Consider the following 57,671-nt stretch of genomic DNA (forward strand, 5'->3'; position numbering starts at 1 on the left):
CGGGACCTAGGGGGTGTCTGACAAATGGTCTTGGCGCGGTTCGCGGAGCCAGAGGATGAGTGCTGCGAGGTGGAGTCCGGCCCGGTAGCGGGCGGCGAGTTTGTCGAAGCGGGTCGCGATGGCCCGGAACTGCTTGAGCCGGTTGAAGCAGCGTTCGACGACGTTGCGAGCTTTGTAGAGACCACGGTCGAAGGCCGGTGGCCTGCCGCCGGCCCGGCCGCGCCGCATCCGGTTGGCCTTCTGGTCAGCCCTTTCCGGGATCACCGCCCGGATGCCCCGGCGACGCAGCGTCCGGCGGATCGCCCGTGACGAATACGCCTTGTCGGCGATGACCGCGTCGGGTCTGCGACGCGGCCGCCCGACGCCGGTCCGGGGCACTCTCACCGCGTCCAGGACCGCCTCGAAGGCTGTCGAGTCGTTGACGTTGCCGGGTGTGACGAGGACGGCCAGAGGCAGGCCCCGGCCGTCGCAGGCGAGGTGAACCTTGGTGGTCAGCCCACCGCGGGACCGACCGAGCGCCTGACGATCCGCCTCGCGTTCCGGATCTTCCAGTTCGTCCCCCGCCGACGCCCCTTTTTGCGGGCGCCGGCTGCATGCTGGTGGGCCCGACTGATCGTGGAGTCGACCGAGACCGTCCATTCCACGGCCCCGACCGAGTCGTCGCGGACCTGGACCTCTTCGAGCAGGCGCGCCCAGGTCCCATCCGCCTCCCAGCGGGCGAACCGTTCATAGACCGTCTGCCACGGCCCGAAGCGCTCTGGCAGGTCACGCCACGGACCACCCGTCCGCAACCGCCACAACACCCCGTTGATCACCTGCCGATGATCCCGCCACGGACGCCCCCGCCCGTCAACACCCGGCAACAGCGGCGCTATCCGCTCCCACGCCACATCCGTCAGCTCACCACGACCCACCACAAGACCAATTATCAGACACGACCTAGGGCACGTGCCGGCGGGCGCGCAGGGCCAGGCTCAATGCCAGGACGGTCTGCGGGTCGTCGAGGTCCGTGCCCAGCAACTCCCCGATCCGCGCCAGCCGGTTGTAGAGCGTCTGCCGGTTCAGATGGAGTTCGCGCGCCGTCTCCGCCTTGCGGCCGGCGTGCGCCAAGTACGTCTGGAGGGTGGGCAGCAGGGGCGGTTTGGAGCGGTCGTCGTGGTCGCGGAGCGGACCGATCGCCCGGTCCACGAAGGCCGCGAGATCCGGGTGGTCGCGCAGCCGCCACAGCAGCAGGTCGATGTCGAGGCGCCGGGCGTCGTACCAGGGCCGGTCGGTGAGGCCCTGGGCCGCGGTCGCCGTCTCCGCCGCGTGCCTCAGCCCCGCCGACGCCGCCGCCCAGCCGCCGGCCACCCCGACGACCACGACGGGCGGCTGCGCCCCGGGCCGCCGCATCCCGGCCCGCTCCGCGCCCGCCCGCAGCGCCGCCGCGACCCGGTCGGCGACCGCCGCCCGCTCCGACTCCGAGCGCAGCCCCACCAGCAGCGGGACCCGGCCCTCCACCGGCCGCACCCCCAGCAGGACCGGCACCCCGACCGACGCCAGCTCCTCGGCGACCGCGCGAGCCAGCACCGCCCAGCCGCCGCCGGCCGGGGACAGGGCGTCGCCGAGCCGCATCACCACGGGCAGCAGCGGACTGTCGCCCGGCTTGAAGCCCAGGACGCGGGCCTGCGCCGGGGCGTCCTGCGCCGTGATCCGGCCCTCGGCGAGGTCGGTGAGGAAGTCGCCGCGTCCGCGCGCCGCCAACTCCTCCTCCTGCCGCGCCTGCATCAGCACCACGGCGAGGATGCCGGCCGCCCGCTCCGCCGCCATCCGGTGCACCGGCGCCAGCGGGGACCGTACCGGCAGCAGGACCAGCCGCGCGCGCACCGACCCGGCACCGGGGCCGGGGCCGCCGCCGGGCACGTCCACCAGCACCGAGCCGGCCGGGGGCGGCGCGTCCTTGTGCGGGCCGCGCAGCCCTTCCCACACCTGGAGCGGGTCGGCGCCCTCGGGACCTGAGCCGGCGGCGTACAGCAGGCGGCCGTCGGTCGTCTCCAGGAAGACCGGGTTGCCGGCGAAGTCCGCCAGGATGCCGAGCACCTGCGGCACCCCGCCGCCGCCCAGCAGGGCCTCGGTACAGCGGCGGTGCACCTCCTCGGCCCGCTGGAGCAGCGCGTAGTGGCCGTTGACGATCTCGGTGTGGATCTCCTCGGTGACCGTCACGAACGGCACCTCGCGGTGCAGCTGGACCAGTGGCAGCCCGGCCCCGCGGGCGGTGTCGACGAGGGCCGCGGGCAGCCGGGCGAACCGCGGGCCCAGCTCCACGACGAGGGCCGCGATGCCGCGCTCGGCCAGGGTGCGTACGAACGCCCGCTGTTCGGCGGGCCGGGTGCCGAGACCGTACCCCGTGGTCAGCAGCAGCTCGCCGCCCTTGAGGAGCGAGGCGATGTTGGGCACCTCGCCCGCGTGCACCCAGCGCACGGTGCGGTGCAGGTGGTCGGCGCCCGCGAGGGTCTCCGGCAGTCCGCTGCGCAGGCCGGGCAGCTCCAGTGCCCGCCGCACGGTGATTCCGGCGCCCTGGGTGTCGTATCCGCTGTCCCTGCCGCTGTTCATGAGCCGGACGCTACCCGCCGTGGCCGCACCGGGGACATCCTCGGTCCTGGTCACCGGGTCGGCGTCGCGGTGTCCGGGCAGGCCGACGGGCATCGAGATCACCGTGGTGGCCGCCGCACGCGAGGACGACAGCTCCCTGGGCGAGCCCTTGCGGGTCGCGGTGCCGGCCGACCGGCCGGGCCATCGCGAGGTGTGGCCGGGGGAGGGACCGACCTGGGACGCGTGCGTGCCGGCCGCCGCCGTCGGGCGCGGCACCGGGCGGGTGGCGCTCACCGCCGGGCCGGTCGCCCGTGTCGGTGCGCGATCCGCACGGCATCGCGCGGGGCGCCGCCTCGGTGGCCGCGGTCACCGGGCGCCCGGTCGGGGTGGCGCTTGGCACGTCCGGCAGGCGCGTGGTCGAGGGCGTCCACGGACGGGTCCGCGAGCGGCCGGCGGCCGTCCTGGAGGAGACCGCCGCCGCGCTGCGGGAGCTGCTGCACGCGGCGCCGGGGGAGCCGGTCGCGCCCGGCAGCCGCCGGGCGGCCCGCTCACCGTGGCGGCCTTCGGCGACCGTATGTCCTGGACGTGGTCCCGCCCGAGAGCAGGTCCGCGCCCTGCACGCCAAGCCGCTCGCGGCGTCCGAGCGGGCGGGGCGCACCCCGCCGACGCCGTACTCCGACCCCGCCTCGCTCACGCAGGCCATGCGCAGCGTCGTGGGCTGTCTCACGGTGCCAGGTCACCGCGAGATGTTCGAGGCGGCCGGCTTCGACGAGGCGGCCGGGCCGGCCCGAACCGGCGCCGACCCCGGAGGCGGCGGCCACGGCGGGCCTGGTCGGCGACCTGGAGACCGCACGAGCCCGCATGGCGGCCTACGCCGGGGCCGGAGATCGCCCTGGCACCGGCCACGGCGGGAGACCCGGGCAGCGAGCACACGCTGACGGCTTTGGCGGCGCGGGCGGGCTGAGCCGCCGGGGGTCCGGCCCGTGTCCCGCGCATGGCGGCCTGCCGGGGTTGGTGCCGGCCACGGCGGGGGACTCGGGCGGCGAGCGCACGCTGACGGCCCCGGCGGGGTGAGCCGCCGGGGCGCGTCCCGCGTGTGGTGGCTCGCCGAAGCCGGTCCGGACGAGGTTGCCCTGTGATGCCGGCCACGGCGGAGGGACGGACGCCGACGGCCCCGGAGGGGTGGGCCCCCGGGGGCCGGCAGTGGCTCGGGTCAGCCTCCGTAGGCTCCGCTGGCCGTCAGGCGCAGTGCCGTGTCGATCAGGGGAACGTGGCTGAAGGCCTGGGGGAAGTTGCCGACCTGGCGCTGGAGACGGGGGTCCCACTCCTCGGCCAGCAGGCCCAGGTCGTTGCGCAGGGACAGCAGCTTCTCGAAGAGCCTGCGGGCCTCGTCCACGCGACCGATCATCGCCAGGTCGTCGGCCATCCAGAACGAGCAGGCGAGGAAGGCGCCCTCGTCGCCCGGCAGGCCGTCGACGCCCTCGTCCTTGCCGTCCGTCGGGTAGCGCAGGATGAAGCCGTCCGAGGTGGACAGCTCCCGCTGGATGGCCTCGATGGTGCCGATGACCCGCTTGTCGTCCGGCGGCAGAAAGCCCATCTGCGGAATCAGCAGCAGCGAGGCGTCCAGTTGCTGGGAGCCGTAGGACTGCGTGAAGGTGTTGCGTTCCCGGTCGTAGCCCTTCTCGCACACGTCCCGGTGGATGTCGTCGCGCAACTGGATCCAGCGCTCCAGCGGGCCGTCGGCGTCGCCCGACTCGACCAGCTTGATGGTGCGGTCGACGGCGACCCAGGCCATCACCTTGGAGTGCACGAAGTGGCGGCGCGGGCCGCGCACCTCCCAGATGCCCTCGTCCGGCTCCTGCCAGTGCTCCTCCAGGTAGCGGATCAGCTTGAGCTGGAGCACCGAGGCGTAGTCGTTGCGGGCCAGGCCCGTCATGTGGGCCAGGTGCAGGGCCTCGGTGACCTCGCCGTAGACGTCCAGCTGGAGCTGGTGCGCGGCGCCGTTGCCCACCCGGACCGGCCAGGAGCCCTCGTAGCCGGGCAGCCAGTCCAGCTCCGCCTCGCCCAGCTCGCGCTCGCCCGCGATGCCGTACATGATCTGCAGGTTCTCCGGATCGCCCGCGACCGCGCGCAGCAGCCACTCGCGCCAGGCGCGGGCCTCCTCGCGGTAGCCGGTGCGCAGCAGCGAGGACAGGGTGATCGCCGCGTCGCGCAGCCAGGTGTAGCGGTAGTCCCAGTTGCGCACCCCGCCGATCTCCTCCGGCAGGGAGGTGGTGGGCGCGGCCACGATGCCGCCGGTGGGCGCGTACGTCAGGGCCTTCAGCGTGATCAGGGAACGGATCACGGCCTCCCGGTAGGGACCGTGGTACGTACACTGCTCGACCCAGCCGCGCCAGAAGTCCTCGGTCGCCTCCAGGGACTGCTCGGGCTCGGGCAGCGCGGGCGGGCCCTTGTGCGAGGACTCCCACGAGATGGTGAACGCGATCCGGTCACCCGGAGCGACCGTGAAGTCCGCGTACGTGGTGAGCGCCTTGCCGTAGGTCTCGGCCTCTGTGTCGAACCACACGGAGTCCGGGCCCGCGACGGCCACGGTGCGGCCCTCGTGCTTGTGCACCCACGGCACGACCCGGCCGTAGCTGAACCGCATCCGCAGCTCCGAGCGCATCGGCACCCGGCCGGAGACGCCCTCCACGATCCGGATCACCTGCGGCGCGCCGTCGCGCGGCGGCATGAAGTCGGTCACCCGCACCGTGCCGCGTGGGGTGTCCCACTCGGACTCCAGGATCAGCGAGTCGCCGCGATAGGTCCGCCGGGCGGCGGTGGGCGGCTCGGCTCCCGGGGCGCACGCGGGCCCGAGTCGCCAGAAGCCGTGTTCCCCGGTGCCCAGCAGACCGGCGAAGATGGCATGCGAGTCGAAGCGGGGCAGGCACAGCCAGTCGACTGTGCCGTCCCGGCAGACCAGGGCAGCGGTCTGCATGTCTCCGATGAGTGCGTAGTCTTCGATGCGCCCGGCCACGTGCAACTCCAGTCGAACGGCCACGTCACCCCGCATGGGGGCGGTCGCTAGTGCGGTCAAGGGTGGGGTCAGGGATGAGATTCTGGGATATGTCATGCGTCGTTGAGTCACGAAGCAAAGCAGCCGTCCGGCCCTGAAGCCAAACGCTGTGCCGCAAACGACATCTGTTGCTCAACGAACTGACGAGCTCTCGTTGTTCCGGTGCTGACGGGGCGAGGGGTGGTGCCATGTCGCCGGGCGGGCTCGGCAGCGAACGTCCGAGCAGGATACGACGCACGTAGATGATCTGTGTGCCGCTCCGGGCAACCCGATTCCTCCGAACGGGTGAGCGCCGGGTGAGGAAGCGGTGAGCCGCGCGCCTGCGTGTCCGGGCGGGCACGGAGGGTGGCCGGAAGCCACGGCCCCGAGGCGCTGATACGCTGGTAGCCCGTGGACCGGTGGGAGAAGAACCCCGGAACCGCAGCGACGGCGCCGCCGACGACACCCGGGACGACCGGGTCGGACGACGAACGCACCGCACCCCAGACCGCGACCACGGGAGCCCCCTCTTGGCCATGCCGCCCTCTGTTTTTCGAAACAGCACAGCCTCGACGACCAAGCACATCTTCGTCACCGGGGGCGTCGCCTCCTCGCTCGGCAAGGGGCTGACCGCCTCCAGCCTCGGCATGCTGCTCAAGGCCCGGGGTCTGCGCGTCGTGATGCAGAAGCTCGATCCGTACCTGAACGTCGACCCGGGCACGATGAACCCCTTCCAGCACGGTGAGGTGTTCGTCACGAACGACGGCGCGGAGACCGACCTCGACATCGGACACTACGAGCGCTTCCTCGACCGCGACCTGGACGGCTCCGCCAATGTCACCACGGGCCAGGTCTACTCGACGGTGATCGCCAAGGAGCGGCGCGGCGAGTATCTGGGCGACACGGTCCAGGTCATCCCGCACATCACCAACGAGATCAAGCACCGCATCCGCCGCATGGCGACGGACGAGGTCGATGTCGTGATCACCGAGGTCGGCGGCACGGTCGGCGACATCGAGTCGCTGCCGTTCCTGGAGACCGTCCGCCAGGTCCGGCACGAGGTCGGCCGCGACAACGTGTTCGTGGTGCACATCTCCCTCCTGCCCTACATCGGTCCGTCGGGCGAGCTGAAGACCAAGCCGACCCAGCACAGCGTCGCGGCCCTGCGCAACATCGGTATCCAGCCGGACGCCATCGTGCTGCGCTGCGACCGCGAGGTGCCGACCGCGATCAAGCGCAAGATCTCCCTGATGTGCGACGTCGACGAGGACGCCGTCGTGGCCTGCCCCGACGCCCGGTCGATCTACGACATCCCGAAGGTCATCCACACCGAGGGCCTGGACGCCTATGTCGTGCGCAAGCTGGACCTGCCGTTCCGCGACGTGGACTGGACGACCTGGGACGACCTGCTCGACCGCGTGCACAACCCCGACCACGAGATCGTCATGGCGCTGGTCGGCAAGTACATCGACCTGCCCGACGCCTATCTCTCGGTCACCGAGGCGCTGCGCGCGGGCGGTTTCGCCAACAAGGCCCGCGTGAAGATCAAGTGGGTCACCTCCGACGACTGCAAGACCGCGGCCGGCGCCGAGGCGCAGCTCGCCAACGTCGACGCGATCTGCATCCCGGGCGGCTTCGGCGACCGCGGCGTGCTCGGCAAGGTCGGCGCGATCAAGTACGCCCGCGAGAGGCGGATCCCGCTGCTCGGTCTCTGTCTCGGCCTGCAGTGCATCGTGATCGACGCGGCCCGCAACCTCGCGGACGTCGCCGACGCCAACTCCACCGAGTTCGACCCCGCCACCGCCCACCCGGTCATCTCCACCATGGCCGAGCAGCTGGACATCGTGGCGGGCGACGGCGACATGGGCGGCACGATGCGGCTCGGCATGTACCCGGCGAAGCTGGCCGAGGGCTCCATCGTGCGCGAGGTCTACGACGGCAAGGAGTACGTCGAGGAGCGGCACCGGCACCGCTACGAGGTGAACAACGCCTACCGCGCGGAGCTGGAGAAGAAGGCCGGCCTCGTCTTCTCGGGCACCTCCCCGGACGGCAAGCTCGTCGAGTACGTCGAGTACCCGCGCGACATCCACCCCTACCTGGTCGCCACGCAGGCGCACCCGGAGCTGCGCTCGCGCCCGACCCGCCCGCACCCGCTCTTCGCGGGGCTGGTCAAGGCCGCCGTCGAGCGGAAGACATCGAAGTAGCACACCAGTTGTACGGTGGCCGGGGTGCGCGCATTCAACGTCGCGGGCCCCGGCTTCTCGCGCACGTCTGAAAGGGCAGATCGGCATGACGGGCAGCACGATCAAGGACATTCCCGAGGAGTGGGAGGTCCGGGGCACCACGACCCCCTTCCGGGGCAAGAAGACCTCGGTCCGCACGGACGACGTGGTCATGCCCGACGGCTCCGTGGTGAGCCGCGACTACCAGGTCCACCCCGGCTCGGTGGCCGTGCTCGCCCTGGACGGCGAGGGCCGGGTCCTGGTCATCCGGCAGTACCGGCACCCGGTGCGCGAGAGGCTGTGGGAGATCCCGGCGGGACTGCTCGACGTGCCCGGCGAGAACCCGCTGCACGCCGCCCAGCGCGAGCTGTACGAGGAGGCGTACGTCAAGGCCGAGGACTGGCGGGTGCTGACCAACGTCTACACCACCCCCGGCGGCTGCGACGAGGCCGTACGGATCTTCCTCGCCCGGGATCTGTCCGAGGCGGAGGGCGAACGCTTCGAGGTCGAGGACGAAGAGGCCGACATGGAGCAGGCCCGGGTGCCGGTCGCGGACCTGGTCCGGGGTGTGCTCGCGGGGGAACTGCACAACAACTGCCTGGTCGTGGGCGTGCTCGCGCTGGTCGCGGCGGAGCACGGCGAGGGCCTCGACGCCCTGCGCCCCGCCCAGGCGCCGTGGCCTGCGCGTCCCTTCGCGTCCTGAACGGTCCCCGGAAGCATGCCGGTATGACCATCGGTTGATCCGATCGAGGGATGCGCCCGCCGCGCTCCGCCGGGAACGTAGCAGAGCGTGAACTAGGCTCGGGAAACGCCCGAACCGGGGTTCCGGCGGGCGCCGGCGTGCGGTGGGATCGGGAGTGTGGCCCGTGACGGATCAGGCGGTGGACACGGACGGCGTACGGCTGTCGGACGACCCTGCTGAGGAGAGTCGGTTCCTGGGCCGCACCCGGGAGTTGAAGGAGCTGCGCGCCGACATCGAGCGCGCGGGCCTGGACACCCTCTCCGGCCGCAAGGCCCCCCGCGCACGCGTGCTGCTCATCGCCGGCCGCCCCGGCTCCGGCCGCACCGCGCTCGCCGAGGAACTGGCCGCCCAGGTCGCCGACGGCTACCCCGACGGTGTGCTGCGGGCCCGGCTGAGCGAACCGGACGGCACGCGCGTGCCCGTCGAACGGCTCGCCCGGGAACTGCTCGCCGAGCTGGACCTCCCCACCCCGCCGGGCGCCGACGAGGACGACCTCACCGAGGCCCTGCGCACCGCCCTCGCCGACCGCAGGGTGCTGCTCCTGCTCGACTCCGCCGCCGACGCCGAGCAGGTCGACGCCCTGCTGCCGGACAGCCCGGACTGCCTGGTCGTGGCCGTCGCCGAGGGCCCGCTGACCGGCATCGCGGATGTCCGCCCGTGCACGCTGGGCGGACTGGACACCAAGTCGGCCCTGGAGCTGCTGTCCCGGTACACCGGCTCGGTCCGCGTCACCGTCGACCCCCTGGCCGCCGAGCAGCTCGTCGAGGTCTGCCAGGCCCAGCCCGCCGCGCTCACCCTGGCCGGCGGCTGGCTCGCGGCCCGCCCCCAGGCCGCCGTCGCCGACCTCGCCAGGCACGTGCACGCCGAGGGCGACGAGGGCACCGCGCTCAACCGCGTCTTCCGGCTGGCCTACGCGTCCCTGCCCGGCTCCGCCGCCCGGATACTGCGACTGCTCAGCCTCGCCCCCGCAGGACTGGTCGACCCGCACACCGCCTCGGCCCTCGCCGGCTGCTCGGTGACCGGGGCCCGCACCACCCTGGACGACTTCGTCGCCCTCGGCCTGCTGCGCGCGGTGGACTCCCCGCTGCCCGAGTACGAGGTCCCCGGCTGCCTGCACGCCCAGCTGAAGGCGCTCGCCGAGACCCACGACCGGCCCGCCGAACTGCAGCTCGCCCGCGCCCGCATGCTGGAGCGGACAGTGCGGCTGCTCCAGTCCTGCCGCGCGGTCACCGAGACCGACAGCCCGCAGGCCCGCGAGAAGCTCCTCGGCATGCCGCCCGCCCTGCGCTTTCCCGGCCCGCGGGCCGCCGCCGACTGGCTGCGCGCCCGCCGGCCCGCCCTGCTGGCCGCGGCCCGGCTCGCGGTCGCCGACGGAGAACTCGACACCCTCGCCCGCCGTCTGATGTCCCAGCTGGTGCGGGCCATGGTGGCCCACTTCGGCACCCGGGCGGCGGCCCCCGACCTGTACGGCGTCCACCGCCTCGTCCTCGACGTGGCCGAGCGCCGCGAGCTGCCCCGGGAGAAGGCGGCGGCCCTGCTGAACCTGGCCGACCTGGACGCCCGCACCGGCCGCACGGCCGAGGCCCTGGTGCGCTACCGGGCCGCGCTGGACGCCGGACGCGAGGCGAACGACCCGTACGCGACCGGCCGCGCGATGGAATCCGTGGGCGGCGCCCATCTGGAGCTGGGGGACTACGACCGGGCCGCCGACTGGTTCGGCCGGGCCCTGGCCCAGCGGCTCGCCCGGGACGAACGCGGTGACGCCGCCCGGATCTACGGCCGGCTCGCCACCGCCCACACCTACGCCGGCCGCTACGGCGAGGCGGTACGGGGCTGGCGCGCGGCGGTCGCCGGGTACCGCAAGGCCGGTGACGTGGCCGCGCACGCGCGGGCGCTGTCCGAGCTGGCCCGCGTCCAGGAGTACGCGGGACGCCCCGAAGAGGCGCTGCGCACCTGCCGGGAGGCCGTGGACTGGGCCCGCCGGGCCGAGGACGTCCGGCTCCAGGCCGCGCTGCACCTGCGGCTCGCCGACACGCTGGACCGGCTCGGCGATCCCACCGCGGCCGGTCTGCAACGCGGCGTGGCCGAGCGGATGCTGAGGGAAGAGTCCGCGGAAGCCTACGAAATCCGCAGCACATCCTCTGAAGATTGAAGCTTTGAAAGGCTGGACACCGGGAACGCCTTCATTAAACTGGCTCTGCCGCACTTTCTCCTGCGGTCTCTCCCGGCGTGCTCGCGTGAGCGGGTATGCCTTGCTCCAGCCCATCCTCTGAGCCAAGGACCGTGATCCACGTGAAGGTCGGCATCCCCCGCGAGGTCAAGAACAACGAGTTCCGGGTGGCCATCACCCCCGCCGGTGTGCACGAGCTGGTGCGCCACGGCCACCAGGTCGTCATCGAGCGCGACGCGGGCGTCGGCTCCTCGATCCCCGACACCGAGTACGTCGCCGCGGGCGCGCGGATACTCGACACCGCGGACGAGGTCTGGGCCTCGGCCGACCTGGTGCTGAAGGTCAAGGAGCCCGTCGCGCAGGAGTACCACCGCCTGCGCAAGGACCAGACGCTCTTCACCTATCTGCACCTGGCCGCCTCCAAGGAGTGCACCGACGCGCTCGTCGAGGCCGGCACCACCGCGATCGCCTACGAGACGGTCGAGCTGCCCGGCCGCGCGCTGCCGCTGCTGGCCCCGATGTCCGAGGTCGCCGGCCGGCTCGCCCCCCAGGTCGGCGCCTACCACCTGATGGCGGCCAACGGCGGCCGCGGTGTCCTGCCCGGCGGTGTCCCCGGCGTACTGGCCGGCCGGGCCGTCGTCATCGGCGGCGGCGTCTCCGGCTGGAACGCGGCGCAGATCGCCATCGGCCTCGGCTTCCACGTCACCCTGCTCGACAAGGACATCAGCAAGCTCAAGGAGGCCGACAAGGTCTTCGGCACGAAGATCCAGACCGTCGTCTCCAACGCCTTCGAGCTGGAGAAGGCATGCCTGGAGGCCGACCTCGTGATCGGCGCGGTCCTGATCCCCGGCGCCAAGGCCCCGAAGCTGGTCGGCAACGAGCTGGTGTCCCGGATGAAGCCCGGAAGTGTTCTTGTCGACATCGCGATCGACCAGGGCGGCTGCTTCGAGGACTCCCACCCGACCACGCACGCCGAGCCGACCTTCCCGGTGCACGACTCGGTCTTCTACTGCGTCGCCAACATGCCCGGCGCCGTGCCGAACACCTCCACCTACGCGCTGACCAACGCCACGCTGCCGTACATCGTGGAACTGGCGAACCGCGGCTGGGCCGAGGCGCTGCGCCGCGACCCCGCGCTGGCCAGGGGTCTCAACACCCACGACGGCAAGGTTGTTTACAAGGAGGTGGCCGAGGCACACGGTCTGGAGCACGTCGAGCCGGCCTCGCTGCTCGCCTGACCGAGCCCGCCCGAGCCCGACCTGGCCCGACCGGGTCGGCAAGTCGGCCAAGTCGCCGAACCGTAAAGGCGATACGTCAACAGTCGTCGTCAACCTCACGCGCCCGGCGGGACCTTGCCCGACAAGGTCCCGCCGGGTGTGTGTATGGTCACTTTGCGATTCTCGCTCAACTCGCCTCGAACGTAACCCTTCAACCGATTCGCGCACCGGTGAAACCTGCTGTGCGACGGTCGTACGCCCTTGACAGAGGGATGTTTCATTGCCGACACATCGGGCCGGGTCCGGCGGATTGTGTTGCTGCGGACGGCCGACACGCCATAGAGTCGCCGAACGTCGGCATGGTGCCACGCTGACCTGTCTAGAAGTTTCCTGGTCACCAAGGAGGTAAGACGACTTGTGAATGAGTCGACATTTACTCCCGGGGGTGGTCAACCAGGAATGCCTGCACGGGCCCACGGCCCAGGGCGTCTCGAGGCTGTCGGCTCCGTCGCTGTACGCACCTTCGCAGCCGCCCACCAGAGTCCGCAGGCAACTCGGACAGCACACATGAGTATGGATGGCCAACACGTGAACGCCATGGCCGGCGACGGAAGTGGCGCGCCCCGCAACCACTTCGCCGACTACGACGAACTGCCCGAGGGGCACTTCTACGACCCGGACGCGGAGTACGAGCCCGATCCCGAGTACGCCGCCACGCTCGCGCCCGACGCGGCCCGCCAGCGCCGTGAGCGCATCGGCCCGACCGGACGCCCGCTGCCGTACTTCCCGATCCCGGGCCCGCTGACCGACCACGGCCCCGCGAAGATCATCGCGATGTGCAACCAGAAGGGCGGCGTCGGCAAGACCACGTCGACCATCAACCTGGGTGCCGCGCTCGCCGAGTACGGGCGCCGGGTGCTGCTCGTCGACTTCGACCCGCAGGGCGCGCTGTCGGTCGGTCTCGGCGTCAACCCGATGGAACTCGACCTCACCGTCTACAACCTGCTCATGGAGCGGGGCATGGCGGCCGACGAGGTGCTGCTGAAGACGGCGGTCCCCAACATGGACCTGCTGCCCAGCAACATCGACCTGTCGGCGGCCGAGGTGCAGCTGGTGAGCGAGGTCGCGCGCGAGTCCACGCTCCAGCGGGCGCTCAAGCCGCTGATGGACGACTACGACTACATCGTCATCGACTGCCAGCCCTCGCTCGGCCTGCTCACGGTCAACGCGCTGACGGCCGCGCACAAGGTGATCGTGCCGCTGGAGTGCGAGTTCTTCGCGCTGCGCGGTGTCGCGCTGCTGACCGAGACGATCGAGAAGGTCCAGGAGCGGCTCAACCCGGACCTGGAACTCGACGGCATCCTCGCCACGATGTACGACTCGCGCACGGTGCACAGCCGCGAGGTGCTCGCGCGGGTCGTCGAGGCGTTCGACGACCACGTCTACCACACGGTCATCGGGCGCACGGTCCGCTTCCCGGAGACCACGGTCGCCGGCGAGCCGATCACCACCTACGCCTCCAACTCCGTCGGTGCCGCCGCCTACCGTCAGCTCGCCAGGGAGGTGCTCGCCCGGTGTCACGCCGAGTGAGTCTGCCGGGGGCCGACGAACTCTTCCGTACGACAGGAGGTATGGCGCTCCAGGCGTCCTCCCCGCGGCGACCGGCCAACGGCGAGGCCCGGGTGCCGGCGCCGGCGGGGGAGAGCGACCAGACCGCCGCCGAGGACGCGCCGCAGTCGGTGCCCGCGCAGGGCGGCGACGGCCAGGGCGCGGAGCACGCCGCGGCGGACGCGGAACCGGGCTCGGCGGGCGAGTCGCGCACCCGGGGCGCGGAGCGCTCCGCGCGGGGCTCCGGACCGGGCACGGGCGCGCAGGAAGGTTCTGCCGCCGCACAGCCCCGCAAGCGCGGCCGGGCCGCCGCACGCCGTCCCAGCGGCCGTGAGCGCCACGACGAGAAGATCACCGTGTACGTCTCCGCCGAGGAGCTGATGGACCTGGAGCACGCCCGCCTGGTACTCCGGGGTGAGCACGGTCTGGCCGTGGACCGCGGCCGCATCGTCCGCGAGGCCGTCGCCGTGGTCCTCGCCGACCTGGAGACCCGCGGGGACGCGAGCATCCTCGTACGACGGTTGCGCGGCCGGTAGCGGTAGCCTGCGGGGGCCATGACCTCGAACGACGCCCCCCGCCGCCGCACACTGGGCCGAGGCCCGGGAGCACCCGCCCCGCACGACATCCCGGAGCCCAAAGCCGCGGTCACCCACGACGGCGCCGGGCGGGAAGCCCCGCCGGATCGGGCGCCCGCGGCCGTGCCGGAGGATGGCCCGGCGGACGGTGAGGCCCCCCGGCAGGGCGTCGCGGAGCCCGGGGACGGGGTTTTCAAGGTGCGGCTCGACAACTTCGAGGGGCCGTTCGATCTGCTGCTCCAGTTGATCTCCAAGCACAAGATGGACGTCACCGAGGTCGCGCTGTCCCAGGTGACCGACGAGTTCATGGCGCACATCCGGGCCCGGGGAGCGGACTGGGACCTCGACGAGACGACCGAGTTCCTGGTGGTCGCGGCCACGCTGCTCGATCTGAAGGCGGCCCGGCTGCTGCCCGCCGCCGAGGTCGAGGACGAGGCCGACCTGGCGCTCCTGGAGGCCCGCGACCTGCTCTTCGCACGGCTGCTCCAGTACCGCGCCTACAAGCAGATCGCGGAGATCTTCAACGAGCGGCTGGCGGCCGAGGCCCGCCGCTACCCCCGTACCGTCGGCCTGGAGCCCCACCACGCCGAGCTGCTGCCCGAGGTCGTCATCAGCATCGGGCCGGAGGGGTTCGCCAGGCTCGCCGTGAAGGCGATGCAGCCCAGGCCCAGGCCGCAGGTGTACGTCGAGCACATCCACGCGCCCCTGGTCAGCGTGCGGGAGCAGACCGGCATCGTGGTCGCCCGGCTGAAGGAGCTGGGCGAGACCAGTTTCCGCGTGCTGGTCCAGGACACCGAGGACACGCTGACCGTCGTGGCCCGCTTCCTGGCCCTGCTGGAGCTGTACCGCGAGAAGGCCGTGGAGCTGGACCAGCCGACCGCGCTCGGCGAACTGCTGGTGCGCTGGAGCGGCGGGGACGGGGTCACCGGGCCGGTGGTGACCGACGAGTTCGACCGGCCGCCGGAGCGGGCCGAGGAGGGACGGAAGGCGTGAGTGACGAGACCCCGGAGGCGGCGGGCGGGCCGGGCGGCGTCGCCGACCTCGACCTCAAGCCCGCCATCGAGGCCGTCCTCATGGTCGTCGACGAGCCCGCGACCGAGGAGCATCTCGCGAAGATACTGCGCCGTCCCCGGCGGCGGATCGCGGACGCGCTGCGCGAACTGGCCGACGAGTACACCGTCCAGGGCCGCGGCTTCGAGCTGCGCCCGGTCGCGGGCGGCTGGCGCTTCTACTCCCGCCCCGAGTACGCCGCGGCCGTCGAGGGCTTCGTCCTGGACGGCCAGCACGCCCGCCTCACCCAGGCCGCGCTGGAGACCCTCGCCGTCGTCGCCTACCGCCAGCCGGTCAGCCGCAGCCGCGTCTCCGCGGTGCGTGGCGTGAACTGCGACGGCGTGATGCGCACCCTTCTGCAACGGGGCCTGGTGGAGGAGGCGGGCACGGAACCCGAAACAGGTGCGATCCTGTACGTGACGACGAACTACTTCCTGGAACGGATGGGCCTGCGCGCTCTGGACGAACTCCCGGAGCTGGCGCCCTTCCTCCCCGAGGCGGCGGCGATCGAGGCCGAGACGCAGGAAGGGTTCCCGTCGTTCGATCCGGACGCCCCGGATTCCGAGGACGCAGACGACAAGACGGAACTTTGATGCGAAGCAGCAGCGGCAGGAACAGCAGCGGAAACAACGGCGGGAGCCGTGGTGGCAACAGCGGCGGCCGCGGCGGGAGTGGCGGTGGCCGCGGCAACCACCGCGGCGCCGGTGACAACCGCGACGACAAGCAGGGCGGCCGTCCCAAGAAGCCGCGCCCGGAGGAGCGCCGCTACGACGTCGGTCCCGGCGCCTCCCCGGAGGGTCCCAAGTCCGGCCGCGGCGGCTCGGCCCGCGGCGGCGCCAAGGGCGGTCCGAGGAAGCCCCAGCAGCGGGGGCGCTCGGCCCCGGCCACGTCCCGCGAGTACGAGACGCGCGCCGAGGAGCGCAACCGGGAGCGGTACGCCGGCAAGAAGGACGTCAAGCCGCCCAAGACCTTCCCGGGCGCCGAGCAGGAGGGCGAGCGGCTGCAGAAGGTCCTCGCCCGCGCGGGCTACGGCTCCCGGCGCTCCTGCGAGGAGCTGATCGAGCAGGCGCGCGTCGAGGTCAACGGCGAGATCGTCCTCGAACAGGGCAAGCGGGTCGACCCGGAGAAGGACGAGGTCAAGGTCGACGGCCTGACCGTCGCCACGCAGTCGTACCAGTTCTTCTCGCTGAACAAGCCCGCCGGTGTCGTCTCCACCATGGAGGACCCGGAGGGCCGCCAGTGCCTCGGCGACTACGTCACCAACCGTGAGACCCGCCTCTTCCACGTGGGCCGGCTCGACACCGAGACCGAGGGCGTCATCCTGCTCACCAACCACGGCGAGCTGGCGCACCGCCTGACCCACCCGCGGTACGGCGTGAAGAAGACCTACCTCGCGCACATCGTGGGCCCGATCCCGCGCGACCTCGGCAAGCGCCTCAAGGACGGCATCCAGCTGGAGGACGGGTACGCGCGCGCGGACCACTTCCGGGTCGTCGAGCAGACCGGCAAGAACTACCTGGTCGAGGTCACCCTCCACGAGGGCCGCAAGCACATCGTCCGCCGGATGCTGGCGGAGGCGGGCTTCCCCGTCGACAAGCTGGTGCGCACCGCCTTCGGCCCGATCACCCTGGGCGACCAGAAGTCGGGCTGGCTGCGCCGGCTGTCCAACACGGAGGTCGGGATGCTGATGGGGGAGGTCGACCTCTAGAGCTTGTGCCGACCGCCACCCCCCTTTTATAGTCCTAGTGACTCTAAAAAAGGGGGGTGGCCGGCTGTGCACGGCTACGACAAGCACGCCTTCGAACCCTTCGCCGTCACCGTCGATCTCGCCGTCCTCACGCTGCGCGCGGGCGCGCTGCACGTGCTGCTGGTCGAGCGGGGGGAGGAGCCGTACGCCGGCCGCTGGGCGCTGCCCGGCGGCTTTCTGCTGCCGGACGAGCCGGCCGAGACGGCCGCCCGGCGCGAGCTGGCCGAGGAGACCGGCCTGGCGGACGTGACCGGACTCCACCTGGAGCAACTGCGGACCTACAGCGAGCCGGACCGCGACCCCCGGATGCGGGTCGTCTCCGTCGCCTTCGCCGCCCTGCTGCCCGGCCCACCCGAGCCGCAGGCCGGCACCGACGCCGCCGAGGCCCGCTGGACGCCGTACGACAGGGCCCGCGACCTCGCCTTCGACCACGGCCGGATCCTGGCCGACGCCCGCGAGCGCGTCGGCGCCAAGCTGGAGTACACCTGCCTGGCCACCGCCTTCTGCCCGCCCGAGTTCACGCTCGGCGAGCTGCGGCGGGTCTACGAGACGGTGTGGGGGACCACCCTCGACCGGCCCAACTTCCGCCGCAAGGTCCTCGCCACCCCGGGCTTCGTCGAACCCGTCCCCGGCGCCGCCCGCCTGACCGGCGGCCGCGGCAAACCGGCCGCGCTGTACCGCGCGGGGCCCGCCACCACCCTCCACCCGCCCCTGCTCCGCACCCCTTCTCGGGAAGGACGCCCCGCATGACCACGACCACCGCCACCAAGCGCGCCGCCACCGGGGCGCTCACCGGACTCGCGCTCGGGGACGCGCTGGGCCTGCCCACCGAGTTCAACGACGTACCCGCGATCCTCGCCAAGTGCGGCCCGTGGCGGCAGGCGGAGCTGCCCAGGCCCGCGACCGTCACCGACGACACGCAGATGACGCTGGCGCTGGGCAAGGGGCTGCGGACGGCCATGGACCGCGGACCGCTCGGGCCCGCCGGCATGGAGCCGCCGGTGTGCGCGGAGTTCGTCGACTGGTACCGGTCGCCGGAGAACAACCGGGCACCCGGCAACACCTGCCTCAAGGCCTGCGACCTCCTGGAGACGCCGGGCCGCGCCTGGCAGGACGCCAGCCAGCTCCGCTCCAAGGGCTGCGGCGCCAACATGCGCGTCGCGCCGGTCGGTCTCGTCCCCGGTCTGAGCGACGAACAGCGCGCTGGAGCGGCCCAGTTGCAGGCCGCGCTCACCCACGGGCACCCGACCGCGCTCGCCGCCTCCGACCTCACCGCGCACGCCGTACGGCTGCTCGCGGAGGGCGCCGAGCCGACCGGACTCGTCGGGCTGCTGCGCTCCTACGCCTACGACAACCGCGCCCGCTACCACGAGCGCTGGCTCGGCGACCTGTGGAGCCGCGCCCAGGACCCCACGCCCGAGCACTTCATCGCCCGCGGCTGGGACGAGTGCCTGGCGGCGCTCGACCGGCTCCAGCGGGCGGTGCGCACCGTCTCCCCGGAGACCGACCCGTGCCTCGCGGTCGGCGAGGGCTGGATCGCCGAGGAGGCCATGGCGGCCGGCCTGCTCTGCTTCCTGCTCTTCGTCGACGAGCCGCTGACCGCCCTGCGCCGGGCCGCCTGCACCAGCGGCGACTCCGACTCCATCGCCTGCCTCGCGGGCGCCTTCGCCGGCGCGCACCTGGGCGCCGGCGCCTGGCCGGACGAGTGGGCCGACCGCGTCGAGTACCGGTCCGACCTGGTGACCCTGGGAGCGCTCTGGGACGCCTGAGCGCACCGGCACCCCCGTCCGGTGCCGCCCGGTGTCTCAGGAGACGGGCGTCCGGGCCCGGTGCGCGGCGGGCTGACTAGGCTGGACGGACCAGAACCGAAACGCACGTCAGCAAGGAGCATTGCCGTGGCGGTACGAGCGGTCCGGGGCGCCGTCCAACTGGAGCGGGACGAGGCCGGGCACATGGACGAGCGGGTCGCGGCCCTGCTGACCGCCGTCATGGAGCGCAACGAACTGACGGTCGACGACCTGATCAGCCTGTGGTTCACGGCCACTCCCGACCTGCACAGCGACTTCCCGGCCGCTGCGGCCCGCGGGCTCGGCATCACCAACGTCCCGCTGATCTGCGCCCAGGAACTGGACGTCGAGGGCGCCATGCCCCGCGTCGTCCGCGTCCTCGCCCACGTCGAGTCCGACCGGCCGCGCGCCGACATCGCCCACGTCTACCTCGGCGCCGCCGCGGCTCTGCGCAAGGACATCGCCCAGTGAGAACCGCACTCGTCATCGGCACCGGCCTCATCGGGACCTCCGCCGCCCTGGCCCTGACCGGGCGGGGCGTCACCGTCCACCTCGCCGACCACGACCCCGAGCAGGCCCGCACGGCCGCCGCGCTCGGCGCCGGCACCGACCAGGCACCGGACGGGCCCGTCGACCTCGCGATCGTCGCCGCCCCGCCCGCCCTGGTGGCCGGCGTGCTCGCCGCCGCCATGGACCGCGGCGCCGCCCGCGGGTACATCGACGTGGCCAGCGTCAAGGGCGGCCCCCGGCGCGAGCTGGAGGCGCGCGGACTCGACCTGTCCTCGTACCTCGGCACGCACCCCATGTCGGGCCGCGAGAAGTCCGGCCCGCTGGCGGCCACCGGCGACCTCTTCGAGGGCCGGCCCTGGGTGCTGACCCCGACCCGGGACACCGACACCGAGGTGCTGAACCTCGCCCTGGAACTGGTCTCGCACTGCCGCGCGGTGCCCGTGGTGATGGACGCGGACGCCCACGACCGCGCCGTGGCCCTCGTCTCCCACATGCCCCACCTGGTCTCCAGCATGGTCGCCGCCCGCCTGGAGCACGCCGAGGAGGCCGCCGTACGGCTGTGCGGGCAGGGCATCCGCGACGTGACCCGGATCGCCGCCTCCGACCCCCGGATGTGGATCGACATCCTCTCCGCGAACCCGGGGCCGGTCGCCGACCTGCTCACCGACGTGGCCGGCGACCTGGAGGAGACGGTACGGGCCCTGCGCGCCCTGCAGTCCTGCGACGAGGACAAGCGCCGCGAGGGCGGCGCCGGCATCGCCGAGGTGCTGCGGCGCGGCAACGCCGGACAGGTCAGGGTCCCCGGCAAGCACGGCTCGGCCCCGCGGGTCTACGAGACCGTGGTCGTCCTCATCGACGACCAGCCCGGCCAACTGGCCCGCATCTTCGCGGACGCGGGACGGGCCGGCGTCAACGTCGAGGACGTACGGATCGAGCACGCGACCGGGCAGCAGGCCGGTCTGGTGCAGCTCATGGTGGAACCGAGGGCCGCCGCCGTGCTCACGGCGGCGCTCAAGGAGCGGGGCTGGGCGATCCGGCAGTGAGCGCGGGGCCACAGGGCCTGTCCGGGGGCCCCGGGGGACCCAGTAACCTTGTGCGGGACGCGCTCGCGTCCCGCACCCCACTCACCGCACCGCACCAGGAAGGTGTCCCCTCGTGGAAAACGGCGCCGCCCCGACCGTTCCGGCCGTGATTGTCGCCATCGACGGCCCCTCCGGCACGGGCAAGTCGAGCACGTCGAAGGCCGTGGCCGCGCAGCTCGGTCTGAGCTACCTGGACACCGGCGCACAGTACCGGGCGATCACGTGGTGGATGGTCACCAACGGCATCGACACGGACGACCCGCACGCCGTGGCCGCCGCGGCGGGCAAGCCCGAGATCGTCTCCGGCACCGACCCGGCGGGCCCCACCATCACGGTCGACGGCGTGGACGTGGCCGGCCCGATCCGCACCCCGGAGGTCACCGCCAAGGTCAGCGCGGTCAGCGCCGTACCGGAGGTCCGCGCCCGGATCACCGAGTTGCAGCGCACCATCGCCGCCGCAGCGCCGCTCGGCATCGTCGTCGAGGGCCGCGACATCGGCACCACCGTGCTCCCGGACGCCGACCTGAAGATCTTCCTCACCGCCTCGGCGGAGGCCCGCGCCGCCCGCCGCAGCGGCGAGCTGAAGGGCGTCGACGTCGCCGCCACCCGCGAGGCCCTGATCAAGCGGGACGCGGCCGACTCAAGCCGCAAGACCTCCCCGCTGGCCAAGGCCGGAGACGCGGTCGAGGTGGACACCACCGCCCTCACCCTCCCGCAGGTCATAGAGTGTGTCGTCACCCTCGTCGAGGAGAAGCGGGCGGGGAAGTGAGCGAAACCTCCAGCGTGCCCGTCCCCTCCGAGAAGGGCGCCGAGGTCGGACGGCGCATCGGCGTCGGTCTGATGTACGGGCTGTGGAAGCCGCGTGTGCTCGGCGGCTGGCGGGTCCCCGCGACCGGCCCGGTGATCTACGCCGTCAACCACGCGCACAACATAGACGGCCCCATGGTCATGGGCGTGGCACCCCGGCCGACGCACTTCCTGATCAAGAAGGAGGCGTTCGTCGGCCCGCTCGGGCGCTTCCTGACCGGCATCGGCCAGCTGAAGGTGGACCGCCACTCCACCGACCGCACCGCCATCGCCCGCGCCCTGGGCGTGTTGGACAACGGCGGCGTCCTGGGCATCTTCCCGGAGGGCACCCGGGGCGAGGGCGACTTCGCCTCGCTGCGCGCCGGGCTCGCCTACTTCGCGGTGCGCAGCGGCGCCCCGATCGTGCCGGTCGCGGTGCTGGGAAGCACCGACCGGCCCGGACGGCTGATAAAGGCGCTGCCTCCCCTGCGCTCGCGGGTGGACGTCGTCTTCGGCGACCCCTTCGAGGCGGGCGACGGCAGCGGACTGCGCACCCGCAAGGCCCTGGACGAGGCCACCGAACGCATCCAGAAGCAGCTCACCGCTCACCTGGAAAACGCCAGGCGCCTCACCGGGCGCCGGGTCACACCCGAGTAGTGGTCACCCGTCACAGGGGTGCACCACCGATCACCACGATGAACGAGGTACGGACTTCATGAACGACCACATCCACTCCGAGGGCTCGGGCGAGGAGCACGACCACGGGGTGCTCGGCGACGCCGAGTACGCGCGGTTCATGGAGCTGGCCACCGAGGAGGGCTTCAACGTCGAGGAGGTCGAGGGCGCGATCGAGGAGGCCGGGCACGGCCCGCTGCCCGTCCTCGCCGTCGTCGGGCGCCCCAATGTCGGCAAGTCGACCCTGGTGAACCGGATCATCGGCCGCCGGGAGGCCGTCGTCGAGGACAAGCCAGGCGTCACCCGCGACCGCGTCACCTACGAGGCCGAATGGGCCGGCCGCCGCTTCAAGGTCGTCGACACCGGCGGCTGGGAGCAGGACGTCCTCGGCATCGACGCCTCCGTGGCCGCGCAGGCCGAGTACGCCATCGAGGCCGCCGACGCGGTCGTCTTCGTCGTGGACGCCAAGGTCGGCGCCACCGACACCGACGAGGCGGTCGTACGGCTGCTGCGCAAGGCCGGCAAGCCCGTCGTGCTGTGTGCCAACAAGGTGGACGGCCCGAGCGGCGAGGCGGACGCCTCCTACCTGTGGGCGCTGGGGCTGGGGGAGCCGTACCCGGTCTCCGCGCTGCACGGCCGCGGCACCGGCGACATGCTCGACCAGGTCCTGGAGGCCCTGCCCGAGGCCCCCGCCCAGACCTTCGGCACCGCCGTCGGCGGCCCGCGCCGCATCGCCCTGATCGGCCGGCCCAACGTCGGCAAGTCCTCGCTCCTGAACAAGGTGGCGGGCGAGGAGCGCGTCGTGGTCGACGAACTCGCCGGCACCACCCGCGACCCGGTCGACGAGCTGATCGAACTGGGCGGCGTGACCTGGAAGTTCGTCGACACCGCGGGCATCCGCAAGCGCGTCCACCTCCAGCAGGGCGCCGACTACTACGCGTCCCTGCGCACCGCCGCCGCCGTCGAGAAGGCCGAGGTCGCCGTCGTCCTCATCGACGCCTCCGAGTCGATCTCGGTCCAGGACCAGCGGATCGTCACCATGGCCGTCGACGCGGGCCGCGCGATCGTCGTCGCCTACAACAAGTGGGACACCCTCGACGAGGAGCGCCGCTACTACCTGGAGCGGGAGATCGAGACCGAGCTGGGCCAGGTGGCGTGGGCGCCGCGGGTCAATGTCTCGGCGCAGACCGGCCGCCACATGGAGAAGCTGGTCCCCGCGATCGAGACGGCCCTGGCCGGCTGGGAGACCCGGGTGCCGACGGGCCGGCTGAACGCCTTCCTCGGTGAGCTGGTCGCCGCCCATCCGCACCCGGTGCGGGGCGGCAAGCAGCCGCGGATCCTGTTCGGCACGCAGGCGGGCACCAGGCCCCCGCGGTTCGTGCTCTTCGCCTCCGGCTTCATCGAGGCGGGCTACCGGCGCTTCATCGAGCGCCGGCTGCGCGAGGAGTTCGGCTTCGAGGGGACGCCGATCCACATCTCCGTGCGGGTGCGCGAGAAGCGCGGCGCGAAGAAGAAGTAGCGGCGCGAGGAGAAGAAGCGAGAGGGGGCGCTCCCGGCCGGGAGCGCCCCCTCTCGCTTCTTCTCCTCGTTCGGCCGGCTGTCAGGTCGCCGAGCGCGGGGCCGGTGGCAGCGCGGCCGGCACGTGGTGCGTGCCGACGCGCTGCCACACCGACTGCTGGCCGACGCGGGCGCTCTGGGCCCCCGCGCTGTAGGCGCTGTACGCCCCTCTGCTGCGCGGGATGCTCCCGAAGGCCGTGAAACCCAGCTCCTCCTCACCGCTGCGATCGCCCGGCAGCGATCGGAAGGACCTGACGTACTCGGCGCAGAGCGCGTCGTAGATCGGCGTGGCCGAGGGGCCGGCCTGGCGGTGGAAGGCGTCGTATGCGTACACGTATGTCCAAACGACCCCGCGCGAGAAGGGATGCGGCCCAGCCGGCGGCCGTCGCCCCGCACCCGCCCGAACGGGATCAGGTTCCGGCCAGCGGCAGGGCCGCCGCGACCAGTTGGCCGTTGGCCGCCGCCGCGTCCAGCGCGTCCCGCAGCAGGTCCTCGCGCGGCTGGCGGCCGATCGAACCGACCGGCGCCGCGAACATCAGCACCTGCTGGTGCTTGTTGGCCGCCGTGCGCCAGCCCTCGGTGACCTGGAGCGGCTGGTGCGCCTGCCACCAGGCCACCGGCCGCCCGCCGTTGGCCCCCGGCTGGAGCACGGCGTGCAACTGGCCCATCGCGAGCAGGACCGACCAGCCGTGCAGCACGGACGGCGTGGAGGACAGTTCGGTGACCGGGATGAAGCCCTGCTCGATGAGCAGCGGCAGGAAGTCGTCGCCGGCGCCGGCCGTGCCGGGCCGGGCGATGGGGGCGGTCGGCTCCACCACGAGGGCCGGGTGCAGTTCCCCGGCGATCAGGATCAGCCCGCTGGTCACGCCGAGCACGGCCTGTTCCGGGGCGGAGCGCTCGGGCGCGGCCGGTGCCGGCTGCGGGCGGGCCTGGTCGGAGCTGATGGACCGCACGGCCCCCTGGAGCTGCTCCTCGGTGACCTTGACGACCTGCGAGGGCAGGCAGCCGGCGTGGGCGAAGGCGAGGACGGCGGTCTCGTCCCCGATGAAGAGAACGGTGCTGGTGCGCTCCTGCTCGCAGTCCCCCGGGGTGCGGCAGGAGGTGCAGTCGTAGCTCCCCGGGGCGGACTCCCCGGAGAGCAGGCGGTCGGCTTCTTCGTCGCCGATCTCGGCGCGTACCTCGTCGCTGACGTCGAGCATGCGCGGCACGGGTGGCTCCCTCGGGATGCGGTGCGTGGCCGGACCGGGTGGCTCCCGGGCCGTGGTCCGGGCGGGTCCCCGGCTCATGCAGATGACAACGGGCGATCCGTGGCGGGAGTCACGCCCCATGGCCAAGGGAATCGAACCATCCGGCGCGCCCGGCCGTCCGGCGGCCGGAATCGCCCGATCACCATCAACTCAGGTCGGGCAAAAGGCCGTTGACGGGGTGCGGGGATCGTGGAGCACCCTGCCGATTGGTCGACAAATCAGGAAATCAGCGAATGAAGCGGGTGACTCGAAGTGGCCGATGTCCGGGGGGACAATGGTGTCCGGGCCCGGTCGTGACCACATCGCAATCGGACACGAACAACCAGAAAGCGTGGTTCCGGGTCTAACCGGACGACGAGAAGAGCCAGGGAGGAACCGCACCGCATGACGCCGCCGGCCCCGCCGGCCGCCCCGCTGCGCGCCGACTGCGTCGGTGACTCCGCGGGCGGTCTGACCTTCAACGTCGCCGCGCACGGGGACACCCCGGCGGCCCTCCTCGTCCTGCGCCGCCGGGCCACCGACGCCGATGCCGACGCCGGCGCCGACACGGTCGGCCTGCCGCTGTCCCCGGCCGCCGAGGGCCGGCTGCGCGCCGCGCTGCCCAGCAGCGTCTCCCTGCCCGAGGGCCGCTGGGACGCCTACGCGCGCGTGTCCGACGGCGAGCCGCGCCGCCTGGTGCCCGGCGTCACCGATCTGCGCTCCCTCGCCGACCGCACCCCGAGCGGGCTGCTCGGCCATGTCGCCGTCCGCATCCCGTACGCCACCCGGCAGGGCAACCTCACCGTCCGCAGCTGGCTGCGCGCGCCGCACGCGGAGACGGTGGAGCTGCGCCACACGGACGGCGGGCTGACCGTACGGGGACGGGTGTACGGCACCCAGCTCGCCCCCGGCGCCCATGCCGAGCTGCGCTCCCGGTCCGGCGACGGCGGTGTGCGCCGGCTGGAACGTCGTGGCCGAGCGGGCGGAGTTCGGCTTCACCGTGTCCTACGACACCCTGGCGCCCGGCGTGTGGGACCTGTGGTTGCGGCCCGCCGGTGAGCCGGGCCCGGTCGTGCGGCTCGCGCGGCTGCTGGACGACATCGCCGACAAGAAGCCCGTCTTCACCTATCCACGCGCGCGGGTGCGGACCCCGCACGGCTCGGTGGAGGCCGCGCCGTACTACACCCGGGACAACGACCTGTCCCTGTCCGTCACCCCGCTGGAGCCCTGACGGCCGAGGCCGCCCCTGTGCGCCGATCCTGTGCACGGGTTCTGCGTTTCCTGTGTCGATGTCCGACACCGGCCGGCGGTCCATCGCCGTCCGCAAGTGCGTTCGTATATGTTCGAGCAGAGAATGCGGGCAATGCCCGGGGCTCTGCGGAGCCCTTTTCCGTCCGCTTATTCGACGGGGTGTCGTGCCGCGCAAGAATTCACCGCGCTCGACTGCAAAAGGTGTACAAAACCGTCCGTCCGTGTGAGGGTGCCCGATCAAAACACGGACGGTGATCCTGTGACAGAAGTGTGACCGTAGGTGCCTCCGGGGCCCGTGTTGTCGAGGTGGTCTTCCCCGGTCCCGGAGCAGGGCATAGCGTGGCGGCATGGCACCGATTCCGACACCCCCGGCCGAACCCCAGGACAGTCCGGACACCTACGTCGGCCTCGACTCCGGCGCCGCCGAACGGCTGGCGCGGGAACGGGGCTGGTCCACGGTGCGGTCCCTGGCCCCGGGCACGATCATCACCATGGAGTACCGCGTGGGCCGGCTCAACTTCGAAGTGCGGGAGGGCCGCGTCTCCCGGGCCTGGAAGGGCTGACGCCCGGGGAGCGGCGGCGGGTACCGCTCAGCCGCCCGACAGGGGGCGCGCGGCCGGGGCCGTGTTGCGCGGGTGGCGGTCGGCGTGCGGGGGTCTGCGGCTGCCGGCCGGCGTCACCGGCGTACGGTCCGAGCGGGTCGTGTGCGGGCCCGGGGCCAGATACGCGGGGGGCCGGTTGCGGGGCGCGGCGACCGGCTCGCGCGCCGGAGCCTCCTCGCGGCCGGAGTCGGGCGGGACGAGGACGACGGGCGGTCCGGCCGGCTCCTGCGCCGCCTCCGGGACACCGCGGCGGGCGGCCCAGCGGTCGCGCAGGCCCAGGATCGCGGTCTCCGCGCGCAGGATGAGCGGCTCGAACCAGGGCAGGGCCAGCAGGATCAGCAGCCCGGCCACCCAGCCGAGGAGTACATCGCTGAGCCAGTGCGTACCGAGGTAGACGGTGGACATGCCCACGCCGAGCGAGGTGACCGCGGACACCGCGGACAGCCAGCGCCGCGCTCTGGGCGTCGAGGCCAGATAGGCGAGGATGCCCCAGGTCACGACGGCGTTCGCGGTGTGACCGCTCGGAAATATATCGCCGCCGAGCCCCATCTCGTTCGCGCCGATCGTGGTCGCGTAGTGCGGCCCGAGCCGGCCCATGCCGTACTTGGCGGCACCGACCGTCACGTTCAGCAGGAGCAGTGAGACGCCGAGCGCGATCAGGGGCCGCAGTGTGTGCTGCCGCCAGGAGCGCCAGCCGAGCCAGGCCGCGACCATCACGGCGGTGGGACCGCGCTGGCCGAGCACCACGTAGTAGTCGACGAACGCGTGGATCTCGGGCCACTGCTGGTAGGGCCGGAAGAACATGACCTGCCAGTCGAGCCTGACCAGCCACGAGGTGATCAGCACGGCCCACACGATCGCGGTGTAGAACGCGAGAGTCCCGGCGAACAGCGCGAACCTGTGCCGGCTCATCTGCGGCACGTCCAGGAGCGCCGGTCGTTCCGGCTCCCGGTCCAGTCTCGCGAACACCCGGTCCAGACGGGTGGGCTTCCGTTCGGTACGCACCCAATCGACGTTACAGCGAGTGAGGAGTGAACCTCGCCGAATCAACGGCTTTGTGATGACGATGTGATGTGGGATTGCTCTCAGACGGCAGTTTATTCTCGGGGAATCCGTAATCCCGGCCGGCCGCGGACTTCAATTCTTTTGATCGGTCCGGTGCGCGGTTTTATCGTGCTTATTAATTAGTTCACCGAAAGCTGGTGCGGAATTCTCCGTACGGTCATCGGGCACCGGCGGGTCAGGGCGGTCCCGAGCCGTTCAGCCAGAACGCCCCGTACAGCGCCGACCCCACCGCGACACCGCCCACGACCAGCGCCGACCTGGGCGTCCGCAGCCGGGCCAGGGCCAGGGCGAGGGGGAGCAGCAGCGGGAAGGCGGGCAGCAGCAGCCGCGGCTTCGAGCCGAAGTAGCTCGACGTGCACAGGGCGAGGGCGGTCACGATCCCCGCGTACACCAGCAGCGCGAGCGGCTGACGCTGCCGCACGCACACCACGTACAGCCAGACCAGCAGCGCGACCCCGGCGACCAGCCCGACGCCCGCCGGGACCGTCGGGAGCGAGGTGAACCTTCCGGCGACGAAACGGGCGAAGGCGACGCCCCCGTCGAAGCCGTTGCGCCAGCCGGCCTGGACGTTGAGATAGCCGAGCGGGCCCCCGCCGGTGCGGTGACCGACCCACAGCACGTAGCCGACGGCGCCCAGGGGCGCGAGGAACATGCCGAGCACACTCCGCGCGCCCTCACCGGGGGCGCGCGGCGGGCCGTGGGCGCCGTCCGGCACGGCCCCGCCCCGGCTTCGCGCGAATGCCACGATCACGGCCGCCCACACGGCCGCCGCCACCGCGAGCCCCACCGGCCGGGTCAGCCCGGCCAGCGCGGCCAGCGTGCCCGCCGTCACCCACCGCCCGGTCAGCACCGCGTACAGCGCCCAGGCGGCCAGCGCCGTGAACAGGGACTCGCTGTACGCCATCGACTGCACGATCCCGACCGGCAGCACCGCCCACAGGAGCACCGCGCACACGCCCACGCGGCGGCCGTACAGCTGCTCCGTCACCGCGAAGATCCCCCAGGCCGCGGTGAGGGAGGCCAGCAGCGAGACGACGAACCCGGCGTCGGCGTACGACAGCGGGCCCACCGCCGCGCCGAGCCGCTCCAGCCAGGCAAGCAGCGGGAAGAAGGCGAGGTCGGAGTGGACGTCGCCGTTCGGCAGGAGCACCTCGTGGCCGTACCCCCGGCCGGCGACCCGGGCGTACCAGAGGGAGTCCCACCGGGCGGTCAGCAGCGTGTACGCGCTCTTGTCGCGCGCGAGGCTCCACAGGGCCAGGACGAGCAGGCCCAGGGCGCGTACGGCCGCGTGGCCGAGGAGCGCCGGGGCGGCCCGGCGCAGGGCGGCGGAGCGGCCCGGCGTGCGCGTTTCAAGATCGGTCACGGGCTCGATTATCCGTCCGGGACGGAAGCGGTCCGGCGCGCGGGGCCGCCCGTGGCCGGGGTGCGCGGTGGCGCACACCACACGGGTGGGACGGGATGTGCGGGGCCCACCACATGTGCCGTGCACGCTCTCGCGTACCCTGTCGAGTCACTCGCGTTCCGTTGCCCGGCCCGGAGACCCCGCTCCTCTCCGGCCGAGCCGCAAGGGGAGTCCCCACCCCGCGCGGCCCGCCGCACGCGAGGGAACACCTTGGAGGTACGCGCATGTCCGGGACGACCACGGCCGCCGCCGCGCTGCGCCGCCGGGCGGCCGGGGCCGGTGCCAACCGCTGGGTCGTCCTGGTCGTCCTGTGCGTCAGCCTGCTGCTCGTCGCCGTCGACGCCACCGTGCTCCACGTGGCGGTCCCCGCCGTCACCGAGGATCTGCGGCCCGGCGCGATCGAACTGCTCTGGATCGTCAACGTCTATCCGCTCGTCTGCGCCTCGCTGCTGATCCTCTTCGGCACGCTGGGCGACCGGGTGGGCCGCAGACGGATCCTCCTGCTCGGCTACGCGCTCTTCGGCGTCGCCTCCGCGCTGGCCGCCCTGGCGGACAACGCCCAGGTGCTGATCATGGCCCGCGCGCTGCTCGGCGTCGGCGGCGCGATGATCATGCCGGCGACGCTGTCGATCCTGCGCCAGGTCTTCCCCGACCGGCGGGAGCGGGCGCTGGCCATCGGCGTCTGGAGCGCCGTGGCCGCGGTCGGCGCGGCGTTCGGACCGCTGCTCGGCGGTCTGCTGCTCGAGCACTTCTGGTGGGGCTCGGTCTTCCTCGTCAACATTCCGCTGATGCTGGTCAGTCTGCCGGTGGGGCGGCTGCTGCTGCCCGAGTCGAAGGGCGACGGCCGCGGGCCCTGGGACGTGGTCGGCGCGCTGATGGCGGCGGCCGGGCTGTTCGGCGTCGTCCTCGGCGTGAAGCGGCTGGGCGGCGGCGAGCCGGTGCTGAGCCCGCTCACCGTGCTGCCGCTGGTGCTGGGCGCGGCCCTGCTGGTCGCGTTCGTACGGCGGCAGCGGCGGCGCACGTACCCGCTGGTGGACCTGGGGATGTTCCGGCGGCCGGCGTTCAGTACGTCGGTGGGGTGCATCGTGCTGGCGATGCTGGCGCTGGTGGGTCTGGAACTGATCGCGGCGCAGTATCTGCAACTGGTGCTCGGGCTGTCCCCGCTGGAGACCGGGCTGCGGCTGCTGCCGCTGACCTTCGCGGCGATGGCGGCGGGGCTCGCCGGAGCGCGGCTGCTGCGGCGGTTCGGGCCGCGGCGGACGGTGTGCGCCGGATTCTGCCTGACGGCCTTCGCGGTGCTGCTGCTGACGGCGATGGGCCGCGCCGACGACTGCGCGCTGCTGGTCTCCGGGTTCCTGCTGCTCGGCTTCGGGCTGGAGACGACGCTGTTCGGGGCGTACGAGTCGATGCTGAGCGAGGCGCCGCGGGACGAGGCGGGCGGGGCGGCGGCGATCGGCGAGACCTCGTACCAACTGGGGGCCGGGATCGGGATCGCGCTGCTGGGCAGCGTGATGAACGCGGCGTACGCGCCCGGGGTGACGGGGGGTGTGCCCGGGGTGCCGGCATCGGCGTCGGTGGCGGCGGGGCGTTCGCTGGGGGAGGCGTACGAGGTCGCCGCGCAGCTTGGGGGGTCGCAGGGGGGTGCGTTGCGGCGGGCGGCGGCCGAGGCGTTCGTGCATGGGCTGCATGTGACGTTGGTGGTGAGTGCGGGACTGTTGTTGCTGGGGGCGGTGATGGCGTTGCGGCTGCCGCGGATGATGCAGTGCGAGGGGGTTTCCGTGCCGGGGCCCCGGGACGCGCAGGAGTCCCGCGTCTCGGTGTGACCGCGGCCGTCTCCCGCCCACGCCCGGTGGACGTGTGATGCGGTGCGTCGTAACGTCGGCGCGAGAGTCGTAACTAGCATTGCTAGTTTTCATAGTCCCGGAGGATGCCCCATGGCCTCGTCACCGAAGTCGCCCCCCTTCGACCCCGCCGACCCCCTCGGCGTCGACGACCTCCTGGACCCGGAGGACCTGGCGATCCGGGACACCGTGCGGGACTGGGCCGCCGACCGCGTACTGCCGTACATCGCGGACTGGTACGAGCGGGGCGAACTGCCCGGCATCCGGGAGCTGGCCCGCGAACTCGGCGGCCTCGGCGCGCTGGGCATGTCGCTCCGGGGCTACGGCTGCGCAGGCGCGAGCGCCGTGCAGTACGGCCTGGCCTGCCTGGAGCTGGAGGCCGCCGACTCCGGCATCCGCTCCCTGGTCTCCGTGCAGGGCTCCCTCGCCATGTACGCCATCCACCGCTTCGGCAGCGAGGAGCAGAAGCGGCAGTGGCTGCCGCGCATGGCCGCCGGCGAGGCGATCGGCTGCTTCGGCCTGACCGAGCCCGACCACGGCTCCGACCCCGCCAACATGCGCACCCACGCCAGGCGCGACGGCGGCGACTGGGTGCTCGACGGCCGCAAGATGTGGATCACCAACGGCTCGGTGGCCGCGGTCGCCGTCGTCTGGGCGCAGACCGAGGACGGGATCCGCGGCTTCGTCGTGCCCACCGACAGCCCCGGCTTCTCCGCGCCCGAGATCAGGCACAAGTGGTCCCTGCGGGCCAGCGTCACCAGCGAGCTGGTGCTCGATGGGGTACGGCTGCCGGCCGACGCCGTACTGCCGGAGGTCACCGGCCTGCGCGGACCGCTCGGCTGTCTCACCCATGCCCGTTACGGCATCGTCTGGGGCTCGATGGGCGCGGCCCGCAGCTCCTTCGAGGCGGCCGTGGAGTACGCGAAGTCGAGGGAGCAGTTCGGGCGGCCCATCGGGGGATTCCAGCTCACCCAGGCCAAGCTCGCCGACATGGCGGTCGAACTGCACAAGGGGATTCTGCTCGCCCACCACCTCGGGCGGCGCATGGACGCCGGCCGCCTGCGTCCCGAGCAGGTCAGCTTCGGCAAGCTCAACAACGTACGCGAGGCCATCGACATCTGCCGTACGGCCCGCACGATCCTCGGCGCCAACGGGATCTCCCTCGAATACCCCGTCATGCGGCACGCGACGAACCTGGAATCGGTGCTCACCTACGAGGGCACCGTCGAGATGCACCAGCTGGTGCTGGGCAAGGCGCTCACCGGACTCGACGCCTTTCGGTGAGGCGCTCCGGCGGGGGCGGGGCCGTGGTGCGCGGCCCCGCCTCAGCTCTGGTTGAAGAAACCGTCGGAACGGTGCGCGGCGGGCTCGCCGTTGATGACCTGGGTGTCGGCCGGGCTGAGCAGGAAGACCCGGGTGGACACCCGCTCGATCGAACCGCGCAGGCCGAAGATCAGGCCGGCCGCGAAGTCGACCACGCGCTTGGCGTCGGGTCCCTCCATGGCAGTCAGGTTCACGATGACCGGGACGCCGTCCCGGAACAGCTCACCGATGGACCGCGCGTCCCGGAAGCTGTCCGGGGTGACCGTCGCGATGCGGCGGCCCTTCTCCTCGGCCACGTCCGAGGCCACCTTCACTCGCGGGTCCGTGACCCAGGCGTCCCCGGTCTCGGGGCCCTCGGAGTAGTCGTCGTCGTAGTAGCGCTCGTCGTCGTTGTCGTTGTCGTCGACGAGGCCGAGCCACGCACTCGCCTTGCGTACCGATCCCATGGACGCCTCCTCTCACAGCGGGCTTTCGTGCTTCCGCATCCCTATGGTCATCCATGATGCGGACGTTGCGCCAAGTGGATAGACGCCGCGCGGGGGGTTTGTGACGGTACTGGTGCACAGCGAATCCGTCGAGAGTCCTTGTGTCCCAAGGGTCGTTTCCCAAACGGCTGCTGACTGTGAGTGAAATATGATTCTTCCCGGCGGACGGGTGAGTGAGGGTGCGTACGGGTGAACGCGGTGGCGATACGATGCCGCAGCTCAGCGTCGTACGAACCACGGGGGAACGTCGTGTTCGGAATCGTCAGACCGTGCAGGCACCGGCTCGGGGAGAGCCTCACGAGCCAGTGGATGGCGCATTTGTGCGGGCTGTGTCTCGCGTTGCGCAAGGACCACGGACAGTTCGCGCGGATCGTGACGAACTATGACGGGCTGCTCATATCGGTTTTGACGGAGGCTCAGGCCGGGCGGGGTGCCGCGGGTGCCGGGCGGCGCACCGCGGGGCCCTGTCCGCTGCGCGGGATGCGCACCGCGTCCGTCGCGCACGGCGCGGGTGCCCGGCTCGCGGCGGCCGTCTCCCTGGTGCTGGCCTCGGCCAAGGTGCGCGACCACGTCGCCGACGGGGACGGGCTGCTGGCCCGCCGCCCGGTGGCCCTCGCCGCCCGCAGGGTCGCCGCGGGCTGGGACGCGGCCGGCGCCCGCGGCGGCGGTGCCGTCGGGTTCGACACCGCCGTACTGGTCGACGCCGTGGACCGCCAGGGCGGCATCGAGGCGCTCGCCGGGCCCGGTACGCCGCTGCTCGCCGTCACCGAGCCGACCGAGACCGCGACCGCCGCCGCGTTCGCGCACACCGCCCACCTCGCCGGCCGGCCGCACAACGCCGGGCCGCTCGCCGAGGCGGGCCGCCTCTTCGGCCGGCTCGCCCATCTCCTGGACGCCGTGGAGGACCGGGAGGCCGACGCCGCCTCGGGCGCCTGGAACCCGCTCACCGCCACCGGGACCCCGCTCACCGAGGCCCGGCGGCTCGCGGACGACGCCGTGCACGGGGTGCGGCTCGCCCTGCGGGAGGCGGAGTTCGGCGACGGCCGGCTGGTGCACCGGCTGCTCGTGCACGAGCTGGGCAACTCCGTCGACCGCGCCTTCGGCACCGTCTCCCGCGCCCACGGCGGCCACCCGTACGCCCCGCCCGGCGGCCCCGGCGCGCCGCTGCCCCCGGAGCCGCCCCGCAACCGGCGCGGGCTGCTCGCGGGATGCGCCGTGTGGGTGGGGCTTGCCTGCACGTGCCAGCTGTGCTGCGGCTCGTACCACGACCCGTGGAGCGGGCAGCGCAAGGAGGGGCTCTGCTCCAACTGCGGTGACTGCTGCGATTGCTGCGAGTGCTGTGACTGTTGCGACTGCTGCTCGGACGGCTGCGATTGCGGCTGCGACTGCTGAGGGGCCGTCAGTGCCTCGGCCCCCTCAGCCCCCTCATCCCTTCAGTCCCTCAGTCCCTCAGTCCTTCAGTTCCGGGGGTGAGATCTCGGACTTCTCGATCGCCGAGTCCGTCGTGCCCCACTTCTTCAGGATCCGGTCGTAGGTCCCGTCGTCGATCAGCCCGTTCACCGCGGCCTGGAGGGCGGGCGCCAGCTTGGAACCCTTCTTGAGGGCGAAGCCGACGTCCAGGCGGTGGAACTCGTTCAGGAACTTCACCCCCTGCTGGTGGGCGACCGCGTAACGCAGGCCGTTGATGGTGGACATCACGACATCGCTGCGGCCCTGCTGGAGCGAGGGCCACATCGCGCCCTGGTCGCTGTAGGTCTGCACCGTGTACGCCTTCTCGCCGGCGTCCGTGCACAGGTGACGGTTCTCCTCCAGGGTGGCCTCGAAGGTGGTGCCCGCGTTGGTCGCCACCTTCAGCCCGCACAGCTGCCCGAGATCGGTGATCTTGGACAGTCCGCTGTCCTCGCGGGCGGCGAAGCCCTGGCCGTCGTTGATGTAGGTGACGAAGTCGATGGTCTTCCGCCGCTCCTCGGTCACGCCGAAGTTGGCGGCGCCCGCGTCGTACTTGCCGCTGTCCAGGGCCGGCAGGATCGCCTCGAAGGAGGCCCGCTCGGTCTTGAGCCTGATCCCGAGCGCCTTGGCCACGGCCTTCGCGAAGTCGACGTCCTGGCCGGTCAGCGTCTTTCCGTCGGCCAGGTAGCTGGTGCCGGGCGGAGTGCCGCTGACGGTGATGGCGAGGTTGATCTCCCCGGTGCCGGGCGGCAGCAGCTTCGCGGCGGCCGCGTTCTCCCGGACGCCGGAGACCACGTCCGTGGTGGGGATCGCCTCGGAGTCGCCCGCCGCGCCCGCGACATCCGCGGCGGGATCGCCGGAGCCGCACGCGGTGAGCAGCAGGGCCGCCGAGGTGATCAGAGCGAAAGGTGCGAAGAGCCTTTTCCGGGCACGCGTGGGCGTACGCATGGTGAGTGATCTCCTGAGAGCGAAGGCGTGGGGCGGCGCGAGGGGGAGGCGCGTGTGAAGGCGGGAGGAGAGGCGAAACCCGGGCAGGCCCCGACCGGGTCAGGCGGTCGGGGCGGACAGGCAGCGAGGTCGGCTCAACAGGAACAGGACCACACTCGACCGAAGTCGATGTGGGAGCGCGTGACCAGCCACTGCTGTGGATGCATGGGCCAAGTGGAACAGGCATCCGGTTTCTCGTCAACGGCCTGAGACATGCGGCTCACAGTGTGGACAGCCGTTGACAACGGACCGAAACAGGGCCGTACTCTCGGCGCACGGCCCTGCTGAGGGGCTCGGCCGTGTGAAGGCGCCACCCACCGTGTCCGACTGACTCGATGTCACGGAGCCCTCACATGTCCTCCGACACCCTCGCCAAGTCCGCCGCCGCACCGGAGACCCCGGACCAGGCGGACCTTCCGCGGATCGTCCCGCAACGCCGCCTCGGCCAGTGGACGGCCGCCGTCGCCGTCCTCCTCCTGCTCGCCGGCGCCGTCAACTCCGTGCTGCGCAACGACGCGTTCCAATGGGGCGTCGTCGCCGACTACTTCACCTCCGCCGCCGTCCTGCGGGGCCTGTGGCTCACCCTCTGGCTGACCGCCGTCGTCATGGTCCTCGGCTTCGCGCTGGGCACGCTGCTCGCCGCGTTCCGGCTCTCCGCCAACCCCGTGCTGCGCACCGTGAGCTGGGGCTACGTGTGGCTGTTCCGGTCGATACCGATCCTGGTCCAGCTGCTGCTGTGGTTCAACATCGGCGCCCTGTACCCGCACGTCTTCGGGGTGAAGACGGTCGACCTGCTCGGACCGGTCACCGTCGCGGTCATCGGCCTGACCCTGCACGAGGCCGCGTACGCCGCCGAGGTGGTGCGCGGCGGCATCCTCTCCGTGGACCGCGGCCAGATCGAGGCCGCGCAGGCGCTCGGGCTGAGCCGGTGGCGCCGCTGGCGGCGGATCGTGCTCCCGCAGGCCATGCGCTCCATCGTGCCGCCGGCCGGGAACATGCTGATCGGCACCCTCAAGGGCACCTCCATCGTCAGCGTCATCGCCGTACAGGACCTGCTCTACTCCGTGCAGCTCGTCTACCACCGCACCTACCAGGTCATCCCGCTGCTGATGGTGGCCACCGTCTGGTACACCGTCGTCACCTCGCTGCTCGGCGTCGGCCAGTACTACGTCGAGAAGCGCTACGCCCGCGGCACGGAGCGCAGCCGATGACCCGGCCCGCGCTGGTGATCGTCGGCGCCGGACCCCGCGGCGCCGGACTGCTGGAGCGCATCGCCGCCAACGCGGCCGAGCTGTACGACGGTTCCGGCCTCGACATCCACCTCGTCGACCCGCATCCGCCGGGCGCCGGGCGCATCTGGCGGGCGGAGCAGTCGCCGCTGCTGTGGATGAACTCGCACGCCGAGGACGTCACCATGTTCACCGACGAGACGGTGGAGATGGCCGGACCGGTACGGCCGGGACCCACCCTGCACGAGTGGGCGGGGATCGACGGCAGCACCTTCGCCGACCGCCGGACCCAGGGCGCGTATCTGCGCTGGGTGTACGAGCGCGCGGTGGCCGGCCTGCCCCCGAACGTCGTCGTGTACCACCACGCGCGCCGCGCGGTGCGCGTGGACGGCCCGCGCGAGGAACGGCAGCGGGTCTGGCTGGAGGGCCGCAGCGCCCCGCTCCCCGCCGATCTCGTCGTCCTCGCCCTCGGCCACCTCGACGCCGAACACGACGACGAACAGCGGGAGTTGTCGGAGTACGCCCGCACGCACGGCCTGGTGCACCTGCCGCCGGACTTCACCGCCGACAGCGACCTGTCCGCGCTGCGCCCCGGCGAGCCGGTCCTCGTGCGCGGCTTCGGGCTGGCCTTCGTCGATCTGATGGTGCTGCTGACCGAGGGCCGGGGTGGACGGTACGACGCGGAGACCTACCTGCCCTCCGGACGGGAGCCGGTGCTGTACGTCGGCTCGCGGCGCGGAGTGCCGTACCACGCGAAGATCGGCTACGACTGGACCGGCGACCGGCCCCCGCTGCCGAGATTCCTCGGGCCGGCCGAGACCGACGCGCTGCTCGCCCGGCCGGAGGGCTTCGAGTTCCGGCGGGACGTGTGGCCGCTGGTCGAGAAGGAACTCGGATTCGCCCACTACCACCGCCTGTTCACCGCCCATCCCGAGCGGTTGACCGGCACCTGGTCCGACTTCGAGGCGCGGTACGCCGCCGCCGACCCGGCCGAGCGCGCCGATCTCGTCGCCGCCACCGTGCCCGACCCCGCCGACCGGCTCGACCTCGCCGCTCTCGACCGGCCGCTGGACGGGGTGCGGTACGGCACGCCCGACGAGTTGCAGGAGGGACTGCGCCGGTACGTCGAGGCCGACCTGCGGCGCCGTCACGACCCGGCGCACAGTCCCGACCTGGCCGTCTTCCTCGCCCTGCTCTCCGTCTACGGGCAACTCGTCCGGCTCGGCGACATCGGCGGCTGGTGGCACGGCTTCTTCAGCTACCTCGCCTCCGGCCCGCCCGCGCCCCGGCTGCGGCAGCTGCTCGCGCTGTCCCGCGCGGGCGTGGTGCGCTTCCTGGGCGCCGACATGACGGTCACCGCGGAGGACGGGGTGTTCCGGGCGTCCGGCGCGACCGTGCCCGGCGCCGTCGTCGAGGCCCGAGCGCTGGTCGAGGCGCGGCTGCCGCACCCCACCGTCGAGCGCACCCGCGACCCGCTGCTGCGCGCGCTGTACGCCGACGGGGCCGCCGCGACCCCCGACGGACTGCTCGCCGTCGACCGGGACGACGGACGGGTGCTGGACCGGGACGGCCGGCCGCACCCGCGGCGGTTCGCGCTCGGACCGCACACCGACGCGCGCGGTTCGGGCGCGTTCACCCGACCCCGCACCGGCGGAGTCGCCTTCCGGCAGAACGACGCCACCGCGCGGGCCGCGCTGACCTTCCTGCGGGCGCCCACCGGCCCCGCCCCGGCGGACCGCCCCCTGTTCGAGGAGTCCTCACGATGACCGCCATGGTCGAGATCACAGCCGTGCACAAGAGCTTCGGCCCGCTGGAGGTGCTCAAGGGCATCGACCTGACCGTGCGCAGCGGCGAGGTGACCGTGGTCCTCGGCCCCTCCGGCTCCGGCAAGTCGACGCTGCTGCGCACCGTCAACCACCTGGAGAAGGTGGACCGGGGCATGATCAGCGTGGACGGCGTCCTCGTCGGCTACCGGCGCACCGGCGACCGGCTGCGCGAACTGCCCGAGCGCGAGGTGCTGAAGCAGCGCACGCGGATCGGTTTCGTCTTCCAGAACTTCCATCTCTTCCCGCACCTGACCGTGCTGGAGAACATCACCGAGGCCCCGGTCTCCGCCCTGAGACGCCCGCGCCGCGAGGCCGTCGAGGCGGCGCGCCGGCTGCTGGAGAGGGTGGGGCTCACGGACAAGGCCGACGCCTATCCCCGCCAGCTCTCCGGCGGCCAGCAGCAGCGGGTGGCCATCGCGCGGGCGCTCGCCCTGGAACCGAGGCTGCTCCTCTTCGACGAGCCGACCTCCGCGCTCGACCCGGAACTGGTCGGCGAGGTCCTCAACGTCATCAAGGACCTCGCCCGGCAGGGCACCACCATGATCGTCGTCACCCACGAGATCGGCTTCGCCCGCGAGGTCGCCGACACGGTGGTGTTCATGGACGACGGACGCATCGTCGAACAGGGCCCGCCCGGCGACGTACTGGACCGCCCGCGGCACGAGCGCACCCGGGCGTTCCTCTCCAAGGTCCTCTGAATCCGCGGCTGCGTGCCGGCGGCCACCGCGGCTTCCGTGTCCGCAGCAGAAAGGGATGTCCCGCATGCCCCCCTCCCACGGCCGGCGGCGGCTGCACCTGGCCGCCGCCCTCGACCGGCCGTCGGTGTACGACGCCGACGACTACACGGCGGCCGCCCGGCTCGCCGAACGCGGCGCGCTCGACTTCGTGACCCTGGGCGACGGATTCGCCCGCCCCGGCCCCGACGCGCTCGCCGTGCTGTCCCGGGTGGCCCCCGCCACGCGCCGGGTCGGCCTGGTCCCCACCGTCACCACCACCCACACCGAGCCCTTCCATGTCCAGGCCGCGGTCGCGACCCTCGACTGGGTCAGCCGCGGCCGGGCCGGCTGGCGGATCGGGGTGTCCACCACCGAGGGCGAGGCCCGCCTCTTCGGGCGCCGCCACGCGGCCCCCGCCGACGCGCTCTGGCAGGAGGCCGGTGAGGTCGCCGACGTGGCGGCGCGGCTGTGGGACAGCTGGGAGGACGGCGCCGAGATCCGGGACGTGTCCACCGGCCGCTTCATCGACCGGGACAAGCTGCATCACGTCGACTTCACCGGCTCCGCCTTCTCGGTCCGGGGCCCCTCGACCGTGCCGCGGCCCCCGCAGGGCCACCCCGTGCGGGTCGTCGACGCCACCGGCCGGCCCGCCCACGCGGTCGCGGCCCGCCACGCCGACGTGGTCCTCGTGCGCACCGCGCACCCCGAGCAGGCCGCCGCCGCGCGGGCCGGACTGCGGGCCGCCGCGGCCGCCCACGGCCGCGACCCGGACGACCTGCGCGTCCTCGCGGCCCTGGACATCGACCTCGGGGACGGCGAGTACGCGGCCGAGCCCGGCCACGGCGGGGGTGGCCCCCGGCCCACCCCACGCGGCCCGCTCTACCGCGGCGGCCCCGTCGACCTGGCGGAGCTGATCGCCGTCTGGCACCGGGACGGCGTCGTCGACGGCTTCCACCTCACGCCGGCCGAGCCGCGCCGGGACCTGGAACGGCTCGTCAACGGCACCGTGTCCCTGCTCCAGCACCGCGGACTGTTCCGCACCTTCTACCCGGGCAGCACGCTCCGGGAGCACCTGGGCCTGTCCCGGCCCGCCAACCGGTACGCCGGCGCGGCCACGGCGGGGGGAGCGTCATGACCCGTCCGAAGGGCATGCACCTCGCCGCGCGCTTCCCCGGCGTCGACAACACCACGGTGCGGTCCGACCCGCGGTCGCGCTCCCAGATCGAGTTCGCCTCCTTCGAGCACCTCGCGCGCACCGCCGAGCGCGGCCTGTTCGACTTCTTCTTCCTCGCCGAGGGGCCGCGGCCGCGCGAGCACAAGGGCCGCGTCCACGACCTGGACGTGGTCGGCCGGCCCGAGTCCCTGACCGTGCTGAACGCGCTCGCCGCCGTCACCGGGCGCCTCGGACTGGCCGCCACGGTCAACGCCGCCTTCAACGAGCCCTTCGAAGCCGCCCGCCGGCTCGCCACCCTGGACCACCTCAGCGGGGGCCGGGCGGCCTGGAACGTGGCGACCCGCGCCGACGCCCTCACCGGCGAGAACTTCCGGCGCGGGGGCTTCCTGGACCGGGCCGAGAGGTACCCCCGCGCCGCCGAGTTCGTCGCCACCGCACGCGAGCTGTGGGACTCCTGGACCCCCGACGGCACCCCCCGCCCCTTCGCCCACCACGGGCGGTACTTCGACATCGCGGGCGAGTTCACCCTGCCCCGCTCCCCGCAGGGGCACCCGGTGGTGATCCAGGAGGGCGACTCCGACGAGGGCCGGGAGTTCGCCGCCTCCTGCGCCGACGTGGTCGTCCCCGGCCGGGCCTCCGTGGGCCGTCCCCCGGGAGGGCACGGCACGTGGCACGTCACCCCGGAGGCGGGCCGCGCCTTCTACGCCAACGTCAAGCGGCGCCTGGCGAAGTACGGCCGGGGCCCGGACGACCTCAAGATCATGCCCGGTGTCACCGTCGTCCTCGGGGACACCGCCGCCGAGGCGCGGGAGCGGGCCGAGGAGATCCGGTGGCAGCAGGTCTCCCCGCAGACCGCCCTGCTGACGCTGGAGCGGGTCTGGGGCGTCGACCTGTCCGCGTACGACCCCGACGGGCCGCTGCCCGAGATCGACCCGGTGCCCGGCCCCGGACCCGGCGAGGGCCGGACCCGGTACGGCGACGGCGTCGCGACCGCCGAGAAGTGGCGGGCGCTGGCGCAGGAGAGGGGACTGTCCATCCGGCAGACCGTGATCGAGGCGGGCGGCCGGCAGTCCTTCGTCGGCACCCCCGAGGAGGTCGCCGCCGAACTGGAGGAGTTCGTGGCCCGGGACGCCGCCGACGGCTTCGTCCTCGTACCGCAGCATCTGACCCCGGGCGGGCTGGACGAGTTCGTGGACCGGGTGGTCCCGCTGCTCCAGGAGCGTGGCGCGTTCCGTACCGCGTACGAGGGCACCACCCTGCGTTCCCACCTCGGTCTGGCCGAACCGGGGTGGAGGGGCTGAGCCCACGCCGGACGCGTCCGACGAGTGGAAGCGGTGGCACGAGCACCGCGTCGCGACCTCGCCGGCGCCCCGCGGGCCGCTCGCGCCGACCGGCACGTACCGGCTGAGGGACTATCCGGAGGGGCAACTTCCGGACATCCCCGGGAGCCGGCGGTTCCGTGCCGCCGACGGCCGCCGGGAGCGGACGGGCGGCACCTCGACGGGCCCTCGGGCGTGCGCGGCTTCGACCCGGCCCGCGGACCCGGCGGGCGTTGCGCGGCATCGCGGCCACGCCCCGCGATCAGCGCCGCTCGGCACCGGGGCGCCTCACGCGGCACGGCACCGGGCGAGTGCCGAAGAGGGCGGCGCGCCGTGGGCCGTCCGCACCGGCGCCCCCGGGAACATCCCGGAACCGCGTGTCCCGCGCATCGAGGCGGGGGGAGCGGGAAGTGCGTTGAGATCCGGCGGAATTGGTGAAAGCGGTTCCATGGTCGACGGCCGAAAGGCACCCTTGCGCCGACCGGTCGTTCGGCCGAATACTCCAACCTCAGCGCTTGTCAGGGGCACGACGTATCCGGAACCCGGAGGTCCGTCCCTGGCTGCGCCTCACGGGCCCCCAACCCCACAGAACAGAGGGGCCCCCTACTTCCCCCGTGGAGGAACGAAAAGTGAGGATCAAGCGCACCACCCCCCGCAGCGGCATCACGAGACGGACTCGGCTGATCGCCGTATCCACCGGCCTCGTGGCCGCCGCCGCGATCGCGATCCCCAGCGCGAACGCGGCCCCCACCCCGGCCACCTTCAGTGCCGCCGAGCTGAACAGCGCCGGCAACGCGGTACTCAAGGCCGATGTCCCGGGCACCGCCTGGGCCGTCGACAGCACGACCGGGCGGGTGCTTCTCACCGTCGACAGCACCGTCTCCCAGGCCGAGATCGCGAAGATCAAGGAGCAGGCCGGCGACAAGGCCGACGCGCTCACGATCAAGCGCACTCCCGGCACGTTCAACAAGCTCATCGAGGGCGGCGACGCCATCTACGCGAGTAGCTGGCGCTGCTCCCTCGGCTTCAACGTCCGCTCCAGCAGCGGCGCCGAGTACTTCCTGACCGCCGGTCACTGCACCGACGGCGCGGGCACCTGGTGGTCCAACTCCGGGCACACGACGGTCCTGGGCACGACCGCCGGCTCCAGCTTCCCGGGCAACGACTACGGCATCGTCCGGTACACCAACACCTCCGTCAGCAAGCCCGGTACCGCGGGCGGCGTGGACATCACCGGCGCGGGCACCCCGAGCGTCGGCGCCACCGTCATCCGCGACGGCTCCACCACCGGCACCCACAGCGGCCGGGTCACCGCCCTGAACGCCACCGTCAACTACGGCGGCGGCAACGTCGTCTCCGGGCTGATCCAGACCACGGTCTGCGCCGAGCCCGGCGACTCCGGCGGCCCGCTCTACGGCAGCAACGGCATCGCGTACGGTCTGACCTCCGGCGGCAGCGGCAACTGCTCCTCCGGCGGTACGACGTTCTTCCAGCCGGTCACCGAGGCCCTGAGCGCCTACGGCGTCAGCGTCTACTAAACCGTCCTGGTCCCCCCGACCGGACGCGGTCGGCAGCGCGACGAGCCCCCGTACACCAACCGGTGTGCGGGGGCTCCCCCTTGCCCGGGGGTCGCACAGGTCCGTCTGCCGGGCACGCCCGGGTGTCCCGGAAGCGCTCCCGGACGCGACCACCGCGTGTAGACGCACACTTGGCGGCAGTACACAAGAGACGGTTTTCGGACAGGACTGGACCGGTGCGGCCGACTCTCGGTTACTCGCTCGTAGGATTTGCTGGAGCGTCGGCTGTGCGAATCCTGCTGGAAGGGACATGAATGGTGAAGGACCTGTGATCGCGCTGGAGTTGTCGTGCGCACGTCCTGAAGTCGACCTTGTGTGCCCCCGGTGGAGTCGGGAGAGTTGGTGCTCGTCAACCAGCCTTCCGGCCCGCGAGATCCCCACAATCTCCGGGCCGACCCCCCACAGGAGGACGTGAGTTGAAGCACCGACGCATATCCAGGCGACGGGTCGCCGTGGTCGCCACGGGAATCACCGCCCTGGTCGCCACGGGAGTCACCTTCCAGAGTGCGAACGCCAGCGAGGCCCCGAAGAGCGCGCCGCAGACCCTGTCGGTCACGGCGGCCGGGAAGCTCGCCTCCACGCTGCTCGGCGACCTCGGCGCCGACGCGGCGGGCACGTACTACGACGCGCAGTCCAAGAGCCTCGTGGTCAACGTGCTCGACGAGGCCGCCGCGCAGACCGTCGAGGAGGCCGGCGCGAAGGCCAGAATCGTCGAGAACTCCCTCGCCGACCTGAAGAGCGCGCGCACCACCCTCACCGAGGACGCCACCATCCCGGGCACCTCCTGGGCGACCGACCCGACCACCAACAAGGTCGTCGTCACCGCCGACCGCACGGTCTCCGGGGCCCAGTGGGCCAAGCTGACCAAGGTGGTCGACGGGCTGGGCGCCAAGGCCGAACTCAAGCGGACCGAGGGGGAGTACAAGACCTTCGTCGCGGGCGGTGACGCCATCACCGGCGGCGGCGGGCGCTGCTCGCTCGGCTTCAACGTGACCAAGGGCGGCGAGCCGTACTTCATCACCGCCGGTCACTGCACCGAGGCCATCTCGACCTGGTCGGACTCCTCCGGGAACGTCATCGGCGAGAACGAGTCGTCCAGCTTCCCGGGCAACGACTACGGCCTGGTCAAGTACACCGCCGACGTGGACCACCCGAGCGAGGTGAACCTCTACAACGGCTCCGCCCAGTCCATCTCGGGCGCCGCCGAGGCCACCGTCGGCATGGAGGTGACCCGCAGCGGTTCCACGACCCAGGTGCACGACGGGACGGTGACCGGTCTGGACGCCACCGTGAACTACGGCAGCGGCGAGATCGTCAACGGCCTGATCCAGACCGACGTTCTGCGCCGAGCCCGGCGACAGCGGCGGCTCGCTCTTCTCGGGCGACAAGGCCATCGGCCTCACCTCCGGCGGCAGCGGCAACTGCACCTCCGGCGGTGAGACCTTCTTCCAGCCGGTGACGGAGGCCCTGTCGGCCACCGGTACGCAGATCGGCTGACCGAACACACAGCACGCACGCAGAAGTCCCGTCCCGCGCGCGAGGGGCGGGACTTCGGCGTACCCGCGGTGGGCTGCCGCCTGTGTGCGGTGGGTCGGCCCGCCCGGGGTGGGCGGCTCCGCCTCGTGCCGCGCGTGTGCGGCGGGTTGGTTCGCCCGGGTGGGCGGGTCTTCGTGTTGCCTGCGGGCGGTGGGTCGGCCCGCTTGGGTCGGGCGGCTCCGCCTCGTGGTGCCCGTGTGCGGTGGGTCGGCCCGCCCGGGTCGGCGGCTCCGCCTCGTGTCGCGTGCGTACGACGGGTCGGTTCGCCCGGGGCGGGTGGTGCCGGCTCGTGCCGGCCGTGCGCGGTGGGTCAGTCCGGCTGGGTGGGTGGGGTCCGGTCGGCGCGTCTGCGGTGCAGTTCCGCCGACAGCATGGCGACCACGATCCCGGCGAGCGCCCACGCCGACAGCACCAGCAGCGAGTCGGTCACGCCGTGGCCCCTGAAGTACGCGACCGAGCGCGCCGCCCACGTTCCCGCGCCCGGTGGCAGCGCCGGGCCGATCTCCTTCCAGAACGGCGGCAGCAGCGGCAGCGGGAAGGCGCCGCCCGCGCTCGGGTTGCCCGCGACCACCACGAGCAGGATCGCCAGCCCGATGCCGACGATCCCGAAGACGCCCTGGAGGGCGAGCGTGGCCGCGCCCACCGCGAAGGTGATCAGCGCGCCGAGCCCCCACAGCGCCACCACACTGCCGGGCAGGGCGCCCAGGATCGGCCCGACGATCACCGCGCCGCCGAGCCCGCCGATGATCGAGACCAGCGCCATCACGATCAGCCGGATCGCCGCACGGCTCGGTTTGGAGGGCCGGGCGCCCGCGCTGATCGCCAGGATCGAGGCGCACAGATAGCCGCCGACACACCAGCCCACGACCAGGTAGAAGGACGAAAGCCCGTCGAAGTCCTTGGCCGAGGCCGGGGCCACGTCGACGACGCGCATCATGCGGCCCTCGGACTGCTCCACCTTGGCGACCAGGCCCTCCAGGGTGGTGGCGAGGACGGTGCCGCCGCCGGAGGCGACCAGCAGGGTGTCCGTGTCGCCGTCGGGGTCCACGATCAGGGCGCCGTCGATCTCGCGGTCCATGACCTGCTTCCGGGCGCTCGCCTCGTCGGCCACCGTGCGCGGATCCAGCGGCGAGTCGGGCAGCCGCTTCAGCCGGTCAACCGTCTGCTCGGCGGCTGCCCGGGGCGCGACCACGCCGAAGGACACGTCCTTCGGACTCGGATGGTGCAGCGCCCCCACGTAGGAGGCGATGAACAGCAACTGGAGCGCGACCGCGCCGAGCACGAGCAGGGTGGCCCGTGGGGTGACGGCGTCCTTCAGGTCGCCGAGGAAGGAGCCGTTTCGCGTGCCGGGGCCCGAGGTGTGTGACATGTCCTCACGGTCCGGGTCTCCGGGTGTTTGCGCAGGTGGGGAGGGGCCGAACGGATGTCGCACACGCATTCGAGAATTGGTCTATGGTGGGGGTGGGGTAGCTGGGAACAGGTGTTCGATAAGGCGTCGGGTTCGGAGATCGGGAGGTGCGTGTGCCGGGTTTCACGCATCTGCACACCGCCTCCGGGTTCTCCGCCCGATACGGCGCCTCCCACCCGGAGCGGCTGGCCGAACGCGCCGGTGAGCGGGGCATGGACGCCCTCGCCCTCACCGACCGCGACACCCTCGCGGGCGCGGTCCGCTTCGCCAAGGCCTGCGCGAGGGCGGGCGTCCGTCCGCTGTTCGGCGCCGAGCTGGCGGTGGCCGCCCCCGGGCCCGAGGCGGAGCGCACCCGGACCTCCGTACGCCGGGGCCGGCGCCGCGCCCCCGTGCGCGGAGGTGCCTTCATCGACGAGTCGGCACCGCGGGTGACCTTCCTCGCCCGGGACGGCGCACGCGGCTGGGCCGACCTGTGCCGGCTGGTGACCGCCGCCCACACCGCCCCCGACACCCCGCTGCTGCCCTGGGCCGCCAACCACGCCGACGGCCTGACCGTCCTGCTCGGCCCCGATTCCGACGTCGGCCGCGCCCTCGCCGCCGGGCGACCCGACCGCGCGGTGCGGCTCCTCGCCCCCTGGCGGGAGGTCTACGGCGACGCCCTGCGCCTGGAGGCCGTCTGGCACGGCCGCGAGGGGACCGGCCCCGGCTCCCTGCGCCTGGCCGCCCGTACCGTCGGCTTCGCCGCCGAGCAGGGCGTCCGGCCGGTGCTCGGCAACGCCGTACGCTACGCCGACCCCGGCCAGGGCCAGGTCGCCGATGTCCTGGACGCCGCCCGCCGGCTGGTCCCGATCGGCGCCATGGGGGAACCGGACTCCGGCGAGGCCTGGCTCAAGGGCGCGGGCGCCATGCGGCACGCCGCCGAGCGGATCGTCGAGGCCGCGGGCTTCCGGCGCGAGACCGCCCTCAGCCTGCTGGAGCAGACGCAGTCGACGGCCGCCGCGTGCCTGGTCGACCCCGAGGACGACCTCGGCATGGGCGCCGTCCACTTCCCCGAGCCGCACCTCGTCGGCGCCGGCCGCCGCACGGCCCAGCGCGCGCTCGCCTCCCGGGCGGCGGCGGGGATGGTGCTGCGCGGCTACGACCGGGCGCCCGGCGCGCGGGACTACTGGGAGCGGATGCACCACGAGCTGGACATCATCGCCCACCACGGTTTCGCCTCGTACTTCCTCACCGTCGCCCAGGTCGTGGACGACGTACGCGACATGGGCATCCGGGTCGCCGCGCGCGGCTCCGGCGCGGGCTCGCTCGTCAACCACCTCCTCGGCATCGCGCACGCCGACCCGGTCGCGCACGGGCTGCTGATGGAGCGCTTCCTGTCCAAGGAACGGGTCGTGCTGCCCGACATCGACATCGACGTGGAGTCCGCGCGCCGCCTGGAGGTCTACCGCGCGATCATCGGGCGCTTCGGCACCGAGCGGGTCGCCACGGTCGCCATGCCGGAGACGTACCGGGTGCGTCACGCCGTCCGCGATGTCGGCGCCGCCCTGTCCATGGACCCGGCCGAGATCGACCGCGTCGCCAAGTCCTTCCCGCACATCCGCGCCCGCGACGCCCGCGCGGCGCTGGCGGAACTGCCCGAACTGCGGGAGCTGGCGGAGGAGTCCCGGCGGGACGGAGGGGGGAGGTACGGGAAGCTCTGGGAGCTGGTCGAGGCCCTTGACGCCCTCCCGCGCGGCGTCGCCATGCACCCGTGCGGAGTGCTGCTGTCGGACGCCTCCCTGCTCTCCCGTACGCCGGTCGTGCCGACCAGCGGGGAGGGCTTCCCGATGGCGCAGTTCGACAAGGACGACGTCGAGGACCTCGGGCTGCTCAAGCTGGACGTGCTCGGCGTGCGGATGCAGTCGGCGATGGCGCACGCGGTCGCCGAGGTGAAGCGGGCGACGGGCACCGAGGTCGACCTGGACTCCGTACCGCAGGACGACCCGGCGACGTACCGGATGATCCGCTCCGCCGAGACGCTGGGCTGCTTCCAGATCGAGTCGCCGGGCCAGCGCGACCTGGTCGGCCGGCTCCAGCCGGCCACCTTCCACGACCTCGTCGTCGACATCTCGCTCTTCCGGCCCGGTCCGGTCGCCGCCGACATGGTGCGGCCGTTCATCGAGGCCCGGCACGGGCGGGCGCCGGTGCGCCACCCGCACGAGGATCTGGCCGGGCCGCTGGAGGACACCTACGGGGTCGTCGTCTTCCACGAGCAGATCATCGACATCGTGGACATCATGACCGGCTGCGGACGCGGCGAGGCGGACCGGGTGCGGCGCGGGCTGTCCGACCCGGAGTCGCAGGGGCGGATCAAGGTGTGGTTCGCCCAGCACGCGGCGGCGAACGGATACGACGCAGAAACGATTCAGCGCACCTGGGGGATCGTCGAGGCCTTCGGCAGCTACGGCTTCTGCAAGGCGCACGCGGTCGCCTTCGCGGTGCCGACGTACCAGTCGGCGTGGCTGAAGGCGCACCACCCGGCCGCCTTCTACGCCGGCCTGCTCACCCACGACCCCGGCATGTACCCCAAGCGGCTGCTGCTGGCGGACGCGCGGCGGCGCGGGGTGCCGATCCTGCCGCTGGACGTGAACAGGTCGGGGGTCGCACACAGGATCGAACTGGTGTCTGAATCAAGGGGGTCGCGGTCCCGGAAGCCCGCCGCGTGGGGCCTGCGCCTCGCCCTCTCGGACGTGCACGGCATCAGCGAGGCCGAGGCGGAACGGATCGCCGGGGGACAGCCCTACGCCTCCCTGCTCGACTTCTGGGAACGGGCCCGCCCCAGCAGGCCGCTGGCCGGGCGGCTCGCCCAGGTCGGCGCGCTGGACGCGTTCGGCGCCAACCGCCGCGACCTGCAACTGCACCTGACCGAGCTGCACCGCGGCGCCCGCGGCGGACGCGGTGGCCAACTCCCCCTGTCCGGCGGGCGGAAGACCGCCCCGGCCGGACTGCCCGACCTCACCTCGGCGGAGCGGCTCAGCGCCGAACTGGGCGTGCTGTCCATGGACGCCTCGCGCAACCTGATGGACGACCACCGCGCCTTCCTGAACGAGCTGGGCGTGGTCTCGGCCAGGCGGCTGCGCGAGGCCGGGCACGGGGAGACGGTGCTGGTCGCGGGCGCCAAGGCGGCCACCCAGACACCGCCGATCCGCTCCGGCCGCCGGGTCATCTTCTCCACCCTGGACGACGGCTCGGGCCTGGTCGACCTCGCCTTCTTCGACGACTCCCACGACGCCTGCGCCCACACCGTCTTCCACTCCTGGCTGCTGCTGGTGCGCGGAGTGGTGCAACGGCGCGGCCCGCGCAGCCTCAGCGTGGTGGGCTCCGCCGCCTGGAACCTCGCCGACCTGTTGGAAGTACGCCGGGAGGAAGGGCTGGAGGGCGTCGCGACCCGGCTGGCCGGGGCGGGCGGAAGCCGGGGTGACGATCCCGGGGGCGGCCCGGCGCGCCGCCGCCTCGCCGGTTCGGACGGGCGGCCCGCGCCGGCCGGCTCCGCGGCCCGGGACCCGATGGAGCAGCGGACGATCCGCATGTCCACGGGGTACGAGATGCACCCCTGGGCCGATCTGCGCCCCGCGGGCGAAGGGCCCGCGGTGGGAAGGAAGTTGTGGCACCAGAGTCCGGGGAGTGCGGGATGACGATTCTCTGCGTACGTTTTCAGCCGCCGCCGACGTGCGAGGCGGCCCTGCCTCGGCTGCTCGGCCTGCTGGAGGAGTTCACACCGGTCGTCGAGGCGTTGCCGCCGGACGGCGCGCTGGCCGATCTGCGCGGCGCCGAGCGGTACTTCGGGCGCGACGCCGTGGAACTGGCCTCGGTGATCCGCGTCCGCGCCCTCGCGCTGTACGGCGTCGACTGCGTGATCGGCGCCGGTCCCGGCCCGATGCCGGCCCGCATGGCGCTGCGGGACGCCCGGCCGGGGCTGCCCTGCGCGGTACCCGAGGGCGGGGTGCGGGAGTTCCTCGCCGGGAAGCCCGTCGCCGCGCTGCCCGGCGTCGGCACCGCGACCGCCCGCCTCCTGTGCGAGTACGGCCTCGACACCCTCGGCCGGGTCGCCGCCGCGCCCCTGTCCACGCTCCAGCGCCTGGTCGGCGCGCGGGCCGGCCGCGAACTGCACGAGAAGGCGAACGGCGTCGACCGCGGCCGGGTCGTCCCCAACGGCGTCTCCCGGTCCCTGGCCACCGAACGCCCCTTCACCCGCGACGAGCTGGACCCCGGCCGGCACCGCCGCGCCCTGCTCTCGGCCGCCGGGGAACTGGGCGCCCGGCTGCGCGCCGTGGACAAGGTGTGCCGCACCCTCACCCTCACCGTCCGCTACGCCGACCGGTCGGCCACCGTGCGCAGCCGCACCCTCAAGGAGCCGACCGCGCACTCGGCGGCGCTGACGCGGGCCGTATACGACATGTACGAGGCGCTCGGCCTCCAGCGTGCCCGGGTCCGCGCGCTCGCCCTGCGCGCCGAGGGCCTCACCCCCGCCGAACAGGCCTCCCATCAGCTCACCTTCGACCCCGTGGACGAGAAGGTCCGCCGCATCGAGGAGGTCGCGGACCGCGCGCGGGCGAAGTTCGGACCGCGGGCGGTGATGCCGGGGTCCCTGGCCGCATGAGACTCCCGCGGGTCGGCCGGCCCGCGGCGACGTGCTCGGCGGGAGTGCCTGTCGCGGGTCGCGCCCAACGGGCCCGTGCGGTCCGCCTGGTGACCCTTTATCACCTGCGGTGCGACCGGCGTCGGTTGTCGCCGGGAGTTTTTACCGACGCGTAACTTCACGATTGGACTACTCGCCCGTAACTTAATGGGTGAACAGCATCCCGTGATCCGGATCACAGGGCGTCCTGTCGTCGTAACTCCCTTGAGCCGCAAGGAGATCACTCGATGCTGCCCTGGAGACGAGTGCTCAGACCGCTGACCGCGCTGCTGCTGGCCGCCGCCGTCGCTCTGGTCCCCGCCACCACCGTCCATGCCGCCGACGCGCGACCCAGCTCCGGCTGGAACGACTACACCTGCAAGCCCTCGGCCGCCCATCCCCGCCCCGTCGTCCTGGTCCACGGCACCTTCGGGAACTCCGTCGACAACTGGCTCGGCCTCGCGCCCTACCTCAAGGCCCGCGGCTACTGCGTCTTCTCCCTCGACTACGGGCAACTGCCCGGCGTCCCGCTCTTCCACGGCCTCGGCCCGGTCGAGAAGTCGGCGGAGCAGCTCTCCGCCCACGTCGACAAGGTGCTCACCGCGACCGGCGCAGCCGAGACCGACATCGTCGGCCACTCGCAGGGCGGCATGATGCCCCGCTACTACCTGAAGTTCCTCGGCGGGGCGGGCAAGGTGAACGCCCTCGTCGGCATCGCGCCCAGCAACCACGGCACCACGCTCTCCGGCCTCACCAAACTGCTGCCGTACTTCCCCGGAGTGGGAAACCTGCTGACCGAGGCGACCCCCGCGCTGGCGGACCAGGTGGCCGGTTCCGCCGTCCTCACCAAGCTCAACGCGGGCGGGGACACCGTGCCCGGCGTCCGCTACACCGTCCTCGCCACCAAGTACGACGAGGTGGTCACCCCCTACCGCAGCCAGTACCTGAGCGGGTCCGGCGTGCGCAACGTCCTGTTGCAGGACCTGTGCCCGCTCGACCTCTCCGAGCATGTGGCGATCGGGCTGTTCGACCGGATCGCCTTCCACGAGGTGGCGAACGCGCTCGACCCGGCGCACGCCAAGCCCACCACCTGCGCCTCGGTCCTCGGCTGACCCGCGCACCGGGCGGGGGCCTGTCCGGCCTGAGCCGCCGGACAGGCCCCCGCGTCACCCCCGTGGTCCGAGGTCAGCGGACGTGCCGGCCACCGGTCAGCGCCCGCCGGCGCACCGACGCGAACAGCGCGGCCGCGCCGAGTGCCAGGGCCGCGGCGCCGCCGACGGCGAGGTAGGGCGTGCTGCCGTCCCCGCCGGTCTCGGCGAGGTTCTCGGTGCCGGCGCCGGCCGCCCTGACCTCGTTGGGCTCTCCGGCGGCGGGTGTCGCGTCGCCGGCCGGGGCCCCGGCCGGCGTCTCCTCCGTCGCCCCGTCCTGGGCGGCCGGGTCCTTCGGGTCGGTCGTGGTCGCGGCGTCCTGGTCGCCGTGGCCGTGGTGCTCGATCGTCGACTTGCCGGCCGCGGCCGCGATCTGCTCCTCGGACGGCGTGGAGGCCGTGGGCGCGGGCGCGGCGCCACCGGCCGCCTCCCCGCCCGCCCTGTCGCCGCCCGCGGCGCCGCCGGCAGCACCCCCGAAGGAGACGTCGGAGCAGGAGTAGAACGCCTCCGGGCTGTCCGAGCGCTGCCACACCGCGTACAGCACGTGCTTGCCGGAGCGCTCCGGGAGGGTGCCCGAGAAGGTGTAGAAGCCGTCCGAGGCGACCGGGTCGGTGGCCGTCGCCACCGGGGCGGACAGGTCCAGGTCGCCCCAGCCCAGCGGCCCCGCCGGGTCGAAGCCCGGCTTGGTGATGTACACCTGGAAGGTCCCCTTGTGCGGGGCCGTCACACGGTACTTGAAGGTGTACGAGCCGCTGCTCACGCCGGTCGCGGGCCAGTCGGCGCGGGCCAGGTCCATGCCCTTGAAGGCCGGGTCGTTGGCGCTGCACAGCTTGCCGTCCGGGATCAGCTCCTGGTGCTTCCCGGCGGCGTCACCGATGCGGATGCCGTTCCAGTCGTAGAGCGCCTGCGTGCCGCCGGCCGCGACCGCCGCCCTGCACGCGTCGGACCGCGGGTTCTCGGGGCCCTCGGCGTGGCACTGCGACACCCGGCTGACCGGGTCGCCCATCGAACCGTGCGCCGACGCGGGGGCGGCGGCCAGCGTGGTCAGGGCGAGCGGGGCGAGACCGGCGACGGCGACGGCGACGGCCCTGCGGGACGCGGACGGTGCGGGCATGGGGGATCTCCTCGAGACGGTCACTGGGAACGCGGGGACTTGGGCCGGACCCCGTGGGGGTGATCAGCAAAGTAGCCCCGAGAAACCGTGAAATCGCCTGCTGGAGACGGAGGATGGCGATCCTTATGGCCGCGTTAAGGGAGTGCTCAGGCTGCGCTGAGGTAGATACCGTTCACGAGCGGACCGGGGTGGTGGTGCCGCCCGCAAGCGGGCTGCTCTGACGGGTCTCATGACGTGACCGGTCCGTCAGTTGTCCGGCCACCACGTGCGCGCGATGTCCTTGCGGACCTCCGGGCGGCCCGAGGGGCGCTCGTCGACCTCCTCGCGGACTCGGCGGGCGTCGGTCTTCTTCAGGGGCTTCTGCACGGTCAGACGGCGCATGGCTGCCTCCTTACGGATCCACCGGGTTCCGCGTTCTCACGGAGGTAGACCCATTCCCCGAGACTCGCTCATCGAAGCATCCCTGTCAGTGGCGGTTGTCACGTTCCCCTGTCCCGACTCCGTTGTCAGTGGTGCCTGTCACCCTGGGCGCATGGACAAAGACAGTGATGGGAGGACCACGTCGAGTGTCGACTGGGACGCGGCGGCCGCCGCCTTCGACGACGAGCCGGACCACGGTCTGCGCGACGCCGAGGTGCGCCGGGCCTGGGCCGACCGGCTGCGGGCCTGGCTGCCCGCGCGGCCCGGCGACGTGCTCGACCTGGGCTGCGGCACCGGCAGTCTGTCGCTCCTCGCGGCCGAGCAGGGACACCGCGTCACCGGTGTCGACCGGTCCCCGGCCATGGTGGAGGCCGCCCGCGCGAAGCTCGCCGGCCGTGACACGGTGTTCCTGATCGGTGACGCGGCGGCACCGCCCGTGGGGGAGCGGCGCTTCAACGTCGTTCTGGTCCGGCACGTGCTGTGGACGCTGCCCGACCACGACCGGGTCCTGCGGCACTGGCGGGAGTTGCTGCGCCCCCGCGGCCGACTGGTCCTGATCGAGGGCCGGTGGGGGACCGCCGCGCCGACCGGCATACCCGCCGCCCGCCTCACCGCCCTCCTCGCCCCGATCGCCGCGCGGGTGCGCGTGGAGCGGCTGTCGGACGACCCGGCGCTGTGGGGCCGGGAGGTGACGGACGAGCGGTACGCGGTGGTCGCACTGCCCGAGTGAGCCGGGCCGCGCGGCGGGGCGGCGGGTTCGGGGTGTCAGGTCAGCAGGTCGGTGAAGGCGTCCGTGCGGGCCAGTCGCTCCAGTTCGTCCAGTGCGGCCACGGCGGCGGCAGCGGCGCCGGGGTCCCGCTCCGACAGGCCGCTCTCGGCGAACTCGTCCTCGTCCAGCCGCCGTACGTCCCCGCCGTCCGCGGAGCGCCACAGGTCCAGGTCGAGATCCTCGACGACCAGTTCCGCGCCGGTCAGGACGGCGGGGCGGGTGATGTCGCAGTACCAGCCCTTCAGCACACCGGCCGCGGTCTCGACCTCCTTCACGCAGTACCAGCGGTCGCGCCAGTAGTACTCGGTGAACACGTCCCCCGCCTCGAAGCGCACGAAGCCGAAGTCGCGGACGCCGGCACCGGCCCACGCGGCGCGCACGGCGAGGCGGGTGCCGTCGTCGTGCAGCAGCTCACCGGGGTACCGGATCTTGGTACGGCCCGCCTTGACCAGGACGACATCCACCCCGGCCGCCGCGTCATCAGGGTCGTCGGGGCGCGGCTCGCGCGCAAGAACGGTCATGAGAGCGCACGCTACGGCGGGCGGACGGTCGGATGCCTCTTGTTTTCCCGGGGATACGGGACAATCGCCGAGTGACCTTGAAGATTCACATCGACGACGGCGCCCCGCCCTACGAGCAGGTGCGCGCGCACATCTCCGAACAGGCGCGGTCGGGGGCGCTGCCGGTCGGCTACCGGCTGCCGACCGTGCGCGGACTGGCCGAGTCCCTGGGGCTCGCCGCGAACACCGTCGCCAAGGCGTACCGCGCGCTGGAGGGGGACGGGGTGATCGAGACGCGCGGACGCAACGGAACGTTCGTCGCCGCCGCGGGCTCCGCGGCGGAGCGGGAGGTGGCCTCCGCGGCTCAGGGCTACGCCGAGCGGGCCCGGCGGCTCGGGGTGACGGAGGCCGACGCGCTCGGCGCCGTGCGGGATGCCCTGCGGGCGGCTTACGGGAAATGAGCGTCCGGGCGTGGGTGCGTCGCGCTCACGCCGCGGAGCCGCGCGGCGGCTCAGCCCCGTGCCCCTCGACGCGCGTCCGGGTGACCGTCAGGTCCGAGGTCCGGGCCAGTCCGGCGAAGGCCTGCGCGTCGTGGACCGCCGCCGCGTTCGGGTCGTTGTTGAAGTACGCGTACACGTCCTGCCGGGGCCAGGTGTCCCGGATGCGCCGCACCCATGTCGCAAGGGACCGGCGGCCGTAGCGCGGCCACGGGGCGGCCCGGCCCTCGTGGAAGCGGACGTAGCCCCAGTCCGCGGTGCGCCACAGCGGGGTGGCCGGACGGGCCCGTACGTCCGCCCAGCACAGGGCCGCGCCCCGGGACACGAGAACCTCCCGCACCCCGGGCGTCCACCAGGACTCGTGCCTCGGTTCGACCGCGACCCGCGTGCCGGGCGGGAAGCAGGCGAGGCAGGCGTCGAGGAGGCCCGCGTCGGCGCGCAGCGTCGGCGGCAGTTGCAGCAGGACCGGGCCGAGGCGGTCGCCCAGGCCGGCCGCGTGGGTCATCAGGCGGTCGACCGGCTCGGCCGGGTCCCGCAGCCGTCTGACATGGGTGAGATAGCGGCTCGCCTTGACCGCGACCACGAAGTCCGGCGGCACCCGCTCGCGCCAGGACTCGAAGGTCTCCCGCGCCGGCAGCCGGTAGAACGCGTTGTTGATCTCGACCGTGGCGAAGGCGTCCGTATACCGCTCCAGCCACAGCCGGACGGGCAGACCGGGCGGGTAGAGGGCCTCCCGCCAGTCCCGGTACTGCCAACCGGAAGTGCCGACGAACAGGGTCATACCCCCATCAAAGCACCGGACTACAGATACAGCCCGGCCTCCGCGCCGTCCCGCGGCTCAGGCAGCGCGGTCGGCGAGGTGCCCCGGCGCAGCGCGTACAGCTCCGCCAGCGTGGCGCCCTCGCGGCCCACGCCCTCCTCGGTGCCGAGCCAGTCCACCGCCTCCCGGCGGGTCAGCGGGCCGACCTCGATGCGGGCCAGGCAGCGGCCGGGGCGGACGACGGCGGGGTGGAGGCGCTCCAGGTCCTCGTTGGTCGTGACGCCGACCAGCACGTTGCGGCCCTGCCCGAGCAGTCCGTCCGTGAGGTTCAGCAGCCGGGAGAGGGCCTGCCCCGCCGTGTGCTTGGCCTCGCCGCGGATCAGCTCGTCGCAGTCCTCCAGCAACAGCAGCCGCCAGCGGCCCTTGCCCGCCGCGTCCTCCTCGCCGATGGCGATGTCCATCAGATAGCCCACGTCGGAGAAGAGCCGCTCCGGGTCGAGGACGCAGTCCACCTGGCACCAGTCCCGCCAGGACCGGGCGAGCGTGCGCAGCGCGGAGGTCTTGCCGGTGCCCGGCGGACCGTGCAGAAGCAGCAGCCGGCCCGCGATGTCCTCGGGGGTCGTCTTCATCAGGCCGTCCATCGCGTCCGCGACCGGCGCGGTGTAGTTGGCCCGGACCTCGGCCCAGGTGCCCGCGGAGATCTGCCGGGTGGTGCGGTGCGGGCCGCGGCGCGGGGAGACGTACCAGAAGCCCATCGGCACGTTCTCCGGCTGCGGCTCGGGCTCGTCCGCCGCTCCGTCGGTCGCGTCGCCGAGCACCTTCTCGGCCAGGTCGGCGCTGGTCGCCGTCACCGTGACGTCGGCGCCCCGGTTCCAGCGCGAGATCAGCAGCGTCCAGCCCTCGCCCTCCGCCAGCGTCGCGCTGTGGTCGTCGTCGCGGGCGATCCGCAGCACCCGCGCGCCGGGTGGCAGCAGCGTCGCGCCGGAACGCACGCGGTCGATGTTCGCCCCGTGCGAGAACGGCTGCTCGCCCGTCGCGAAACGGCCGAGGAACAGCGCGTCCACGACATCGGCCGGGGAGTCGCTGTCGTCGATATTGACCCGGATCGGCAGGGCTTCGTGCGGATTCACGGACATGCGGCCATGATCCGGCACCCGGCCGCCGCGTGCACCTGGTTTCCCCGGCGCACGCGGCGCACGCGGCGCACGCGGCGCACGCGGCGTACACCGGCACGGACGGCGGCGGACGGCGGCGGCCGGCGGTTCAGGCGCCGGCCTCCGGCGCCCGTAGCCGCCCCCGTACCTGCCGCGCCCTGCGGAGCACGGCGTACCCCTTGGTGAGGGCGCGGTCGCGGACGAAGGTGCGGGCGATCGCGCGGCCCTCGACCAGCCGGGCGAACTCGTCGAGCCCCGTGGCGCGCCGCACCGTGACCCGCCGCAGGGCGTAGGGGCCCTGGGCGCGGCGGGCCAGGCCGTTGCCGACGGCGAGGGCCTGCGCGTACCCCGTCTCGCGCACCGCCCGCCGCACCCGGCGGTCGGAGTATCCGTAGGGGTAGGCGAACGAGGCCGGTACGGCGCCCAGTTGGTCGGCGATGATCTCCTTGCAGTGGATCAGCTCGAACCGCAGCCGCTCCTCCCCGAGCTGGTCGAGCTGCGGATGCGTGTGGCTGTGCCCGCCGATCTCCACACCGGCGGCGGCCAGTTCGCGGACCTGGTCCCAGTCGAGCATGGCGTCCGGGGCGCCGCCGGTGTCGTACGGCCCGCGCAGCCAGCCGGTCGAGACGAACAGGGTGGCCGGGAAACCGTGCCGGGCCAGGGCGGGCAGGGCGTGCCGGCGCACCCCCTCGTAGCCGTCGTCGAAGGTGATGAGGACCGGCCGCCTCGGCAGTGGCCGCCCGGCGCGCCAGGCGGCGGCCAGCTCCGCCGTGCCGACCGGGGTGCGGCCCCGGTCGGCGATGGCCGCCATCTGCTCGGCGAAGGCCTCCGGGGTCACCGACAGGGCGCGGGTGGCGTCCTTCGGCTCGGCCGCGACCGCGTGGTACATGAGGATCGGCACGC

48 protein-coding genes and 2 pseudogenes (1 of these 50 only partly in view) are annotated in these 57,671 nt (G+C 73.0%); 34 read left to right on the forward strand and 16 right to left on the reverse strand.

The window, feature by feature from the left end; all coding sequences use genetic code 11:
* Positions 1-6 precede the first annotated feature (6 nt).
* Together AC4IHM_RS26165 and AC4IHM_RS26170 are read right to left on the reverse strand one after the other, a co-directional pair.
* Positions 7-914 (reverse strand): IS5 family transposase gene (locus tag AC4IHM_RS26165; RefSeq protein ID WP_490870743.1). Its coding sequence is split into 2 segments (ribosomal slippage): positions 7-569 and positions 569-914, totalling 909 coding nucleotides; the frame shifts between segments, so codons are not numbered across the junction.
* Between the two features lie 25 nt (positions 915-939).
* On the reverse strand, positions 940-2,592 hold the full coding sequence (locus AC4IHM_RS26170) for a PucR family transcriptional regulator (protein WP_490870939.1): 1,653 nt from the start codon (positions 2,590-2,592) through the stop codon (positions 940-942).
* Between the two features lie 296 nt (positions 2,593-2,888).
* Here AC4IHM_RS26170 and AC4IHM_RS26175 point away from each other — a divergent pair, with 296 nt between their 5' ends.
* Positions 2,889-3,509: an LLM class oxidoreductase gene (locus AC4IHM_RS26175; RefSeq protein ID WP_490869441.1), complete on the forward strand. Its 621-nt coding sequence runs from the start codon at positions 2,889-2,891 to the stop codon at positions 3,507-3,509.
* A 275-nt stretch (positions 3,510-3,784) separates the two neighbouring features.
* Here the strand turns inward: AC4IHM_RS26175 and AC4IHM_RS26180 are convergent, their stop codons facing one another.
* Positions 3,785-5,587 (reverse strand): glycoside hydrolase family 15 protein, encoded by a 1,803-nt coding sequence (locus AC4IHM_RS26180; protein ID WP_490870940.1) that lies wholly within the window; start codon positions 5,585-5,587, stop codon positions 3,785-3,787.
* Positions 5,588-6,141: 554 nt separating this feature from the next.
* On the opposite strand from AC4IHM_RS26180, the gene pyrG reads away from it, so the two are divergent.
* The 16 genes from pyrG to der all read left to right on the forward strand — a co-directional run bounded on the left by pyrG (position 6,142) and on the right by der (position 23,295).
* Complete coding sequence (gene pyrG / locus AC4IHM_RS26185; RefSeq protein WP_490870941.1) at positions 6,142-7,809, forward strand: CTP synthase; 1,668 nt, start codon at positions 6,142-6,144, stop codon at positions 7,807-7,809.
* Between the two features lie 85 nt (positions 7,810-7,894).
* Complete coding sequence (locus tag AC4IHM_RS26190; protein ID WP_490869442.1) at positions 7,895-8,530, forward strand: NUDIX domain-containing protein; 636 nt, start codon at positions 7,895-7,897, stop codon at positions 8,528-8,530.
* A 163-nt stretch (positions 8,531-8,693) separates the two neighbouring features.
* Positions 8,694-10,721, forward strand: coding sequence for a tetratricopeptide repeat protein (locus tag AC4IHM_RS26195; RefSeq protein WP_490869443.1), 2,028 nt, complete (start codon positions 8,694-8,696; stop codon positions 10,719-10,721).
* 131 nt (positions 10,722-10,852) lie between these two features.
* A complete protein-coding gene (gene ald / locus AC4IHM_RS26200; RefSeq protein ID WP_490869444.1) occupies positions 10,853-11,977 on the forward strand; it encodes an alanine dehydrogenase in 1,125 nt (374 codons plus the stop codon).
* 438 nt (positions 11,978-12,415) lie between these two features.
* The gene (locus AC4IHM_RS26205) at positions 12,416-13,546 is read left to right on the forward strand and encodes a ParA family protein (protein WP_311572921.1); all 1,131 of its coding nucleotides are present in this window, start codon (positions 12,416-12,418) and stop codon (positions 13,544-13,546) included.
* A gap of 41 nt (positions 13,547-13,587) precedes the next feature.
* Complete coding sequence (locus AC4IHM_RS26210) at positions 13,588-14,100, forward strand: hypothetical protein (protein WP_490869445.1); 513 nt, start codon at positions 13,588-13,590, stop codon at positions 14,098-14,100.
* Positions 14,101-14,118: 18 nt separating this feature from the next.
* Positions 14,119-15,132, forward strand: coding sequence for a segregation and condensation protein A (locus tag AC4IHM_RS26215; RefSeq protein ID WP_490869446.1), 1,014 nt, complete (start codon positions 14,119-14,121; stop codon positions 15,130-15,132).
* Positions 15,129-15,782: an SMC-Scp complex subunit ScpB gene (scpB, locus tag AC4IHM_RS26220; protein ID WP_490869447.1), complete on the forward strand. Its 654-nt coding sequence runs from the start codon at positions 15,129-15,131 to the stop codon at positions 15,780-15,782. Before AC4IHM_RS26215 ends, scpB begins: the two co-directional genes overlap by 4 nt.
* Complete coding sequence (locus AC4IHM_RS26225; RefSeq protein ID WP_490869448.1) at positions 15,782-16,897, forward strand: pseudouridine synthase; 1,116 nt, start codon at positions 15,782-15,784, stop codon at positions 16,895-16,897. Before scpB ends, AC4IHM_RS26225 begins: the two co-directional genes overlap by 1 nt.
* A gap of 66 nt (positions 16,898-16,963) precedes the next feature.
* The gene (locus tag AC4IHM_RS26230) at positions 16,964-17,686 is read left to right on the forward strand and encodes an NUDIX hydrolase (protein WP_490869449.1); all 723 of its coding nucleotides are present in this window, start codon (positions 16,964-16,966) and stop codon (positions 17,684-17,686) included.
* Complete coding sequence (locus tag AC4IHM_RS26235; RefSeq protein WP_490869450.1) at positions 17,683-18,705, forward strand: ADP-ribosylglycohydrolase family protein; 1,023 nt, start codon at positions 17,683-17,685, stop codon at positions 18,703-18,705. The genes AC4IHM_RS26230 and AC4IHM_RS26235 overlap by 4 nt, the downstream gene beginning before the upstream one ends.
* Positions 18,706-18,831: 126 nt before the next feature.
* Positions 18,832-19,194 (forward strand): chorismate mutase, encoded by a 363-nt coding sequence (gene aroH / locus AC4IHM_RS26240; protein WP_490869451.1) that lies wholly within the window; start codon positions 18,832-18,834, stop codon positions 19,192-19,194.
* Entirely contained in the window at positions 19,191-20,276 is a 1,086-nt protein-coding gene (locus tag AC4IHM_RS26245) for a prephenate dehydrogenase (protein ID WP_490869452.1), read from the forward strand. The genes aroH and AC4IHM_RS26245 overlap by 4 nt, the downstream gene beginning before the upstream one ends.
* A gap of 112 nt (positions 20,277-20,388) precedes the next feature.
* Positions 20,389-21,084 (forward strand): (d)CMP kinase, encoded by a 696-nt coding sequence (gene cmk / locus AC4IHM_RS26250; protein WP_490869453.1) that lies wholly within the window; start codon positions 20,389-20,391, stop codon positions 21,082-21,084.
* Between the two features lie 71 nt (positions 21,085-21,155).
* A complete protein-coding gene (locus AC4IHM_RS26255) occupies positions 21,156-21,758 on the forward strand; it encodes a lysophospholipid acyltransferase family protein (protein WP_490870942.1) in 603 nt (200 codons plus the stop codon).
* A gap of 58 nt (positions 21,759-21,816) precedes the next feature.
* The gene (gene der, locus AC4IHM_RS26260; RefSeq protein WP_490869454.1) at positions 21,817-23,295 is read left to right on the forward strand and encodes a ribosome biogenesis GTPase Der; all 1,479 of its coding nucleotides are present in this window, start codon (positions 21,817-21,819) and stop codon (positions 23,293-23,295) included.
* 81 nt (positions 23,296-23,376) lie between these two features.
* On the opposite strand, the gene AC4IHM_RS26265 is transcribed toward der, so the two are convergent.
* Complete coding sequence (locus AC4IHM_RS26265) at positions 23,377-23,667, reverse strand: hypothetical protein (RefSeq protein WP_490869455.1); 291 nt, start codon at positions 23,665-23,667, stop codon at positions 23,377-23,379.
* 76 nt (positions 23,668-23,743) lie between these two features.
* Positions 23,744-24,541: a DUF8842 C-terminal domain-containing protein gene (locus AC4IHM_RS26270; protein WP_490869456.1), complete on the reverse strand. Its 798-nt coding sequence runs from the start codon at positions 24,539-24,541 to the stop codon at positions 23,744-23,746.
* A 423-nt stretch (positions 24,542-24,964) separates the two neighbouring features.
* Here AC4IHM_RS26270 and AC4IHM_RS26275 point away from each other — a divergent pair.
* Together AC4IHM_RS26275 and AC4IHM_RS26280 are read left to right on the forward strand one after the other, a co-directional pair.
* Positions 24,965-25,790, forward strand: a pseudogene (locus tag AC4IHM_RS26275) (hypothetical protein).
* A 367-nt stretch (positions 25,791-26,157) separates the two neighbouring features.
* Complete coding sequence (locus AC4IHM_RS26280; RefSeq protein ID WP_490869457.1) at positions 26,158-26,373, forward strand: I78 family peptidase inhibitor; 216 nt, start codon at positions 26,158-26,160, stop codon at positions 26,371-26,373.
* A gap of 27 nt (positions 26,374-26,400) precedes the next feature.
* On the opposite strand, the gene AC4IHM_RS26285 is transcribed toward AC4IHM_RS26280, so the two are convergent.
* Both AC4IHM_RS26285 and AC4IHM_RS26290 read right to left on the reverse strand, forming a co-directional pair.
* The gene (locus AC4IHM_RS26285; RefSeq protein WP_490869458.1) at positions 26,401-27,417 is read right to left on the reverse strand and encodes a phosphatase PAP2 family protein; all 1,017 of its coding nucleotides are present in this window, start codon (positions 27,415-27,417) and stop codon (positions 26,401-26,403) included.
* A gap of 235 nt (positions 27,418-27,652) precedes the next feature.
* Positions 27,653-28,840 (reverse strand): glycosyltransferase family 39 protein, encoded by a 1,188-nt coding sequence (locus tag AC4IHM_RS26290; protein ID WP_490869459.1) that lies wholly within the window; start codon positions 28,838-28,840, stop codon positions 27,653-27,655.
* Positions 28,841-29,103: 263 nt separating this feature from the next.
* Here AC4IHM_RS26290 and AC4IHM_RS26295 point away from each other — a divergent pair, with 263 nt between their 5' ends.
* Together AC4IHM_RS26295 and AC4IHM_RS26300 are read left to right on the forward strand one after the other, a co-directional pair.
* Positions 29,104-30,702 carry an MFS transporter gene (locus AC4IHM_RS26295; RefSeq protein WP_490869460.1) on the forward strand — a complete coding sequence of 533 codons (1,599 nt, stop codon included), beginning with the start codon at positions 29,104-29,106 and terminating at the stop codon, positions 30,700-30,702.
* Positions 30,703-30,813: 111 nt separating this feature from the next.
* Positions 30,814-32,004, forward strand: a complete 1,191-nt coding sequence (locus AC4IHM_RS26300; RefSeq protein WP_490869461.1) for an acyl-CoA dehydrogenase family protein — start codon at positions 30,814-30,816, stop codon at positions 32,002-32,004.
* Positions 32,005-32,045: 41 nt separating this feature from the next.
* Here AC4IHM_RS26300 and AC4IHM_RS26305 read toward each other — a convergent pair whose 3' ends face one another.
* Positions 32,046-32,489: a cell division protein SepF gene (locus tag AC4IHM_RS26305; protein WP_490869462.1), complete on the reverse strand. Its 444-nt coding sequence runs from the start codon at positions 32,487-32,489 to the stop codon at positions 32,046-32,048.
* A gap of 288 nt (positions 32,490-32,777) precedes the next feature.
* Between AC4IHM_RS26305 and AC4IHM_RS26310 the strand changes: the two genes are divergently transcribed.
* A complete protein-coding gene (locus AC4IHM_RS26310; protein ID WP_490869463.1) occupies positions 32,778-33,920 on the forward strand; it encodes a DUF5685 family protein in 1,143 nt (380 codons plus the stop codon).
* A gap of 57 nt (positions 33,921-33,977) precedes the next feature.
* On the opposite strand, the gene AC4IHM_RS26315 is transcribed toward AC4IHM_RS26310, so the two are convergent.
* Positions 33,978-34,925: an ABC transporter substrate-binding protein gene (locus AC4IHM_RS26315; protein ID WP_490869464.1), complete on the reverse strand. Its 948-nt coding sequence runs from the start codon at positions 34,923-34,925 to the stop codon at positions 33,978-33,980.
* Positions 34,926-35,317: 392 nt separating this feature from the next.
* On the opposite strand from AC4IHM_RS26315, the gene AC4IHM_RS26320 reads away from it, so the two are divergent.
* From AC4IHM_RS26320 to AC4IHM_RS26350, 7 genes and pseudogenes are all read left to right on the forward strand, one after another.
* On the forward strand, positions 35,318-36,175 hold the full coding sequence (locus AC4IHM_RS26320; RefSeq protein ID WP_490869465.1) for an amino acid ABC transporter permease: 858 nt from the start codon (positions 35,318-35,320) through the stop codon (positions 36,173-36,175).
* Entirely contained in the window at positions 36,172-37,959 is a 1,788-nt protein-coding gene (locus AC4IHM_RS26325; protein WP_490869466.1) for an FAD/NAD(P)-binding protein, read from the forward strand. Before AC4IHM_RS26320 ends, AC4IHM_RS26325 begins: the two co-directional genes overlap by 4 nt.
* Entirely contained in the window at positions 37,956-38,717 is a 762-nt protein-coding gene (locus tag AC4IHM_RS26330; RefSeq protein WP_490869467.1) for an amino acid ABC transporter ATP-binding protein, read from the forward strand. Before AC4IHM_RS26325 ends, AC4IHM_RS26330 begins: the two co-directional genes overlap by 4 nt.
* A 64-nt stretch (positions 38,718-38,781) precedes the next feature.
* Positions 38,782-39,870: an LLM class flavin-dependent oxidoreductase gene (locus AC4IHM_RS26335; protein ID WP_490869468.1), complete on the forward strand. Its 1,089-nt coding sequence runs from the start codon at positions 38,782-38,784 to the stop codon at positions 39,868-39,870.
* A complete protein-coding gene (locus tag AC4IHM_RS26340; RefSeq protein WP_490869469.1) occupies positions 39,867-41,210 on the forward strand; it encodes an NtaA/DmoA family FMN-dependent monooxygenase in 1,344 nt (447 codons plus the stop codon). Before AC4IHM_RS26335 ends, AC4IHM_RS26340 begins: the two co-directional genes overlap by 4 nt.
* A 647-nt stretch (positions 41,211-41,857) precedes the next feature.
* On the forward strand, positions 41,858-42,766 hold the full coding sequence (locus tag AC4IHM_RS26345; protein ID WP_490869470.1) for a S1 family peptidase: 909 nt from the start codon (positions 41,858-41,860) through the stop codon (positions 42,764-42,766).
* A 455-nt stretch (positions 42,767-43,221) separates the two neighbouring features.
* A pseudogene (locus AC4IHM_RS26350) lies at positions 43,222-44,302 on the forward strand (S1 family peptidase).
* A 349-nt stretch (positions 44,303-44,651) separates the two neighbouring features.
* On the opposite strand, the gene AC4IHM_RS26355 reads toward AC4IHM_RS26350, so the two are convergent.
* Positions 44,652-45,710 (reverse strand): ABC-2 transporter permease, encoded by a 1,059-nt coding sequence (locus AC4IHM_RS26355; protein WP_490869471.1) that lies wholly within the window; start codon positions 45,708-45,710, stop codon positions 44,652-44,654.
* A 152-nt stretch (positions 45,711-45,862) separates the two neighbouring features.
* On the opposite strand from AC4IHM_RS26355, the gene AC4IHM_RS26360 reads away from it, so the two are divergent.
* The 3 genes from AC4IHM_RS26360 to AC4IHM_RS26370 all read left to right on the forward strand — a co-directional run bounded on the left by AC4IHM_RS26360 (position 45,863) and on the right by AC4IHM_RS26370 (position 51,518).
* Positions 45,863-49,423, forward strand: a complete 3,561-nt coding sequence (locus AC4IHM_RS26360) for a DNA polymerase III subunit alpha (RefSeq protein WP_490869472.1) — start codon at positions 45,863-45,865, stop codon at positions 49,421-49,423.
* Entirely contained in the window at positions 49,420-50,388 is a 969-nt protein-coding gene (locus AC4IHM_RS26365; RefSeq protein ID WP_490869473.1) for a DNA polymerase Y family protein, read from the forward strand. Before AC4IHM_RS26360 ends, AC4IHM_RS26365 begins: the two co-directional genes overlap by 4 nt.
* 266 nt (positions 50,389-50,654) lie before the next feature.
* Entirely contained in the window at positions 50,655-51,518 is an 864-nt protein-coding gene (locus AC4IHM_RS26370) for an esterase/lipase family protein (protein ID WP_490869474.1), read from the forward strand.
* Between the two features lie 73 nt (positions 51,519-51,591).
* Here AC4IHM_RS26370 and AC4IHM_RS26375 read toward each other — a convergent pair whose 3' ends face one another.
* Positions 51,592-52,668: a lytic polysaccharide monooxygenase auxiliary activity family 9 protein gene (locus AC4IHM_RS26375; protein ID WP_490869475.1), complete on the reverse strand. Its 1,077-nt coding sequence runs from the start codon at positions 52,666-52,668 to the stop codon at positions 51,592-51,594.
* 246 nt (positions 52,669-52,914) lie between these two features.
* The gene (locus AC4IHM_RS26380; protein ID WP_386513902.1) at positions 52,915-53,049 is read right to left on the reverse strand and encodes a hypothetical protein; all 135 of its coding nucleotides are present in this window, start codon (positions 53,047-53,049) and stop codon (positions 52,915-52,917) included.
* Between the two features lie 151 nt (positions 53,050-53,200).
* Between AC4IHM_RS26380 and AC4IHM_RS26385 the strand changes: the two genes are divergently transcribed.
* Complete coding sequence (locus tag AC4IHM_RS26385; RefSeq protein WP_490869476.1) at positions 53,201-53,818, forward strand: class I SAM-dependent methyltransferase; 618 nt, start codon at positions 53,201-53,203, stop codon at positions 53,816-53,818.
* A gap of 35 nt (positions 53,819-53,853) precedes the next feature.
* Here AC4IHM_RS26385 and AC4IHM_RS26390 read toward each other — a convergent pair whose 3' ends face one another.
* Positions 53,854-54,378 carry a ribonuclease FAU-1 family protein gene (locus AC4IHM_RS26390; RefSeq protein WP_490869477.1) on the reverse strand — a complete coding sequence of 175 codons (525 nt, stop codon included), beginning with the start codon at positions 54,376-54,378 and terminating at the stop codon, positions 53,854-53,856.
* 71 nt (positions 54,379-54,449) lie between these two features.
* Here AC4IHM_RS26390 and AC4IHM_RS26395 point away from each other — a divergent pair, with 71 nt between their 5' ends.
* A complete protein-coding gene (locus tag AC4IHM_RS26395; RefSeq protein ID WP_490869478.1) occupies positions 54,450-54,818 on the forward strand; it encodes a GntR family transcriptional regulator in 369 nt (122 codons plus the stop codon).
* Between the two features lie 25 nt (positions 54,819-54,843).
* On the opposite strand, the gene AC4IHM_RS26400 is transcribed toward AC4IHM_RS26395, so the two are convergent.
* From AC4IHM_RS26400 to AC4IHM_RS26410, 3 genes are all read right to left on the reverse strand, one after another.
* Entirely contained in the window at positions 54,844-55,635 is a 792-nt protein-coding gene (locus tag AC4IHM_RS26400; RefSeq protein WP_490869479.1) for a DUF72 domain-containing protein, read from the reverse strand.
* Between the two features lie 20 nt (positions 55,636-55,655).
* A complete protein-coding gene (locus AC4IHM_RS26405) occupies positions 55,656-56,750 on the reverse strand; it encodes a DUF5925 domain-containing protein (protein ID WP_490869480.1) in 1,095 nt (364 codons plus the stop codon).
* Positions 56,751-56,877: 127 nt separating this feature from the next.
* Positions 56,878-57,671 carry the 3' portion of a polysaccharide deacetylase family protein gene (locus tag AC4IHM_RS26410; protein WP_490869481.1) on the reverse strand. Its footprint extends 19 nt past the window's final position, so the window shows 794 of its 813 coding nt (coding positions 20-813); its start codon lies beyond the right edge, outside the window — the gene reads right to left on this strand; it ends in the stop codon at positions 56,878-56,880.

The organism is Streptomyces sp. SL06 (assembly GCF_058244745.1).

Excerpts from the sequence above, each read along its gene's own strand:
- AC4IHM_RS26235 (WP_490869450.1), top strand. The coding sequence starts at position 17,683 with ATGACCACGACCACCGCCACCAAGCGCGCCGCCACCGGGGCGCTCACC.
- AC4IHM_RS26325 (WP_490869466.1), top strand. The coding sequence starts at position 36,172 with ATGACCCGGCCCGCGCTGGTGATCGTCGGCGCCGGACCCCGCGGCGCC.
- AC4IHM_RS26390 (WP_490869477.1), bottom strand. The coding sequence starts at position 54,378 with ATGACCGTTCTTGCGCGCGAGCCGCGCCCCGACGACCCTGATGACGCG.
- AC4IHM_RS26340 (WP_490869469.1), top strand. The coding sequence starts at position 39,867 with ATGACCCGTCCGAAGGGCATGCACCTCGCCGCGCGCTTCCCCGGCGTC.
- AC4IHM_RS26305 (WP_490869462.1), bottom strand. The coding sequence starts at position 32,489 with ATGGGATCGGTACGCAAGGCGAGTGCGTGGCTCGGCCTCGTCGACGAC.
- AC4IHM_RS26205 (WP_311572921.1), top strand. The coding sequence starts at position 12,416 with ATGCCTGCACGGGCCCACGGCCCAGGGCGTCTCGAGGCTGTCGGCTCC.
- AC4IHM_RS26255 (WP_490870942.1), top strand. The coding sequence starts at position 21,156 with ATGTACGGGCTGTGGAAGCCGCGTGTGCTCGGCGGCTGGCGGGTCCCC.
- AC4IHM_RS26300 (WP_490869461.1), top strand. The coding sequence starts at position 30,814 with ATGGCCTCGTCACCGAAGTCGCCCCCCTTCGACCCCGCCGACCCCCTC.
- AC4IHM_RS26375 (WP_490869475.1), bottom strand. The coding sequence starts at position 52,668 with ATGCCCGCACCGTCCGCGTCCCGCAGGGCCGTCGCCGTCGCCGTCGCC.
- AC4IHM_RS26385 (WP_490869476.1), top strand. The coding sequence starts at position 53,201 with ATGGACAAAGACAGTGATGGGAGGACCACGTCGAGTGTCGACTGGGAC.
- AC4IHM_RS26210 (WP_490869445.1), top strand. The coding sequence starts at position 13,588 with ATGGCGCTCCAGGCGTCCTCCCCGCGGCGACCGGCCAACGGCGAGGCC.
- pyrG (WP_490870941.1), top strand. The coding sequence starts at position 6,142 with ATGCCGCCCTCTGTTTTTCGAAACAGCACAGCCTCGACGACCAAGCAC.
- AC4IHM_RS26280 (WP_490869457.1), top strand. The coding sequence starts at position 26,158 with ATGGCACCGATTCCGACACCCCCGGCCGAACCCCAGGACAGTCCGGAC.
- AC4IHM_RS26190 (WP_490869442.1), top strand. The coding sequence starts at position 7,895 with ATGACGGGCAGCACGATCAAGGACATTCCCGAGGAGTGGGAGGTCCGG.
- AC4IHM_RS26380 (WP_386513902.1), bottom strand. The coding sequence starts at position 53,049 with ATGCGCCGTCTGACCGTGCAGAAGCCCCTGAAGAAGACCGACGCCCGC.
- AC4IHM_RS26170 (WP_490870939.1), bottom strand. The coding sequence starts at position 2,592 with ATGAACAGCGGCAGGGACAGCGGATACGACACCCAGGGCGCCGGAATC.
- AC4IHM_RS26335 (WP_490869468.1), top strand. The coding sequence starts at position 38,782 with ATGCCCCCCTCCCACGGCCGGCGGCGGCTGCACCTGGCCGCCGCCCTC.
- AC4IHM_RS26405 (WP_490869480.1), bottom strand. The coding sequence starts at position 56,750 with ATGTCCGTGAATCCGCACGAAGCCCTGCCGATCCGGGTCAATATCGAC.
- AC4IHM_RS26365 (WP_490869473.1), top strand. The coding sequence starts at position 49,420 with ATGACGATTCTCTGCGTACGTTTTCAGCCGCCGCCGACGTGCGAGGCG.
- AC4IHM_RS26355 (WP_490869471.1), bottom strand. The coding sequence starts at position 45,710 with ATGTCACACACCTCGGGCCCCGGCACGCGAAACGGCTCCTTCCTCGGC.
- AC4IHM_RS26225 (WP_490869448.1), top strand. The coding sequence starts at position 15,782 with ATGCGAAGCAGCAGCGGCAGGAACAGCAGCGGAAACAACGGCGGGAGC.
- der (WP_490869454.1), top strand. The coding sequence starts at position 21,817 with ATGAACGACCACATCCACTCCGAGGGCTCGGGCGAGGAGCACGACCAC.
- AC4IHM_RS26400 (WP_490869479.1), bottom strand. The coding sequence starts at position 55,635 with ATGACCCTGTTCGTCGGCACTTCCGGTTGGCAGTACCGGGACTGGCGG.
- AC4IHM_RS26295 (WP_490869460.1), top strand. The coding sequence starts at position 29,104 with ATGTCCGGGACGACCACGGCCGCCGCCGCGCTGCGCCGCCGGGCGGCC.
- AC4IHM_RS26315 (WP_490869464.1), bottom strand. The coding sequence starts at position 34,925 with ATGCGTACGCCCACGCGTGCCCGGAAAAGGCTCTTCGCACCTTTCGCT.
- AC4IHM_RS26330 (WP_490869467.1), top strand. The coding sequence starts at position 37,956 with ATGACCGCCATGGTCGAGATCACAGCCGTGCACAAGAGCTTCGGCCCG.
- AC4IHM_RS26320 (WP_490869465.1), top strand. The coding sequence starts at position 35,318 with ATGTCCTCCGACACCCTCGCCAAGTCCGCCGCCGCACCGGAGACCCCG.
- AC4IHM_RS26215 (WP_490869446.1), top strand. The coding sequence starts at position 14,119 with ATGACCTCGAACGACGCCCCCCGCCGCCGCACACTGGGCCGAGGCCCG.
- AC4IHM_RS26370 (WP_490869474.1), top strand. The coding sequence starts at position 50,655 with ATGCTGCCCTGGAGACGAGTGCTCAGACCGCTGACCGCGCTGCTGCTG.